The sequence below is a fragment of the Alphaproteobacteria bacterium genome (assembly GCA_016722515.1).
Taxonomy (GTDB): Bacteria; Pseudomonadota; Alphaproteobacteria; order Rickettsiales; family JADKJE01; genus JADKJE01.
The window spans coordinates 1-57,671 of the sequence record JADKJE010000009.1 but is presented as its reverse complement, the minus strand read 5'-3'; the positions used below and the strand labels follow the sequence as shown (position 1 = coordinate 57,671).

The 57,671-nt window shown below is 43.2% G+C and carries 57 protein-coding genes and 3 tRNA genes (1 of these 60 running past the window's edge); 29 read left to right on the top strand and 31 right to left on the bottom strand.

Features of this window, described 5'->3' with window-relative positions; translation table 11 throughout:
• The 5 genes from IPP74_13965 to IPP74_13945 form a co-directional block, all read right to left on the bottom strand.
• Nucleotides 1-440, bottom strand: the 5' portion of a protein-coding gene (locus tag IPP74_13965) for a hypothetical protein (GenBank protein ID MBL0320376.1). The gene continues 343 nt to the left of window position 1, outside the view; 440 of the gene's 783 nt are visible here — the first part of the coding sequence; it begins with the start codon at nucleotides 438-440; its stop codon lies off the left edge, out of view.
• A gap of 384 nt (nucleotides 441-824) precedes the next feature.
• Nucleotides 825-1,625 carry a hypothetical protein gene (locus tag IPP74_13960; GenBank protein MBL0320375.1) on the bottom strand — a complete coding sequence of 267 codons (801 nt, stop codon included), beginning with the start codon at nucleotides 1,623-1,625 and terminating at the stop codon, nucleotides 825-827.
• 8 nt (nucleotides 1,626-1,633) lie between these two features.
• Nucleotides 1,634-2,476: a hypothetical protein gene (locus tag IPP74_13955; protein ID MBL0320374.1), complete on the bottom strand. Its 843-nt coding sequence runs from the start codon at nucleotides 2,474-2,476 to the stop codon at nucleotides 1,634-1,636.
• Nucleotides 2,477-2,557: 81 nt separating this feature from the next.
• Nucleotides 2,558-3,112, bottom strand: coding sequence for a hypothetical protein (locus tag IPP74_13950; GenBank protein ID MBL0320373.1), 555 nt, complete (start codon nucleotides 3,110-3,112; stop codon nucleotides 2,558-2,560).
• An 8-nt stretch (nucleotides 3,113-3,120) separates the two neighbouring features.
• Nucleotides 3,121-3,720: a hypothetical protein gene (locus tag IPP74_13945; GenBank protein MBL0320372.1), complete on the bottom strand. Its 600-nt coding sequence runs from the start codon at nucleotides 3,718-3,720 to the stop codon at nucleotides 3,121-3,123.
• 795 nt (nucleotides 3,721-4,515) lie between these two features.
• Between IPP74_13945 and IPP74_13940 the strand changes: the two genes are divergently transcribed.
• The 4 genes from IPP74_13940 to IPP74_13925 all read left to right on the top strand — a co-directional run bounded on the left by IPP74_13940 (nucleotide 4,516) and on the right by IPP74_13925 (nucleotide 6,788).
• Nucleotides 4,516-4,920, top strand: a complete 405-nt coding sequence (locus IPP74_13940; GenBank protein MBL0320371.1) for a class I SAM-dependent methyltransferase — start codon at nucleotides 4,516-4,518, stop codon at nucleotides 4,918-4,920.
• Between the two features lie 44 nt (nucleotides 4,921-4,964).
• Nucleotides 4,965-5,111, top strand: coding sequence for a hypothetical protein (locus IPP74_13935; GenBank protein MBL0320370.1), 147 nt, complete (start codon nucleotides 4,965-4,967; stop codon nucleotides 5,109-5,111).
• 293 nt (nucleotides 5,112-5,404) lie between these two features.
• Complete coding sequence (locus tag IPP74_13930) at nucleotides 5,405-6,424, top strand: hypothetical protein (GenBank protein MBL0320369.1); 1,020 nt, start codon at nucleotides 5,405-5,407, stop codon at nucleotides 6,422-6,424.
• Nucleotides 6,425-6,509: 85 nt separating this feature from the next.
• Entirely contained in the window at nucleotides 6,510-6,788 is a 279-nt protein-coding gene (locus IPP74_13925) for a cation transporter (GenBank protein ID MBL0320368.1), read from the top strand.
• Here the strand turns inward: IPP74_13925 and IPP74_13920 are convergent.
• From IPP74_13920 to purL, 3 genes are all read right to left on the bottom strand, one after another.
• Complete coding sequence (locus tag IPP74_13920; GenBank protein ID MBL0320367.1) at nucleotides 6,698-6,958, bottom strand: hypothetical protein; 261 nt, start codon at nucleotides 6,956-6,958, stop codon at nucleotides 6,698-6,700. The genes IPP74_13925 and IPP74_13920 overlap by 91 nt on opposite strands.
• A gap of 205 nt (nucleotides 6,959-7,163) precedes the next feature.
• Nucleotides 7,164-7,979: a hypothetical protein gene (locus IPP74_13915; protein ID MBL0320366.1), complete on the bottom strand. Its 816-nt coding sequence runs from the start codon at nucleotides 7,977-7,979 to the stop codon at nucleotides 7,164-7,166.
• A gap of 314 nt (nucleotides 7,980-8,293) precedes the next feature.
• Nucleotides 8,294-10,525: a phosphoribosylformylglycinamidine synthase subunit PurL gene (gene purL, locus IPP74_13910; GenBank protein MBL0320365.1), complete on the bottom strand. Its 2,232-nt coding sequence runs from the start codon at nucleotides 10,523-10,525 to the stop codon at nucleotides 8,294-8,296.
• Between the two features lie 172 nt (nucleotides 10,526-10,697).
• Between purL and IPP74_13905 the strand changes: the two genes are divergently transcribed.
• The gene (locus tag IPP74_13905; GenBank protein ID MBL0320364.1) at nucleotides 10,698-10,985 is read left to right on the top strand and encodes a hypothetical protein; all 288 of its coding nucleotides are present in this window, start codon (nucleotides 10,698-10,700) and stop codon (nucleotides 10,983-10,985) included.
• Nucleotides 10,986-11,144: 159 nt separating this feature from the next.
• Here the strand turns inward: IPP74_13905 and IPP74_13900 are convergent, their stop codons facing one another.
• The 3 genes from IPP74_13900 to IPP74_13890 all read right to left on the bottom strand — a co-directional run bounded on the left by IPP74_13900 (nucleotide 11,145) and on the right by IPP74_13890 (nucleotide 13,676).
• Complete coding sequence (locus tag IPP74_13900) at nucleotides 11,145-11,480, bottom strand: hypothetical protein (GenBank protein MBL0320363.1); 336 nt, start codon at nucleotides 11,478-11,480, stop codon at nucleotides 11,145-11,147.
• 105 nt (nucleotides 11,481-11,585) lie between these two features.
• A complete protein-coding gene (locus tag IPP74_13895; protein ID MBL0320362.1) occupies nucleotides 11,586-13,466 on the bottom strand; it encodes a heavy metal translocating P-type ATPase in 1,881 nt (626 codons plus the stop codon).
• A gap of 133 nt (nucleotides 13,467-13,599) precedes the next feature.
• Nucleotides 13,600-13,676 (bottom strand) — tRNA-Pro (locus tag IPP74_13890).
• Between the two features lie 156 nt (nucleotides 13,677-13,832).
• Here IPP74_13890 and argF point away from each other — a divergent pair.
• From argF to ispH, 4 genes are read left to right on the top strand one after another with little or no spacing between them, the layout of a single operon-like run.
• Nucleotides 13,833-14,783: an ornithine carbamoyltransferase gene (gene argF / locus IPP74_13885; GenBank protein MBL0320361.1), complete on the top strand. Its 951-nt coding sequence runs from the start codon at nucleotides 13,833-13,835 to the stop codon at nucleotides 14,781-14,783.
• On the top strand, nucleotides 14,776-15,729 hold the full coding sequence (locus tag IPP74_13880) for an aspartate carbamoyltransferase catalytic subunit (protein ID MBL0320360.1): 954 nt from the start codon (nucleotides 14,776-14,778) through the stop codon (nucleotides 15,727-15,729). Before argF ends, IPP74_13880 begins: the two co-directional genes overlap by 8 nt.
• 8 nt (nucleotides 15,730-15,737) lie before the next feature.
• Nucleotides 15,738-17,072 (top strand): dihydroorotase, encoded by a 1,335-nt coding sequence (locus IPP74_13875; protein MBL0320359.1) that lies wholly within the window; start codon nucleotides 15,738-15,740, stop codon nucleotides 17,070-17,072.
• A 5-nt stretch (nucleotides 17,073-17,077) separates the two neighbouring features.
• Nucleotides 17,078-18,007 (top strand): 4-hydroxy-3-methylbut-2-enyl diphosphate reductase, encoded by a 930-nt coding sequence (ispH, locus tag IPP74_13870; GenBank protein MBL0320358.1) that lies wholly within the window; start codon nucleotides 17,078-17,080, stop codon nucleotides 18,005-18,007.
• Between the two features lie 296 nt (nucleotides 18,008-18,303).
• On the opposite strand, the gene pgeF is transcribed toward ispH, so the two are convergent.
• From pgeF to IPP74_13855, 3 genes are read right to left on the bottom strand one after another with little or no spacing between them, the layout of a single operon-like run.
• Nucleotides 18,304-19,119 carry a peptidoglycan editing factor PgeF gene (gene pgeF, locus IPP74_13865; protein MBL0320357.1) on the bottom strand — a complete coding sequence of 272 codons (816 nt, stop codon included), beginning with the start codon at nucleotides 19,117-19,119 and terminating at the stop codon, nucleotides 18,304-18,306.
• A 1-nt stretch (nucleotide 19,120) separates the two neighbouring features.
• Entirely contained in the window at nucleotides 19,121-20,209 is a 1,089-nt protein-coding gene (locus IPP74_13860; protein ID MBL0320356.1) for an SAM-dependent methyltransferase, read from the bottom strand.
• Complete coding sequence (locus IPP74_13855; GenBank protein MBL0320355.1) at nucleotides 20,184-20,978, bottom strand: prolipoprotein diacylglyceryl transferase; 795 nt, start codon at nucleotides 20,976-20,978, stop codon at nucleotides 20,184-20,186. The genes IPP74_13860 and IPP74_13855 overlap by 26 nt, the downstream gene beginning before the upstream one ends.
• 93 nt (nucleotides 20,979-21,071) lie before the next feature.
• On the opposite strand from IPP74_13855, the gene IPP74_13850 reads away from it, so the two are divergent.
• Both IPP74_13850 and IPP74_13845 read left to right on the top strand, forming a co-directional pair.
• Entirely contained in the window at nucleotides 21,072-21,332 is a 261-nt protein-coding gene (locus IPP74_13850; protein ID MBL0320354.1) for an accessory factor UbiK family protein, read from the top strand.
• Nucleotides 21,329-22,165, top strand: coding sequence for a pyrroline-5-carboxylate reductase (locus IPP74_13845; protein MBL0320353.1), 837 nt, complete (start codon nucleotides 21,329-21,331; stop codon nucleotides 22,163-22,165). The genes IPP74_13850 and IPP74_13845 overlap by 4 nt, the downstream gene beginning before the upstream one ends.
• A 12-nt stretch (nucleotides 22,166-22,177) precedes the next feature.
• On the opposite strand, the gene IPP74_13840 is transcribed toward IPP74_13845, so the two are convergent.
• The 9 genes from IPP74_13840 to IPP74_13800 form a co-directional block, all read right to left on the bottom strand.
• Complete coding sequence (locus tag IPP74_13840) at nucleotides 22,178-22,759, bottom strand: hypothetical protein (GenBank protein MBL0320352.1); 582 nt, start codon at nucleotides 22,757-22,759, stop codon at nucleotides 22,178-22,180.
• A 257-nt stretch (nucleotides 22,760-23,016) separates the two neighbouring features.
• Nucleotides 23,017-24,450 carry a ribosome biogenesis GTPase Der gene (gene der / locus IPP74_13835; GenBank protein ID MBL0320351.1) on the bottom strand — a complete coding sequence of 478 codons (1,434 nt, stop codon included), beginning with the start codon at nucleotides 24,448-24,450 and terminating at the stop codon, nucleotides 23,017-23,019.
• Between the two features lie 27 nt (nucleotides 24,451-24,477).
• Nucleotides 24,478-25,821 carry a PQQ-binding-like beta-propeller repeat protein gene (locus IPP74_13830; GenBank protein MBL0320350.1) on the bottom strand — a complete coding sequence of 448 codons (1,344 nt, stop codon included), beginning with the start codon at nucleotides 25,819-25,821 and terminating at the stop codon, nucleotides 24,478-24,480.
• Nucleotides 25,814-26,548 carry a tetratricopeptide repeat protein gene (locus IPP74_13825; protein MBL0320349.1) on the bottom strand — a complete coding sequence of 245 codons (735 nt, stop codon included), beginning with the start codon at nucleotides 26,546-26,548 and terminating at the stop codon, nucleotides 25,814-25,816. The genes IPP74_13830 and IPP74_13825 overlap by 8 nt, the downstream gene beginning before the upstream one ends.
• A 30-nt stretch (nucleotides 26,549-26,578) precedes the next feature.
• Entirely contained in the window at nucleotides 26,579-26,971 is a 393-nt protein-coding gene (gene apaG, locus IPP74_13820; protein ID MBL0320348.1) for a Co2+/Mg2+ efflux protein ApaG, read from the bottom strand.
• 344 nt (nucleotides 26,972-27,315) lie between these two features.
• On the bottom strand, nucleotides 27,316-27,786 hold the full coding sequence (gene queF, locus IPP74_13815) for an NADPH-dependent 7-cyano-7-deazaguanine reductase QueF (protein ID MBL0320347.1): 471 nt from the start codon (nucleotides 27,784-27,786) through the stop codon (nucleotides 27,316-27,318).
• A 10-nt stretch (nucleotides 27,787-27,796) separates the two neighbouring features.
• Nucleotides 27,797-28,357, bottom strand: coding sequence for a GNAT family N-acetyltransferase (locus tag IPP74_13810; GenBank protein MBL0320346.1), 561 nt, complete (start codon nucleotides 28,355-28,357; stop codon nucleotides 27,797-27,799).
• Between the two features lie 7 nt (nucleotides 28,358-28,364).
• Nucleotides 28,365-29,111 (bottom strand): 7-cyano-7-deazaguanine synthase QueC, encoded by a 747-nt coding sequence (gene queC, locus IPP74_13805; protein MBL0320345.1) that lies wholly within the window; start codon nucleotides 29,109-29,111, stop codon nucleotides 28,365-28,367.
• Nucleotides 29,111-29,788 carry a 7-carboxy-7-deazaguanine synthase QueE gene (locus IPP74_13800; protein MBL0320344.1) on the bottom strand — a complete coding sequence of 226 codons (678 nt, stop codon included), beginning with the start codon at nucleotides 29,786-29,788 and terminating at the stop codon, nucleotides 29,111-29,113. The genes queC and IPP74_13800 overlap by 1 nt, the downstream gene beginning before the upstream one ends.
• Nucleotides 29,789-30,102: 314 nt before the next feature.
• Here IPP74_13800 and IPP74_13795 point away from each other — a divergent pair, with 314 nt between their 5' ends.
• From IPP74_13795 to IPP74_13780, 4 genes are all read left to right on the top strand, one after another.
• Nucleotides 30,103-31,719, top strand: a complete 1,617-nt coding sequence (locus tag IPP74_13795; GenBank protein ID MBL0320343.1) for a M10 family metallopeptidase C-terminal domain-containing protein — start codon at nucleotides 30,103-30,105, stop codon at nucleotides 31,717-31,719.
• 59 nt (nucleotides 31,720-31,778) lie between these two features.
• Nucleotides 31,779-32,663 carry an EamA family transporter gene (locus IPP74_13790; protein MBL0320342.1) on the top strand — a complete coding sequence of 295 codons (885 nt, stop codon included), beginning with the start codon at nucleotides 31,779-31,781 and terminating at the stop codon, nucleotides 32,661-32,663.
• Nucleotide 32,664: 1 nt separating this feature from the next.
• Nucleotides 32,665-33,444 (top strand): N-acetylmuramoyl-L-alanine amidase, encoded by a 780-nt coding sequence (locus IPP74_13785; GenBank protein MBL0320341.1) that lies wholly within the window; start codon nucleotides 32,665-32,667, stop codon nucleotides 33,442-33,444.
• 234 nt (nucleotides 33,445-33,678) lie between these two features.
• Nucleotides 33,679-37,137, top strand: a complete 3,459-nt coding sequence (locus IPP74_13780; GenBank protein ID MBL0320340.1) for a tetratricopeptide repeat protein — start codon at nucleotides 33,679-33,681, stop codon at nucleotides 37,135-37,137.
• 17 nt (nucleotides 37,138-37,154) lie between these two features.
• Here the strand turns inward: IPP74_13780 and IPP74_13775 are convergent, their stop codons facing one another.
• The 4 genes from IPP74_13775 to IPP74_13760 form a co-directional block, all read right to left on the bottom strand.
• Nucleotides 37,155-37,745 (bottom strand): TlpA family protein disulfide reductase, encoded by a 591-nt coding sequence (locus IPP74_13775; GenBank protein ID MBL0320339.1) that lies wholly within the window; start codon nucleotides 37,743-37,745, stop codon nucleotides 37,155-37,157.
• Between the two features lie 110 nt (nucleotides 37,746-37,855).
• Nucleotides 37,856-39,088 (bottom strand): FAD-dependent 5-carboxymethylaminomethyl-2-thiouridine(34) oxidoreductase MnmC, encoded by a 1,233-nt coding sequence (gene mnmC / locus IPP74_13770; GenBank protein MBL0320338.1) that lies wholly within the window; start codon nucleotides 39,086-39,088, stop codon nucleotides 37,856-37,858.
• A 61-nt stretch (nucleotides 39,089-39,149) separates the two neighbouring features.
• A complete protein-coding gene (locus IPP74_13765) occupies nucleotides 39,150-40,823 on the bottom strand; it encodes a tetratricopeptide repeat protein (protein MBL0320337.1) in 1,674 nt (557 codons plus the stop codon).
• 166 nt (nucleotides 40,824-40,989) lie between these two features.
• The gene (locus IPP74_13760; GenBank protein MBL0320336.1) at nucleotides 40,990-41,739 is read right to left on the bottom strand and encodes a YqgE/AlgH family protein; all 750 of its coding nucleotides are present in this window, start codon (nucleotides 41,737-41,739) and stop codon (nucleotides 40,990-40,992) included.
• Between the two features lie 117 nt (nucleotides 41,740-41,856).
• Here IPP74_13760 and IPP74_13755 point away from each other — a divergent pair, with 117 nt between their 5' ends.
• From IPP74_13755 to IPP74_13695, 13 genes are all read left to right on the top strand, one after another.
• Nucleotides 41,857-44,028 carry a thioredoxin family protein gene (locus IPP74_13755; GenBank protein MBL0320335.1) on the top strand — a complete coding sequence of 724 codons (2,172 nt, stop codon included), beginning with the start codon at nucleotides 41,857-41,859 and terminating at the stop codon, nucleotides 44,026-44,028.
• A 68-nt stretch (nucleotides 44,029-44,096) separates the two neighbouring features.
• Nucleotides 44,097-44,171 (top strand) — tRNA-Gly (locus IPP74_13750).
• Nucleotides 44,172-44,670: 499 nt separating this feature from the next.
• Nucleotides 44,671-45,276, top strand: a complete 606-nt coding sequence (locus IPP74_13745) for a ribosome maturation factor RimP (protein ID MBL0320334.1) — start codon at nucleotides 44,671-44,673, stop codon at nucleotides 45,274-45,276.
• Nucleotides 45,277-45,301: 25 nt separating this feature from the next.
• Nucleotides 45,302-46,888, top strand: coding sequence for a transcription termination/antitermination protein NusA (nusA, locus tag IPP74_13740; protein ID MBL0320333.1), 1,587 nt, complete (start codon nucleotides 45,302-45,304; stop codon nucleotides 46,886-46,888).
• Nucleotides 46,889-46,912: 24 nt separating this feature from the next.
• Nucleotides 46,913-47,512: a hypothetical protein gene (locus IPP74_13735; protein ID MBL0320332.1), complete on the top strand. Its 600-nt coding sequence runs from the start codon at nucleotides 46,913-46,915 to the stop codon at nucleotides 47,510-47,512.
• An 18-nt stretch (nucleotides 47,513-47,530) separates the two neighbouring features.
• The gene (gene infB / locus IPP74_13730) at nucleotides 47,531-50,110 is read left to right on the top strand and encodes a translation initiation factor IF-2 (protein ID MBL0320331.1); all 2,580 of its coding nucleotides are present in this window, start codon (nucleotides 47,531-47,533) and stop codon (nucleotides 50,108-50,110) included.
• Between the two features lie 5 nt (nucleotides 50,111-50,115).
• Entirely contained in the window at nucleotides 50,116-50,520 is a 405-nt protein-coding gene (locus IPP74_13725) for a ribosome-binding factor A (protein ID MBL0320330.1), read from the top strand.
• Nucleotides 50,513-51,415: a tRNA pseudouridine(55) synthase TruB gene (gene truB / locus IPP74_13720; protein ID MBL0320329.1), complete on the top strand. Its 903-nt coding sequence runs from the start codon at nucleotides 50,513-50,515 to the stop codon at nucleotides 51,413-51,415. The genes IPP74_13725 and truB overlap by 8 nt, the downstream gene beginning before the upstream one ends.
• 17 nt (nucleotides 51,416-51,432) lie before the next feature.
• On the top strand, nucleotides 51,433-51,702 hold the full coding sequence (gene rpsO, locus IPP74_13715) for a 30S ribosomal protein S15 (GenBank protein ID MBL0320328.1): 270 nt from the start codon (nucleotides 51,433-51,435) through the stop codon (nucleotides 51,700-51,702).
• Nucleotides 51,703-51,753: 51 nt separating this feature from the next.
• Nucleotides 51,754-54,204, top strand: coding sequence for a polyribonucleotide nucleotidyltransferase (gene pnp / locus IPP74_13710; protein MBL0320327.1), 2,451 nt, complete (start codon nucleotides 51,754-51,756; stop codon nucleotides 54,202-54,204).
• 232 nt (nucleotides 54,205-54,436) lie between these two features.
• Entirely contained in the window at nucleotides 54,437-54,946 is a 510-nt protein-coding gene (locus IPP74_13705) for a DUF4142 domain-containing protein (GenBank protein MBL0320326.1), read from the top strand.
• Between the two features lie 197 nt (nucleotides 54,947-55,143).
• Nucleotides 55,144-55,228: transfer RNA gene (locus IPP74_13700), tRNA-Leu, on the top strand.
• Nucleotides 55,229-55,486: 258 nt separating this feature from the next.
• Nucleotides 55,487-55,681 (top strand): GNAT family N-acetyltransferase, encoded by a 195-nt coding sequence (locus IPP74_13695; GenBank protein ID MBL0320325.1) that lies wholly within the window; start codon nucleotides 55,487-55,489, stop codon nucleotides 55,679-55,681.
• 260 nt (nucleotides 55,682-55,941) lie between these two features.
• Here the strand turns inward: IPP74_13695 and IPP74_13690 are convergent, their stop codons facing one another.
• The 4 genes from IPP74_13690 to IPP74_13675 are packed head-to-tail and all read right to left on the bottom strand — an operon-like array spanning nucleotide 55,942 to nucleotide 56,874.
• On the bottom strand, nucleotides 55,942-56,139 hold the full coding sequence (locus tag IPP74_13690; GenBank protein ID MBL0320324.1) for a hypothetical protein: 198 nt from the start codon (nucleotides 56,137-56,139) through the stop codon (nucleotides 55,942-55,944).
• A complete protein-coding gene (locus IPP74_13685) occupies nucleotides 56,108-56,257 on the bottom strand; it encodes a sodium-dependent bicarbonate transport family permease (protein ID MBL0320323.1) in 150 nt (49 codons plus the stop codon). The genes IPP74_13690 and IPP74_13685 overlap by 32 nt, the downstream gene beginning before the upstream one ends.
• A 52-nt stretch (nucleotides 56,258-56,309) precedes the next feature.
• Nucleotides 56,310-56,603: a sodium-dependent bicarbonate transport family permease gene (locus IPP74_13680; protein ID MBL0320322.1), complete on the bottom strand. Its 294-nt coding sequence runs from the start codon at nucleotides 56,601-56,603 to the stop codon at nucleotides 56,310-56,312.
• A complete protein-coding gene (locus IPP74_13675) occupies nucleotides 56,581-56,874 on the bottom strand; it encodes a sodium-dependent bicarbonate transport family permease (GenBank protein MBL0320321.1) in 294 nt (97 codons plus the stop codon). The genes IPP74_13680 and IPP74_13675 overlap by 23 nt, the downstream gene beginning before the upstream one ends.
• Before the next feature lie 242 nt (nucleotides 56,875-57,116).
• Here IPP74_13675 and IPP74_13670 point away from each other — a divergent pair.
• The coding region (locus IPP74_13670; GenBank protein ID MBL0320320.1) for a LysR family transcriptional regulator at nucleotides 57,117-57,671 on the top strand (555 nt) is incomplete at its 3' end.

The following is a 57,671-nucleotide window of genomic DNA, read 5'->3' as shown; positions in this document are numbered from 1 at the left end:
TTTTCCTGTTCCGTGACTTCCCGAATGCGAATATCCTCTATCTCATTAGTAAGAAGCGTTATGTCTTTTCCCTGCTCATCTCTAGATGGCATAAGCCGCCTACTGATTTCGACCCAATATTCTTTAGGATTCAGCAAACCCTTTTTATAGTGTAGGCGAATAATCTTTTGTAATGCCATGTCAATGGGCTCTGGCCGCACAGTGACATCTAGCCTTAAATCATTTTTGATAAAGATATAAGCTGCACAATCCGCCATATCTCCTATAGGATAATATGATAATATCCCACTCCGTATCCCTGCCGGAGTTTTATAATCACTTATATTGAACTGACGATCGCGACTGACTTTACAGGTTCTAGATGTAATCATCGCTTCACAAGGAAATACAGCTCCCATCACGAGAGAAAAAACTCCCAATAACATAGCACACAGCTTCATTTTTATCCCTCTACAAAAACTCTTTTCATATCCCATTTCATTTGCGAAAATAGCATTTTATGTTTTCACATGTCAAGCTCTGGTTGCAAATTAATTTAGTTTTTATAACCTAGAGTAACTTTAATTTGGAGTTTTATGCAGGATTTAGAGCGGGATTACGCTCGTCGCGCAATAATTTTATGCCTCGTTTTCAAGCAAGGCTCGCCTACAAGTTCACACTATTTAAATGAAACAAATTTATTCAATGGAAACTTATTATTTTTCTCAGAAATAACACCGCTCCATTTAACATTCAAACCCGATCTCATGTCCCGATATATCAAACATTGGCTTCGCACCAATGATAATTGCTCCTTGTGCTGGCGCTTCTGACATACTTATCTCCTATAAGCCCTGGTAGGTTTTATACAATTTCACTTCTTCTATTTGGTTTAATATTATTCCATGCTCAACTTTTCGCATGATGTCGACATAATATCCTCCCCATCCAAGAAATCCCCGTTTAAAACGATAGCTGACTATCTTCTTTGTTCCGTAGTCATTTAAGTAATTATGATTGATAGTCATCCCACTTATACCGCCCGCTTTTAAAAGAGTGTAATGCGCTAAATGAGCTGGACTACCTATCGGATGCAGCATTAAGAAAGCAGCTTGAGCTTCTGTCTCATTCTTATAGGAATCAATATTAAAACGTGGTGCTAGTGCTAAAAAACGATCCCGAGTTTTTCTCTCTTCATCTGTTATTTCTCTGATACGAATATCTTCAATCTCGCTAGTTAATAAATAATCTTCTGACTTTAAACCCTGCCTAACTGGCTTTAAGCGTCTTACAACTTCAATCCAATATTCCTTTGGTTGAAAAACTCCCGTGCGATAACGGTAACGGATCACACTAAACTGATGAATATTAATTGGCTCCTCCTGAAAAAGTACATCTGTCATTAAATCCCGCTTTACTGAACCTGCCATGACACAATCAGCTCTACTACCAACGGGGAAATACGTTAATAATGCTTTCCTGATATCATCCGCAGTATTATAGTTGGCCAAATCAAATTCCTTCGCACGCTTACATGGCGTCGTATCAAAAGCCCATGCATCACTAATACCTGCGATAACTATTATTAAATTAAATAAAATAAGATAAAAATTATTAATAGATTTATTTTCAATTATTATCGACATATGTCCTCCTATAACCCCTGATAACTTCTATACACGTTAACTTTCTCAATAATATTTGTTATATTATTGTTTTCTACTTTTCTAAATACTTGAACTTGAATTTGGTTCCATCCTAGTGGATCACGTTTGAAGATATAGAATATGATATCAACCTTATCTTGCTGGTTAGTAATCCTGTTTTCTATTGAGTATCCTGGAAAATAACCAGACTTTAACAATGTGTAATGAGCCAAATGTGCAGGACTGCCGGTCGGATAAAGTTTACGAAAAGCTTCCTGCGCATCGGCTTCATTTTTATATGTACTAAAGTCAAATACAGACACATTAGCTATATTAGCCGAATATTCTTTTTTTTCTGTTTCAGTGATTTCGTGAACCCGAACATCTTCAATCTCATTAACCATCTGAAGAATCTTATTTCCAAATTCGTCTTGAAAAGATTTTACTCGCAGGAGAATTTCAATCCTATATTCTTTAGGATTAAAAAATCCAGAGGTATAGTGATAACTCATAACTCTCTGCGAATAGATATCAAGGGGCTCATTTTGAAAAACAATTTCCGTTTTAATATCATCCTCATCATAGCCTTTTCTCCAACAACTCGCTCTACTACCTGTAGGACTATGTTGAAGAATACTCTCTCTAATCTCTTTAGCATTCTTTGCTCGCTTGAAGTCATATTTTTCAACTACTGGACATGGCACGTTAATAACTCCCCAAGCATTTGATGGGTGTGAGAAATATAAACTAATTATCAAACTCAACGCAACACTTCGCATTATATTTCCATATAAATATTGAGTACGCTTTATACCAATAATTATCGCTCTATAAGCGGGCACGTCCGACATGATTCCTCCCATAACCCTTGATAGGTTTTATAAATGTTAATCTTCCCGATTATATTAGTTGTGTTCTCATGATCTGTCTTTCTATATCTGCACTCGATATCCTCCCCAACCAAGAACTCCACGTTTAAAACGGTATCCGATTATTTCTTTAGTCCCATATTCATTTAAATGATCTCCATGAATTGTTACATCAGGTAAAACAGGCACTAATCCAGCAGGTTTTATTAATTCAAACACTGCTGAGTTACAATTATTGCCAAATACTTCATAATCATAACCATGATCATTTATCTCTGAACCTTTTGCACGCATAAGGTTGAAGAGTGCCATAATCTCCGCACCTGTGCCGGTGATTTGGGTTTGGTAGTAATTGGTGGAGGGAGAGTCATTTACGTCATACCAATCATGATGAATAGTATCAGTATTAAAATTGTACGGAACAAGCGAGTCGGCCCCAACAACAAAAACATCACCAGAAAGTACATTTCTTCCTTCAGGACCAGCACGTAAGATATATCTACTACCATCGCTAAATTGGGCAATAATATAAGTATGATAACCAGCCTCATACTCTGAGATATCGATTTCTGGCTTTGCTCCAATAATTATCGCTCCATAAGCAGGGGCTTCAGACATAATTCCTCCTATAATCCCTGATAGGTTTTATACAGTTTAACTTCTTCGATTTGGTTTAAGATTATCCCTTGATTAACTTTTCTTATAATATCTACGTAGTATCCTCCCCACCCAAGAACCCCACGTTTAAAACGATAACGAATTATTTCCTTCGTACCAAATTCATTCAAATGATCACCATGAATAGTCATAAAATGCCGACCGCCCGCTTTCATAAGCGTATAATGCGCTAAATGGGCCGGGCTACCAATTGGGTGTAATTCTAAAAAGGCTGCTTGTGCCTCAGCATCGCTTTTGTACTTATCAATAATAAATACCGGCGCTTGATCCAGAAATTGTTTACGTTCCTGTTTTTCCTGTTCCGTGACTTCCCGAATGCGAATATTCTCTATCTCATTAGTAAGAACCGTTATGTCTTTTCCCTGCTCATCTCTAGATGGCATAAGCCGCCTACTGATTTCGACCCAATATTCTTTAGGATTCAGCAAACCCTTTTTATAGTGTAGGCGAATAATCTTTTGTAATGCCATGTCAATGGGCTCTGGCCGCACAGTGACATCTAGCCTTAAATCATTTTTGATAAAGATATAAGCTGCACAATCCGCCATATCTCCTAGGATAATATGATAATATCCCACTCCGTATCCCTGCCGGAGTTTTATAATCACTTATATTGAACTGACGATCGCGACTGACTTTACAGGTTCTAGATGTAATCATCGCTTCACAAGGAAATACAGCTCCCATCACGAGAGAAAAAACTCCCAATAACATAGCACACAGCTTCATTTTTATCCCTCTACAAAAACTCTTTTCATATGCCACTTCATTTGCGAAAATAGCATTTTATGTTTTCACATGTCAAGCTCTGGTTGCAAATTAATTTAGTTTTTATAACCTAGAGTAACTTTAATTTGGAGTTTTATGCAGGATTTAGAGCGGGATTACGCTGGTCGCGCAATAATTTTATACCTCGTTTTCAAACAAGGCTCGCCTACGGCTCACACTATTTATATGAAACAAATCGATTAAATTGAAACTTCTTATTTTTCTCTGAAATAATACCGCTCCATTTAACAATGGAACCCAATCTTATGTCCCGATAAATCAAACATTGGCTTCGCACCAATCATAATTGCTCCTTGCGCTGGCGCTTCTGACATATGTCCTACTATAACCCCTGATAACTTCTATAAACGTTAACTTTCTCAATAATACTTGTTATATTATTTTTTTCTACTTTTCTAAATACTTGAACTTGAACTTGAATGTGGCAGGGATCCAACAAACCGAGTTAGAAAGTGCAAAGTATAACGTGATACTTTATACTTTAGGGTTTGAAAATGTTAGACTAGAAAGTTTGGACGCATACGAAACAAGGGTTGGTGGAATTTTCAGGAGTAATGGATAACAATGAATTTGGCCTACTCCTTGATTATAACCAACTGCATCATTATTTCGATAAGATGGGCTCCGACAATGATGATGCTAAAAATAAAGTGATTGAAACATTGCTGAGACAACACAAAGTGGAGACCGTATTAGATCTTACCTGCGGAACCGGCTCGCAGGTATTGTGGCTTGCTAAACACGGATTTAACGTAACGGGTGCAGATTTCAGTCCTGCGCTTTTAGAGACCGCTAGTGAAAAAACCAGTAGGGAAAACATTGATAGTAAGTTTATTGATGGCGATATGCGTACCATCCAGGTTGGACAGTTTGATGCGGTGATAACCATCCATAATGCCGTAGGCCATCTCACGAAAGAAGGCTTTGATACGGCGATGAAGAATATTCACGCCACTTAAAAGCAGGTGGGCTGTATGTATTTGATATATTCAATTTGAATGCCATGACCGACGAGGTTGTGAATGACCTGGCTATGGATGTTAGAAGACAAATGAAAAATACGACGATCCATCAAATTCAAACGTCTACACTGGATCAAAAAAGGGGACTGCTTACTTCTTCGGATCGTTATCAAATTGAAGAAGGGTAGGCTGAGCCGAAAATCTTTAAAGGCACCTTTACCCTGCAGATTTATACAGCAGATGAGCTAACGTGTATGTTAAGTCAAAATGGCTTTGAAACCATGAATCAGTATGGGATGGATGGTGAAGAGTTTCGTGACGATAAAACGCTTAGTATTTTAACGGTGGCTAAAAAGGGCCTAGTCATTAGAATTTAAATATTAATGATTATAAATTTGTTAATTTTGGCACTATTAATAAGATACATATCTAGATTTTTTCTGATATAAGTTCCTCCCTAAAATATATTATGGAGAAATGAATGCGCGAGAAATTGGGTCATTTGAAATCTATTTGGACAAGGCATGGTTTTAAGCAATTAATAGAAGAAATTGATTTGCGCGTTTTAGCGGATAATGAATTTGATAATATTCATTTGGGAAAGGTTCTAAGAGAATGCCCTGAACATCTGACATTTGCTAAAGCACTTCAAAGGCAGAGATCACTTCGTCTGAAAAAATCCGACCCCAAGTGTTATATTTTAAATATAACTAGCCAAGATAGTATTATGGATAACTATATTCTCAATGTCAGTTACTATTTTTTAGGAATGCATACAGCCCAATACTGGGTGCGAGCAGCAACGAAATGGCCCTATTGTGCCTCCGCAAGTACAGCTCAGGAGTGCTGGGCCCCTGAATTGGTCATGCTGGCCCGTTTAGAAAAGGATAGAGACAAAAAGTTTCAGTATCTTGTTTTTGCTTTATGTGCAGGTAGTATTGAAGCCTATGTTCATTTAGCCGATTACATTACTGAAAACCTGCCGGTTTACGAGCGGCTTAAAATGCTTGTTGATAATTTGGAAGTTACCAAACAATATTTTGCCAATCTAGAAAGAAATCCCTTACCGAACGATTATAAAATGGCGCTACTGAGTTATGCTGCTGAGAACGGAAATTCACGGGGCTTAAAGCAATTACTTGAATTACGGAACATTGAGAATGGCTCTGGATTTTCTTTAAGAAATGAAACGTCTATCAATAATAATAATGCCCCCCCTTTGAATGCGATGCCGATGTCTGCCTATCACCTACCCCTGCCTGTTCATCAGCCTCAACAAGACCTTCTTGAATCAATTTCTGAGCCAACAGCCCCTAATAATGCTTATTTTAGTGCCAGGGTAAAAGTTAATCCTCGAGCCACTGAACAAAGTACATATATGATGGATACTGTATGTGGAACTGTAACTAGCAAGCCCGAATTTTTCATTCAAAGGAATGATTATGGTTATGCGCCTTCCTATCCACGAATATCAGAAGGAGGAATTGGACGAGGTTTCTAAAGGTTTTGGGTTTTCCCTTGCTCCTGTAACTGCATAGGGCATATTATCGAATTATTAAAATTGCCATGTAAGAATAAATCTACGGATAGGAAATTTTCTGCACGGCCATTCACATCAACACTCGCATTCCAAGCATGAACATAGTCATAGTCACGTGCCGGGTAATTACGGCAGGAGTTTTGCGATCGGCATTTTGCTCAATATTTTATTTATCTTCGCGGAAGTGATCTTTGGCTTGAAAGCCAATTCGCTCGCACTGATTGCAGATGCTGGTCATAATTTGGGTGACGTACTGGGACTTGCGATGGCCTGGGCCGCAACCTGGCTAGCCAAGCACCAACCACACATCAGACGTATTGAATAACCAGGGCGGCCATTATCTGCACAATAATACTGGCGGTAAAACGATTCAAGGCCAGACCAATCAACCAAACCACACAAACGTACTAAGCGGTGACCACGATCTATCATATTTTCTAAGCGGCTACGAAATAAATCTTCTTGCCCACTCACTACCGGATTCGACTGTAACATTATAACCACCTTTCAATGCCAAAAAACAACTTTCTGGCGATTTTATACCACAGTTTTTCAACTATTTAAATTATAATTCAAGGGGTTAGGTGGTTTTTTAGGGGCGACTAGGTATGATAGCCCGCTTCATACCCCCCCAAATCAATCATCGGCTTTGCACCAATTTCAATTGTCGCTTGTGGCACTTCAGACATTTTTATCCCTCCTATAATCCTTGATAGGTCTTATATAATTTTACCTGCTCAACTTCATTCAGAAGAATTCCGCCCTTAACTTTGCGATAAATATCAACGTAATAGCCACCCCAACCAAGTACACCTTTTTTAAATCGGTAACGGATTATTTCTTTGCTCCCAGCAGAACTAAGGTCATTGCCCACAATATTGATAAAATGCTTTCCACCCGCTTTCATCAACGTATAATGCGCTAAATGAGCCGGGCTGCCTATTGGGTGGAGTTTTAAGAAAGCCTCTTGAGCTTCAACATCACTTCCATAACTATCTATTTTAAAATCAGAGGCTTCTTTCAGGTATTTCTTTCTTTCATCCTCCTCTTCTTGCGTCACCTTGCGTACATCAATTCCTTCAATTTCATTGGTTAACAATAACGCAGAATGCCCCTGCTTATCTTTTGAGGGTTTGATACGCCTTATAATTTCAATCCAATATTCTTGGGAATGAAAAGTGCCTTTTTTATAATGAAGTCGTATGATGCGCTGTAATGACATATCAATGGGTTCAGGACGGACGAATACATCCTGTACAACATCGTTGCGAAATAACATGTATGCAACACAATCGGCCTCCCCACCAACGGGGTAATAATCTAACAGGGCTTTTTGAATGGCCTCAGCGGTTTCATATGCTTCAAGATCAAACTGCTTATCCCTTTTAAATTGACACGTCCTGGAAGACGATGCTTCCCCAGAAAACGGACTGATACAATAGGACACCAGCACCATAAACATTAATAATAACTTTGCGTATAATGTCATTCTTCCCTCTGCAAAAACTCTTTTCATACCCCATTTCATTTGCGAAAATAGCATTTTATGTTTTTACATGTCAAGCTCTGGTTGCAGATTAATTTAGTTTTTATAACTTAGAGTAACTTTAATTTGGAGTTTTATGCAGGATTTAGAGCGGGATTACGCTGGTCGCGCAATAATTTTATACCTCGTTTTCAAGGAAGGCTCGCCTACGGCTCACACTATTTATATGAAACAAATCGATTAAATTGAAACTTCTTATTTTTCTCTGAAATAATACCGCTCCATTTAACAATGGAACCCACTTTAAGTACAGGTAGTTGCAAAGATAGTAAAATATAATTGAATTAAGCCGCCATCAATTGCGGAATAACATTCTCGTTCGTGTGTTTAAGTGTACTGACCGCAACCTTTAAAACACCAGCAATCGTGAGTGTATCACCACCGGTTTTACCTAAGTGAGAAATGACTAGGTTTTTGTTGTTGGCTTGCTGTTCAAAATCACCGGCATGTTCACTTTGAACGGCAACCAGGTAACGGCCTTGGTCTTCGCCAAACAAGAAGGCATGTTGAGGAACGGATGTTTGTGGCAAGGTGATGTTGACACCGATGCTGTAAGGCAGGGTCATCTCGGTGAGGGCGATCAGGAAGCCGCCGTCTGAGAGATCGTGACAGGCTTTGATGGCTGTCTGCTTAGAGTAGCCTAACAGGAAATCGGCCAATGATTTTTCAGTGGCCAGGTCTACAGCAGGGGAGGTGCCATCTTCACGTTTCTCAATTTCGCGCAGATAAAGCGATGAACCCAAATGCCCATGGGTGGTACCTAACAGGAACAATTCTAAACCAGCTTCTTTAAAGTAAGATGGGCGGATAGTATTGACATCCTGTACCACACCTACGCCGCCAACCACTGGCGTTGGATAAATGCTTTTACCATTGGTTTCATTATACAAGGAAACATTTCCAGAAATCACCGGATATTCCAGTGCGTTACAGGCTTCAGCCATTCCTTCGATACAACCAACGATTTGTCCCATCACGGTTGGATGCTGGGGATTGCCAAAGTTAAGGCAATTGGTGATAGCGCGAGGTTTAGCGCCAACGGAAACCAGGTTACGATAGGTTTCAACCACGATTTGCTTACCACCTTCATAGGGATCAGCAACACAGTAACGCGGAGTACAGTCGGTAACAACGGCCAAGCCCTTATTGTTGGTTTCGTGCACACGCACAACGGCAGCATCACTGCCAGGAATAAGGACGGTATCACACATCACCTGGTAATCATATTGTTCCCAGATCCAGCGTTTTTGCGCAAGGTCTGGTGTGGCTAATAATTGAAGAAGCGTGGCTTCAAGATCTTTCGTTGCAGGGATAGAGCTAGCTTCTACCTGATCGCGTTTAGGTGTAGGAGTATGTGGGCGGTCATACACTGGGGCCTGCTCTGAAAGAGGGGCAACAGGAAGGTTGGCTATTTCCTCGCCATTGAGTTTAAGGATCAAACAGCCCGTGTCAGTAATGGTGCCGATCATGGCAAAATCCAGTTCCCATTTTTCGAAGATGCGTTTAGCTTCGTCTTGTTTTTCAGGCTTAATAATAATCAGCATCCGCTCCTGGCTTTCAGATAGCATCAGTTCGTAGGGTGTCATTTTATCTTCGCGGGTTGGAATATGTTCAAGGTTAAGTTCAATACCGGTTCCACCTTTACCGGCCATTTCAAGCGAGGAACAAGTAAGGCCAGCAGCGCCCATATCCTGGATAGCCAGGATGGCATCAGTCGCCATCAATTCAAGGCAGGCTTCCAGCAATAGTTTTTCTGTAAACGGATCACCCACCTGTACCGTCGGGCGTTTTTCTTCGCTTTTATCATCAAAGCCGGCGGAGGCCATGGTTGCACCATGAATTCCATCACGTCCGGTTTTGGCGCCTACATACACAACCGAGCTGCCGATGGCAGAGGCTGCCGAATAAAAGATTTTATCTTGGTCGGCAATGCCAACCGCCATTGCATTGACCAAAATATTACCATTATAGGATTCGTGAAATTCGCACTCACCACCTACTGTAGGTATACCCATGCAATTACCGTAACTACTGATACCACTGACCACACCCGAAAGAAGGAAGCGGGTACGATTATTATCAATGGCGCCAAAACGTAGAGCATTCAGTAAGGCAACCGGGCGTGCACCCATCGTAAACACATCGCGTAAAATACCGCCTACACCGGTAGCGGCACCTTGGAAGGGTTCAATAAAGGAAGGATGGTTATGGCTTTCAATTTTAAAAATAGCAGCCTGGTTGTCGCCTATATCGATAATACCCGCATTTTCACCCGGTCCACAAATCACCCACTCAGCTTTGGTCGGGAATTTACCCAAATGGAGGCGGGTCGATTTATATGAACAATGCTCATTCCACATAGCTGAAAAAATACCCAATTCAGTGATGTTTGGATCGCGTCCCATGATGGTCAAGATTTTCTGGTATTCATCGGTGGTTAAACCGTGCTGGGCTACAACTTCAGGGGTGATCGAAACGGAAGGGTCTTTGCGAAGTGAAAAAACGTTGCTCATCATATAGGTACAGCCAAAGGTTAAAATATGGGGGGATTCTAACATGTTGAAACCAAGTGCGCAACCATCCTGCTTGGTTGAAAGAACGTTATAGTATAGGTTTTTTACCCCATGTTAACAAATACACAACATATTTGTGGTATATTAAATGTTAGATAAGCATAAGGAGCTTCTCATGGCCATCAAACCGATTGAACATGTAGCAACGATATTAAATGCTTGTGCTACGGATCAAATACCAGCTGAACAGGCTAAAGAAACACTTGAACAGTATTTTCGCAATGTGACGACAGCTCTCATTAAAGCCTATAGTACGGAAGATCAGCAAAAATCAAAAATACTTAGAAATTGCCTGGAGGTCTCAGATGAGGCTGGATTGCTAGATAAAGAAGTTTACCAATCCTTCCGTGCTGATTTTGATGGAATTGAGTATCTACTGAGGGAAAATGGAAAGTGGAATTAATCCCCTTTCGTTAGAGTGCGGGACTTTTGGGTCATGTGCACAAAGAATGCAGACGCAGAAAGAATTCGAACGTACCTGGATATATGTATAGGTTATCTATTTACAAGTTATCTATTTACTTACCGGGTATCTACACGTGAGATAGCGTAAGCAATAAACCTACCACTCAGCAAGAGCCGCGGCGCCGTCATTGCTCTCAAGTACTCCGTCCATGTCGGTGCATTCTTTGCGAATGACCACTTTATTACCTGGGCGTCGTTGTTGTTCATTAGAGCAGATAATAGTTGAAGCAGGCGCACGCTCAGGAGCGTTAATGCTTATCTGCTGTTTTGATGGTTGAGGCTCTGTCATGGTTTGCGAGCCTGGTTGAATATCCGACTGAGTTCCGCTTTGACTGCTATCTTTCGCCGCGGGGTCTTTAACAAAAATATCATATGACTTGCAGCCGGTAAACGCTACCAAGAGTAAAGCAGAAGCAAAAAGACGGAAAATCATAGCGCGACTCATTTGTTTTTTCTAGACTCTATTCTATCTGAAAATCCCTTGAAAATCAAGAGTACATTCATTGAAAACGTGTCATAAATGAAGAATATAATGTGTCTACTTATTCAGATCCGTTTCTATTTTACTGCTCCAGGTGAGGCGCAGTGCATTGGCGATGGCTAATATATCGATGCCTTCTTGTAGCAGGGCCCCCATGACGGGAGTAATGAATCCACCGGCTGCAAACCCCATAGCAATAAGGCTCAATGTCATGCCTCCTACCGCGCTTTGCAGGACTATACGACGCATGGCGGCGCTGATATGAATCAGTTCATCGACCTTCTTCAGGGAATTTTCCATGATAACGGCACCGGCAGCTTCGGCTGTCACGCTACTATTTTGTCCAAAAGCAATACCAACGGTTGCACAAGCCAGTGCCGGAGCATCATTAATGCCATCTCCCATAAATAGAGTTGGGGATTTGGCTGTTTCGGCGCGCACAATTTCCACTTTCTGCTCGGGACGCTGCGAGGCGAAGGTTTCATTAATGCCGAGCAAATCGGCAAGGTAGCTTACTTCAGAAGCCCGATCACCTGAAACCAGCATGACCTTGGTAAATTGATGTGAGGGTGCTAGGTGACTGATAAATGATTTGCCATCAGAGCGTGGTGCATCACGAAAAGAGAATGTGGCTGCATAATGGCCATCGATCATGATAATACATTCCAGCCCGGCAGCCGTAGGTGGAAGTAATGAGGCTATTTCAGGCGTAAGGTGCAGGAGTTTTTTTCGATGCGTTATGGTTATTTCATGCCCAGCAACCATCCCGGTTAAGCCTTGTCCTGGTTTTTCGGAAACACTGCTGGCATCAATCATGGTCAGTGCAGCTTTTTGAGCGGCCTGCAAAATAGCGCTGGCAAGTGGGTGTTTGGAGTAACGCTCAAGGCTTGCCGTACGCTGCAGAATGTCATTTTTATCTACGGACTCAGCTGTGATGATATCTATCAGCTCTGGCTTGCCATACGTTAGAGTTCCCGTCTTATCAAAAATAGCCGTGCGGCAGGTAGGTAGGCGCTCAAGTACCGTAGGGTCTTTGATAATAATTCCCCGCTTAGCTGCCATTGAGATGGCGCTGATTAACGTAATGGGAATGGCAATCAGGAGTGGGCAAGGGGTTGCTACCACCAAGACGGCAAGAAAACGCATGGAATCACCTGTGATATACCATGCTCCGAAAGCCAATAGTAGCGCTAAAGGTGCAAATATAGCTCCAATTTGGTCACCCAAACGGCGAATGGTGGGTCGTTTTTGTTCTGCTTCCTGCATCACTTCCATAATTTGAGCATAGCGTGAATCAGAAGGAAGGTTAACAGCGCGGATGACCAGGACGGCTTCACCATTAATGGCGCCGGATAATACTGAAGCACCAGGCGCTTTAGATACACGATAGGGTTCACCTGTTAGATAGGATTCATCCATAGAACCGTGACCTTCGCTGACGACGCCATCAACAGGAGCTGTTTCATGCGGAAGAACGACAATCTCATCACCTATGGCAATATCAGCGAGAGAGATATCGTCGATGCGCCCATCTTTTTTTCGTTGTGCTTTGGTTGGCATACGTTCTGCCAATGCCGACAAGACAGAAGAGGCTTTGCGCATGGCGTATATTTCAAGAGCCTGGCCACCGGAAAGCATCAGCATAATCAAGACGGCGGCTAGATATTGTCCCAGCCAAGCACCTGTGACCAAAGCTAATACAGCCAGCAGATCTGCTCCGAAGTCACCGCGAAACAGCTTAAGAATAATCTGAATAATCAGCGGAATGCCGCCCAGTAAGAGAATGGTAATGAATGGAATATCAGCGAATGAAATAGCCCCCATAGAAGGAAAATGGGTTAATGTTAGCCCAAAATGCACGACAATGGCTAACACGCTGGCACCAATCAATACCCAGTTCCAAAAAGAAGAAGAGGGGAACGCAACATGATCTTTCATTAAACCCCCATATGTCAAATACAGGGACACAATAGCACAACCAGTCTATTTTAGTAGGTTAAATATGTGAAGAAGAAATGGAGTCCGTGCATTTGTCAAAAAACGACCAGCCTAAGCTCACAAGAGCGTAGGGTGGTCGGGGCGGAGAGACTCGAACTCCCGACCCCCTGGTCCCAAACCAGGTGCGCTACCAGACTGCGCTACGCCCCGACAAATGCGTCATCAGAACTTATGTCCGTAATGAACAGGCGCACAATATACCGCTTTTTACGGAAAAGGCTAGCATTTTTTTAAAAGACTTAGTGAATTAATTTAAAATATGATATAAACTGTGCTGGTAAAGCACTCTCACAATGATCTCACTCTATGCAGCACCAGACCTTACCACCTCAGCGTGGTCGCCATTTTCTTGATATCAACTTATTTGAAAAAGCTACACTGAATGCAGTGTTATCACTTGCCCTTCGTGTCAAGGATCGAATGAGATCAGGAAACAGATCCATCCCGCTAGCTTCAAAACATTTAGCGATGATTTTTGAAAAGCCCTCCACCCGTACCCGTGTATCATTTGAAGTGGGAATCAATCAGCTGGGGGGGAAAGCAATTATTCTTGATTCAGCAGGTAGTCAGTTGGGTAGAGGGGAAACAATTGCCGATACGGCCAGAGTGCTATCGCGTTATGTTGATATCATTATGATTCGCTGTTATTCGCACCAATCCTTGTTGGATTTAGCTGCCTATGCAACCGTGCCGGTGATTAATGGTTTAACCGACCGCTCGCATCCCTGCCAGATAATGGCAGACATCATGACTTTTATGGAACATCGCGGATCTATCGAAGGTAAAATTGTCACCTGGGCTGGTGATGGTAATAATGTAGCCAGATCCTGGGTTCATGCGGCAGCCATTTTGGGATTTACGTTACATCTTGCTTGTCCTAAAGAATATCAATTAGATCCCCAAACCTTAATGTGGGCGAAAGAACAGGGAGGCTGCATTAAAATGTTTGATACCGTTGATGAGGCTGCAAAAGGCGCACATCTGGTAACGACCGATGCCTGGGTCTCGATGGGTGATGTCGATGAAGAAGAGCGTTATCACCGGCTTGCACCGTTTCAGGTGAATCAAGCGATCATGGATAAAGCTGAGGCTAATGCGCTTTTTATGCATTGTCTTCCTGCGCATCGCAACGATGAAGTCACGGATGACGTGATGGATGGTCCACAATCTGTTGTTTTTGATGAAGCTGAAAACCGCCTCCATATTCAAAAAGCCATTATGCTTTGGTGTTTAAACAATGAGAATGCTTATGAATAGTGTTAAACCGTACCGTTTTCCTTATAAAGATCTGCTTAGTATTGATCAGTTTAGCCAGCAGGACATATTAACCATCCTTGATTTGGCCGATCACTACGTTGAACAGAATCGTAAACCGGATAAAAAACACTCAACTATCCTTGCTAATAAAACACAGATAAACCTGTTCTTTGAAAATTCAACCAGAACCCGTACGTCGTTTGAGCTGGCTGCAAAATGGTTGGGATGTGATGTGGTGAATATGGAAGTGGAAACATCATCTGTCAAAAAAGGTGAAACACTGATTGATACGGCGGCGACACTCAACGCCATGCATCCTGAATTTATTGTTGTCCGCCATCCAGATAGCGGCGCGGTGCACTTGTTGGCGGAGAAAGTGAATTGTTCGGTTATCAATGCCGGAGATGGTCGTCATTCGCATCCAACCCAAGCGTTGTTAGATGCCGCAACTATTCGCCGCAGCAAAGGAAAAATAGCTGGCCTTACGGTGGCTATTTGTGGTGATATATTGCACAGCCGTGTAGCGCGTTCCAATATTACCTTGCTTAAATTAATGGGTGCCAATGTCCGTTTGATTGCGCCGACCACATTGATGCCTTATGGAGTTGAAGTGTTTGGTGTCGAAACTTACACGGATATGCGCGAAGGTTTAAAAGACGTTGATGTTGTGATGATGCTGCGCATTCAAAAAGAACGGATGGATGGAAGTTTTATTCCATCCGAGCGTGAATATTTTAGATTCTTTGGCTTGGATCGTCGCAAGTTGGCATATGCCAAACCCGATGCCAGTGTGATGCACCCGGGACCCATTAATCGCGGGGTAGAAATTTCCAGTGATATCGCCGATGATCTAACACGCAGCTTAATTTTAGAACAGGTTGAAATTGGAGTGGCTGTAAGACAGGCAATCCTGGAGTTATTAGCATCAAATATTACTAGAACATAGGAAACTCAATGACTGGCGCACCTCAATTTACTGCTCCTTACCAGCAACAGAAACCAGGTAAAATAGCCTATATTAATGCCCGGGTAGTTGATCCTGAATCGGGTTTAGATACCAAAGGTGCAGTGCTTACTGAACGAGAACTTATTATAGATGTAGGTGCTAATCTTTTTGCCGATGGTGTTCCTGAAGGAATCGACGTCGTTGATTGCGGCGGGCATGTGTTGTCGCCAGGATTATTGGATATCCAGGTGCATTTTCGTGAACCTGGTGAAGAAGGAAAAGAAGATTTAGCGTCTGGCAGTAAAGCCGCAGCAGCCGGTGGTGTAACGACGGCCGTGTGTATGGCAAATACCAAACCGCCAATTGATTCGGTGCATGTGGTTGAATTCCTTAAGAAGCGTGCACGTGAAACCAGTTTTGTGAATATCGAAACCTATGCCACGATTACCAAAGGTATGCGCGGTGAAGAATTATCGGAAATGGGATTATTGAAAGAGGCAGGCGCTGTTGGATTTAGCGATGACGGGTTGCCGGTCATGAATAGCCGGGTTATGCGTCGTGCCATGGAATATGCCAAAATGTTCAATATGCCTATTGCCCAGCATGCGGAAGATTTAACACTTTCCCATGGCAGTTGCATGAATGAGGGTCCCACCTCTACCAAGTTAGGTTTAGAAGGGGTTCCTAATGCTGCAGAAGCCATTATTGTTAGCCGAGATTTGCATTTATTGGAAATTACCGGTGGGCATTATCATGTGCTGCATATCTCAACCCGTCAGGCAATCGAAGCAGTGAGGCAAGCCAAAGCAAGAGGATTGAATGTAACATGTGAAGCGGCACCTCACCATTTTGCACTGACCGACCAGATGGTAGGCAGTTTTAGGACCTTTGCCAAAATGAACCCGCCCTTGCGTTCGCAGGAAGATTGTGAAGCTGTGATTGAAGGGCTAAAAGATGGCACAATTGATGCCATTGCTACGGATCATGCCCCACATGGACCAGCCCATAAACGGTTACCCTTTGCATCGGCAGCATACGGTATTGTCGGTTTAGAAACCATGCTTCCTCTCGCATTACAGTTATACCATGATGGTCACTTAAGCCTGTTAGATGTACTTGGAAAAATGACGTATCAGGCAGCGGATATTTTAAAGCTTAATGCTGGCAGGATTGCTAAAGGTAAACCAGCCGATCTGACCTTGATCGATTTAGGACGTGAATGGTCGGTTGATACGCTGCAATTTTCTAGCAAATCCAAAAATGCACCTTTTGATGCGTTTGTGGTAAAAGGTCGTGCTGTGCGCACCGTGGTAAGAGGTAAAACTGTATTCGAATTAGTGTAACGTAGATGAAGCAGGTCATATTAGCTCAACCGCGAGGTTTTTGTGCAGGTGTTGAACGGGCGATCCATATCGTGGAGCTCGCTATTGAAAAATATGGCCCGCCTGTTTATGTACGCCATGAGATTGTGCATAATGCGTATGTGGTAGAAGATTTAAAACGCAAAGGTGCTGTGTTTGTTGATGAACTTGATGAAATCCCCGAAGGTGCGATTACTGTATTTAGCGCCCATGGTGTAGCCGAAAGTATCGTTGAACACGCTAAAGAACGCAATCTGCCTGTGATTGATGCGACGTGCCCCCTGGTAACTAAAGTCCATAAAGAGGCGCAGCGCCACGAACAAGAGGGTGCGCAAATTATTCTTATTGGTCATAAAGGCCACCCCGAAGTAGAGGGGACTAGCGGCCAGGTTAAAAGTGAGGTTATTATTGTTTCTTCCAAAGAAGAGGTGGAGACATTAGACGTCAGCAATGTTGGAAAACTAGCCTATGTTACCCAGACCACTTTAAGCGTGGATGATACACGTGCCATTATTGAGGCTTTAGAAAAACGTTTTCCTCATATTGTCGGCCCTGATTTGCGTGATATTTGCTATGCCACGCAAAATCGCCAAAATGCCGTACGGATGCTTGCCAAACAAGTGGATTTATTATTGGTTATAGGTGCTGTTAATAGTTCTAATTCCAATCGTTTACGCGATTTAGGCGAAGAAATGGGGGTTCCCTCTTACTTGATTGCTGGAGCTGATGAAATCGATGCTTCCTGGTTAGATGGTATCAGCAAAATAGGTATCACGGCTGGTGCTTCAGCGCCTGAAATTTTAGTAGAACAAGTGATCCATCGACTTTCAACATTAGCTGATATCACCGTATCAAGCATGGATGGTATTGTGGAGAATGTAAAATTTAAACTTCCTGAGATGGTTGATGAGGTTTAGCTCCCGATAAACGGTAAACACTGGACGGCAGATTGCTTCAGCTGAGATATTCTTACTCTTTCATCATAACTTGAATGGGTATATCTTTTCATACGCAACATCTTTTTGAAGTGTTTGTCAGTCAACAAACATCATAAGGTGTTGCACTTCATTTTAGAACAGGCCCTCTTTCATTATTCATCCTAATTTTTTGCTATAAATGTTGCTATATTTCTTCATAAAAGACAATAGTTTTTTGGTTTTATGCCGGGGAAAACGCATCTAAATTTGCGTATTGGTTAATACTATCGTAGAAACTAACCCCGTTTTAAAGCAATTGCCGAAATTAGCCGCCCATATCCTTTTTCCTGGCGGTGTGTGTTGCGGCGGTAGCTGAAGTACTCTTCATTGGCATAGGTATCAATATTAATATTGAAGATCGATGTTGTACCGCAGTCATCGAGGCGGTAGCGGACGAAGGCCGGGAGGTCGAACATAAAATGATTTTTCTTAGAGGAGTGCTTAAAAAACACATGGTAATCACTGGAAATATCCAGGAATTGATCGAGGACTTCTGGGCCCATTTCGTAGGATGCTTGATGGATACAAGGGCCGATGATAGCGCGTATATGTTCGCGTTTGGCGCCGCAGCGTATCATGGCATCAACGGTGTTTTCAAGGACGCCACTAAGGGCTCCACGCCAGCCTGCATGAGCTGCGCCGATAATCTGGCACTGCAAGTCGGCAAATAAAACGGGGGCGCAATCGGCGGTGAGGATGCCAAGGGCTTCACCTGGCACATCGGTAACCAATGCATCAGCTTCGGGAGGTTTTTCCTGTGGCCATTCATTGTCAACAATACTCACTTTACTGGAGTGGATTTGTGAAACTGAGTGAAGATGGGATTCGATTTCTGGTTCGGTCATCGAAAGTTCTTCAGGAAATACTCCCAGAGCCTGCATCACCCTAGCGCGATTGGTGATAATAGCGGAGGGATCATCACCGGACATCAGTCCACAATTAAGTTCAGCATAGATTCCCTTACTAACGCCACCCAGTCGCGAAAAGAAACCATGGACGATTGAATCGTCATGAGCAAAGTCTGGATGGCTGATAAAAGGAATACGTGGCATGTTAAAACCCTGCTAATGGTTTTTGTGACACATCGCTAAAAGCAAAGACCTTAAATAATTCGCCCATTTCGCTAGGAGAGGTCAGACGTTGATATTCTGATTGCAGACTTTCCTTTTGTTTGTCATTGGTTTGTTTTTGAAGAATTTCTAGCCGGTATTGAATACCAAGATTATGTAAGAAAGTTCCTTGGTCAATGGTTGGATAGGTTCTCATACCTAATGACTTTGCCGTTTGGGTTAATTGCGAAAAATCGACATGCGCGGTGATATCAGCATCGCCTGGGAAAAGTAGGACGTGTTGTTTTTCGTGATGGTTTACAGCTTGAAGTGTTCCTTTATAGGTCGGCGTTGTATAGCCGTAATCAATCGTTAGGGCTGCGCCTCCATGTTCAAGCAAGTGTTTAGAAATGTGTTGGATGATACTCACAGCTGCTGGACAGAATTCATAAACAGACCCTTCGGGAGCCTGTTGATGGTCGCTTGGAATAAAGGTGCAGGAAGGCGTAGAAGAAGGGGAGAGGGCAAATGCCAACGACCGTTCATGGTTAGGATGCACCGCAACCAAATGTTCGCGCCAGCCTTTGTCACTTTTAATAAATTGATGAATAGGTAAGGCATCAAAGAATTCATTGGAAATAAAAATAGCCGGTTTGGCAGGAAGGCTCTGCAGCGACGCATGCCATTGAATACGCGGATGAAAATCTTTTAGGTTGGCCTGTTGTGCTTTGGTAAGCGATGCGCTTTTTTCCACCATGTGAATGGAGATAGAATCATGAAATCCTGGAATATGTTTGGTGGCGCGGAGAATGTCCGACATCATCGTGCCTTTGCCTGGTCCAAATTCTACCAAAAGGAGATCATGATTATCTTTCATTTGTGACCAGGTATGGGCACACCATACGCCAATCATTTCACCAAACATCTGACTGATTTCCGGTGCGGTGATAAAGCTGCCGCGACGACCAATGGGATCCTTTTTGTTATAATATTCTTCAGCAACGAGTGCCATATATTGTGCAATATTCATTGCACCAAGTGTATGCACTAACGAAAATAAGGTTTCCTCAAACCGATAGCTTTTTTCGATCATATATTCCCTTTATTATAAGATATAAGCCAACCACTATCATTGGCAAGGATAGTATTTGTCCCATCGTAATAGAACCAATAATAGTGCCTAATTGTGGATCGGGCTGACGGAATGGCTCAACGGCGATACGGCATGCCGCGTAACCAAGCAGAAACACACCGCTGATAGTCCCGGGATATTCTCTTGCCCTGGTTTTATAAAACAATAATCCTAGCAAGAAGAGTAGAACGATACCTTCCAGGAATGATTCGTAGAGCTGTGAAGGATGGCGCGGTTGCAAATCGCTTCCCGGAAATATCATTGCCCAGGGTGCATTGGTAATCCGGCCATAGAGTTCAGCATTGACAAAATTAGCCAATCTTCCCAAACATAAACCAATGGGTACGACGCAGACAACTTTATCCATTAATTTAAGATAGGGAACTTTATATCGCCGGCTAAATAAATAGAGTGAGAAAATCACACCGATAGCCCCCCCATGAAAGGACATGCCACCACGCCATACTTTCAAAATTTCTAAAGGACTATGTAGATAAAAAGGCAGATTATAAAATAAGATATAGCCGATCCGTCCACCGATAATGATACCTAACAATGTATAGACCAGGATATTTTCAAACGCATCTTTGTTTAACAGCGGTTCTTTTTTATCGAGTTTAGAAAAATAATACCAACCACCAAATAATCCTATAATATAAGCCATCGCATACCAGCGAATAGCAAAAGGACCTACTTGAAGCATGATGGGATCGATGGCTGGATAGGGTATCATAAAAACCTGCTTATGGGCACACTTGCCCTCTTACGTTGAAGAGTATAAGATGATGTTAGCGGTGTTTGTATAAAAAATAAAGGGTTGAGCATGCAAGAACCAAGAAAATTAATTGATGATGTATCGCAAGTGATGGGAAGCTCGCTGGAAATATTAGCCGGCATAAAACACGATACCGAACGGATGGTCAAACACCAGTTCCAATCACTCTTATCCCAACAAGGATTGGTCACCCGTGAAGAATTTGAAGTGGTACGCGAAATGGCAGCAAAGGCACGCGAAGAAAACGAAAGGTTGCTCACACGTATTTATATGTTAGAAGAAAAAATTCGGGAAGGAAAAGGCGAGTGACTAGCGTAACATCTTTTCATCATAAAACATTGTGGCTGATTGGTTCAGGGCACATGGGTTCTGCAATTTTAGGCGGTTTGCCAGAGAGTATCTTTGAACATAACCAGTGGTTAATCGTTGATCATCATGCCCCGCAGGTAGAAAGGTGGAAGCATAAGGGAAAAACATGTGTGGCCAGTGATCTTAACGATTATCACGAACGGGGGAAGCCCGATTATGTGATTCTGGCAGTCAAACCGCAAGATTTAGGCGATGTCATTCGGTCTCTTCAGGAATGGCTGACACCTGATACCGTGCTGATCTCAATTGCAGCAGGTAAAACAATTTCCTTTATCGAGGGATGTGTTCCTTTTACGCTTCCCATTATTCGAACAATGCCAAATCTTCCTGCCCTTATTGGTAAAGGCGTAACCGTTGCTTGTGCCAATGAACAGGTTTTACCTGAACAAAAGGACATTGTTCAGCATCTGCTCCAGGCTATTGGCCATGTTTATTGGGTAGAACAGGAGACATTATTGAATGCAGTCACCGCGCTATCGGGAAGTGGCCCTGCTTATGTGTTCCATTTTACGGAGTGTTTGATTAAGGCTGGGCTAGAATTAGGATTGCCACAGGAATTAGCAACCAATCTGGCGCTTCATACCGTTGCTGGAAGCGCGGCACTCCCTGTTGAAACCAATCAGGATGTTTCAACACTTCGCGTTCAAGTGACAAGCCCTAAAGGAACAACGGAAGCCGCGTTGAATGTGCTGATGGCAGAAGATGGTCTATCCAGGCTTGTGAGCCATGCCTTGAAAGCAGCCTGTCAACGAGCAGCCGAACTTGCGCAATAAGTGACTGAATCACTAGTTACCCGCTTTCCATAAATCCATACGCATAAATTCTTTAAATGTGTCTGGATTGTGTGTGAGTTTGGTGACTTCTTTTTCATTAAGTCGAATAATATAGAAGTCGGTTAACTCATCGAGGCGGATAATTTTAGGGCTTTGCAGATCCATGCGGGCGTGAATGCCTTTTTGATAGAGTTCTTTATCGGCATTTTCGGCGATCATTTTTTCATCGAACACTAAATTAATATCCGTACCTGTGCGTGCAGGCACAATGGTACGGGGACGGTTTTTGTCCCTAAGCTCAAATTGAATTTCTTCAGCGACCATGGGATCGCCAATGAGAAGCAATAAATCATCTTCATCAAGTGTGATGGTGTATTGGCCATCATGTTCTTGATATTCTTTTTTATTGCCGTCTTTATCGGTGACAAGGAAATCGGTATAGAGCATTTCCATCGCATCTTTGGCGTATAACAAGTCATTGAAAACTAATGTAATTTGACTGTCATGTGGGCCCGTATTGACGCGCGCTTTTTGAAAAACGGCTTGAACAATTTTCTTAACTTCGTCGAACGCTTTTTTCCTGAATTTAATCATAGCATTTCCATTCCATAATAAACAAGAACCAATTGGTGTCTTTATAACTATTTATAATCTAAATTTATTTAAATATGGTTAACTTGTAATATTAATACATTAAATTTTTTACTAATATTTGGATTAAGCCAGCACAAATAGGATGTAGAACCAAAAATAGTTATTGCCTACTATAAGCAGAGTCTTGATGGATTGGCAACAAGGAATCTCACAATTTGCGTAATTCCTTATATGAAGCGTTTAACCGGGGAAATAATTTATTTCTTCTTATCGTAAGGATTCTTTGATTTACGAAAGAATACCCTAAGCGGCACACCAGGTAGGTTAAAATAATCCCGCAAATTCTGGATTAAATAACGGCTATAGCTTTTAGGGAGCTCTTCTGGCTTATTCCCGTTAATAATAAAGGTGGGTGGCCTTGTTTTGGTTTGGGTCATGAACTTCAGGCGGATGGGGCGTTTGTTGTTACCAAGAGGTGGTGGATTTTGTTCTTGTGCCTTTATCAGCCATTGATTAAGTTGATTGGTGGTAATAACACTGTTCCATAATTTATAAGTACGCAGTACCGATTTCATCAGTTTATTGGTATTATTCCCTTCAAGGGCACTGATCGGGATGATAGGCACACCTCGGACAGAAGATAAGGATAATTCAATTTTATCCTTAATGGCAGGCAACCACAAAGCGGGGTGGTCTACTAAGTCCCATTTATTGGCAGCAATGACCAAAGCACGTCCTTCCTGGATAATTCTGTCGGCAATAGTTAAATCCTGATGCTCCATGGGAGTCATGGCATCGATGAGCAAAATGACAACATGAGCAAAACGAATCGCTTCTAAAGAATCACCAACCGCAAAAAACTCAAGATCATTGGTGATTTTGGCTTTTTTACGCATACCGGCTGTATCAAAAAGTTTGATACGCGCCCCTTCAAATTCCCATTCGGTTGAAATAGCATCGCGGGTAATACCAGCTTCGGGGCCAGTCAACATCCGTTCTTCACCAAGTAATTGATTAACAAGCGTTGATTTTCCTGCGTTTGGACGGCCAACGATGGCAACTTGAATAAATGGGTTGGTATCAGGAACGATGTTCTTCGATAGATCCGCTTCTTCATCCAATGGGTCAGCATCGGATAGCTCTGTTTGGTTTACATCGTGGTCCTCAAATTCGTCCTCTTCTTCCGGCTCTTCTTGATGAATATAAGGCAATAATTCTTCCCAAAGATCCATGACGCCAGCACCATGTGCGGCAGAAAGGAAGACCACTTTTTCAAAGCCTAATGAATAAGCTTCAGTGGCTTCCCGCGCTACTTTTTCGCTCTCGCATTTATTCACAAGTAGGATGGTTGGGGTGTCTTTACGGCGCAGCCAGGAGGCAAAATATCGATCTTCGGCTGTAACACCGGCTTTTCCATCAACAACTAACAGTGCAAGGTCGGCCTGATCAATTGCACGTTCGGTTTGATTGAGCATGCGGCCTTCAAGTGTTTGTGGTGGTGCTTCTTCAAGGCCCGCGGTATCAATAACCGTAAATTCGTAAGGGCCATAAACGGCAAGCCCTTCGCGTCGGTCTCGCGTTACTCCTGGAGTGTCGGCAACAATGGCTGATTGCTTACCCGTCAGCCGGTTAAACAGGGTTGATTTGCCCACATTGGGGCGGCCTATAATAGCTACTTTAAAGCGCGTCATAAATAATAAATGGAATGAATTGAACGGTTATTTGCTGCCAAGAACGATTAATTGAGCAGAGTTAGTAATGTAGTATATTTGTTTGTTAACAACAATAGCTGATCCTTGTATACCAGAAGGAACATTATCGACATCAACGATGGTGCCATCTTTAGGTGTCAGGTACATTATTTTCCCTTGTGAGCTGATAAGCACCAGCTGATGGTTAATTAGTAATGGATTGGACCAGTAAATAAGGTCTTTTTGTTTTTTAGGGTTTGCGTATTTAGGGAGGGGTTTAACCCATTTGATAAAACCTGTGCCGGTATGAATGGCCATCAGGTTATTATTCATATCGATAACATAGATAAAATCATTAGCAACCCAAGCCATTTGATTGCTGGATAATTCTTTTTCCCAGATGCGTGCTCCAGAAGACGTATCATGCGCTGTTATTAATCCACCATGGCTGATGGTGAACAAGAAATTATCTTTGACAATCGGCGATACTGGAATATCAACAACTTGCTGCACCTTGGTTAATTGCGAACTGGTACCTGTAACGGTATCTGACCAGACTTCAACTCCATTGGATAAACGTAAAGCAAATATTTCACCCGAAGAATAAGGAACAAAAGCCAGTTCACGATCTTCATCTAGCACAATCGAAGCAGAACCAGAAACACCGAGTAATTCTTCTAAGCCACTGTGCGACCACACAATACTGCCTGTGCTGCGTTGAAGGGCAAACGATTTATTATCGGAGGATACAACAAAAACATATTTATCATTAACCGTTGGAGCTGCGCGGAAAGGCGACAATACCGATTTCTGCCAGAGTATTTTTCCATCAAGGGCATCAAGTGCAAAAATTTCACCGGTTCCAGTGGTTAAAAATAACTGGCCTTTATTGAAAGTAACGCCGCCGCCGCTATAAATGCCATGTTCTTTATTCGGTAAAAAATACTTAGACCATAACTCCTTTTCCGGATGGTCAAGGGCATGGGCGCTGACAAAGCCGCCGCTACTCAGCGAAAAAATCTTTCCATCGGCAATAATCGGTGTTGTTTGTAAAGGATATCCCCGAGAAGGAGAATGGCCTATTGACGTTTTGGTTCTCAGTTTATAACGGTCAAACCCTTCTACATCACCTTGTTTTTCTCCATCAAGCGAAATGATCGGCCACTCAGCAAGGGATGTCGGCGCAGGTAGTGTAATCTCCAGATCATTGGCACCAGCATCCTGTTGGATCGCACGTTCTTCGCTAAGAACAGAGTGGCGCTCACCTGGCAATTTTTTCTTATCATTACCGCCAAACCAGTCGGGTAATGCAGAACATGCAGGAACCAAAAGGATGATGATAAGAGAAGCAAGAATAGTGCGTTTATTCATGTAAAGAACGGGGTTTAGTTGATCCAGATATTTTTTTCTGCGGTTGAGGCGCTGCATTTAAAGAAGCAATTTGTCCTGGAAATAGCGCATTGGCAAGTTCTTCCATCCGTTGACGGATCGTTGAGGGCGTGAATGGATCATTCAGCAAGGTGCTGATAAGGGCGCGCTGGTGTTTCTCGTCGTGATGGAGAATTGCAATATTAAGCAAAGCCTCGTTTGCAGAGAAGCGAAATGGCCCATCCTGACGGGCAAGCTTTGTAAGTGTTTTTTGTGCATCGTCTTCCGAAAGCAGATGCTGGTCTAATCCTACATAAACGGCTGATAAATCGGCTAAATCGCGCAAAGCAACTGAATTGGACGAATGATCGGACACAGACTTATAAACCGCAATAGCTTCCTTTCCTTTCCCATGAGAGGCAAGTAGCTCAGCCTCTTTAAACTGCGCAAGCACTTTGGTATTCGTTGGTTGTGCGGCAAGGGTATGGAATATCTTTGCAATGTTGGGGGGATTGTTTGCTGGATCGTTTGCTTGTTGAAGTGCTTTATAAAGTCGGTCACCTTCTTGCTGGTGCTTGTTATCGAGGTAATAATTATACCCGGAATAAACCGATGTAACGACAATCGCTAGAAGTGCTAACAACAGATAAAAACGCGAACCATGTCTCCAGATTTTTAAGAATCGTTCAAATCGAAGGTCATCCTGAATTTCATCAAGTATATCTGCCATAAAATTGCATCCCGGTAATGTATAATACGTTTAGTGAGCCAAATTGTTAAAAGGCGAATCGAGTGAAAAAGGAGGTATTTGCACATCGATGGTTTGATTATCGTTGCTGTCGATCATCTCATAATCCCCAACCATGATACCAAAACCGGTGGTTAGCTGAGTGCAACTGGTATATTCGAAAGCGGCATTAGGCTCAATCACAGGTTGCTGGCCTATAACACCCGTACCAAATACTTCCTGGATGGAACCATTTGCATCATATACACGCCAATGGCGATTAAGGAGTTGAATGGGTTGTTCGCGGTTATTTTCGATTTTGACTGTATAAGCCCACGCAAAATAATCATCAGGCGGGCTGGACTCACTCTCCAGATAACGTGGAATCACGGTTACTTTGATATCATTGGAGACTTGGCTGAAAATAAACTCTCGGTTCATAGCTTCCTGAGGGGAAAAATTGAATCTTCTAAAGAGCACGCAGTATAGTCGATATCGTCTTATTTGTCGAGGGGCAATAGCTATTCTGCGAATAGGATTGTTGTGGTGCCAGTAGGGGGGGCTAAATGAAGTATAACGCCCGGGCCTGTTCTAAAGTGAAGTGCAACACCTTATGATGTTTGTTGTCAAAACAGATAATCAAAAGGATGTTGCATAGAATATCGTAAAACCAAATAAAATATGAAAATATCAAACAGCTCTATATCAACGGGATGGTCAAATCGTGAAAATGGCTACTGATCTTTATCTTCATTCAATATGTTAGGTGGTTATCTGCCTCGGCCGCCATATGCAGCAACACCTTGATCGGGGATCCAAACGCTGGCTGGCGGGGTATCGGTTTGATAGAAAATATCAATAGGGATACCTCCGCGTGGATACCAATAACCACCAATGCGGAGCCATGAGGGAGAAAGTTCGTTAATAAGTCGTTTGGCAATCATCACTGTGCAGGCCTCATGGAAGGCGCCATGATTACGGAAGGAACCCATTAATAATTTGAGTGACTTGCTTTCAACAAGCCATTGGTTAGGAATATAATCAATGACAATATGGGCAAAATCAGGTTGGCCGGTAATAGGGCACATCGAAGTGAATTCCGGGCAGGTAAAACGGACGACGTAGGGGGTGTCCGGGTGAGGATTCGGTACTTTTTCAAGAATGGCTTCTTCTGGTGATTGCGGCAGTGTTGATTGTTGACCGAGCTGAGATAAATGGGAATAAAGCGTAGTTTCCATGATCATATTCCTTCTAGGATTCTTTGACGTAGGCATACATGTAGAAATCTTTCCCCTTGCCGTGGAGATAGGCATAATGTTTAAGTAGGCCTTCACGCTTAAATCCTAATTTTTCAAGAACACGCGTTGATGCTTTGTTTTGCAGGGTAACCGTAGCTTGGACACGTTCGATCCCCATTTGGGCAATACTGAATTTGATCATTTCCTTCAGGACTTTGGTCATAATACCTTTATTCCAGTAATTGCGGGCTAGATCGTAGCTAATTTCACCGCGCTTGTGCAGCTGGCTCCAGTTATTGAAACCGCAAGTGCCGATAATGGTATTGGTTTGCTTGTCAACGATAGCCCAGTAGATACTGCGCTGATGGGTAAACAAACTAGACCAGTAACGTAGCTCATGGACAGCTCCATCGATGGATGTTGGAATATCTTCATCGGAGATAAAGCGGTTTACTTCGGGATCTGTGATATAAAAATAAAAACCAGCGGCATCTGCTTCATTGATTTCGCGCAGAATAATCTCATCGTTAACGTGAATAATGGGGAATGAATTAAACACTGGATGCGTCGTCATAATGGCCTCATGTTAAATGATGATGATGGTGATGGTGATGGTAAAGTGCTGGATCGGATATGCCTGCGTCATTAAATCCCTGTAAGCGTAATGTGCAGCTATCGCAGGTGCCGCATGCGATGCCATCAGGAAGTGGATCATAGCAGCTTAATGTGTTGGCATAATTGACCCCCAGCTGTAATCCAAGCTGGATGATTTCGGATTTTGTCTTCTGAATGAGTGGAGCATGAATATGGAAATTAGATTGCTCGACACCAGCTTTGGTTGCCAGATTAGCAAGGGTTTGAAATGCTTCGATAAAGGCGGGACGACAATCGGGATAACCGCTATAATCAACGGCATTGACGCCGATAAAAATATCATGGGCACCAATGACTTCGGCATATGCCAATGCGTAGGAAAGAAATACGGTATTACGGGCAGGGACATACGTTATAGGAATATGGCCAATGGTTCCAATTTCCTGATTTTTGGGAACATGAATATCCAGATCGGTTAATGCGGAACCACCAAATAAACCTAAGTCAATGGTGGCAATGCGGTGCTCAATGACACCGGCCTGCGCTTTAATCACTTTACCGGCAAATTCAAGTTCTACCGCATGGCGTTGCCCATATTGAAAACTGAGGGCATAGAGGTCATAGCCTTGATGGTTGGCAATGGCCAACGTGGTAGCTGAATCCAGCCCGCCGCTTACAAGGACGATAGCTTTAGTACGGGTAGAGGGAGTAACAGTAACCGCTGTATGTGACATTAGGCGATCCCAATAATTTTATGAATTTGCAGCGATAGGCGGTAGCCTTGAGTAAGCGCCAGATGTTTGGCGTGGTCAAGATTTGCTTTGTTTTTTTGGGGGTTACCTTCATCCATCGGCTGTACGTAGGTGGGAATCGCCCATTCATATTGGCCGATATCGGCGACATCTTGATAGAGCGGATGATGGGCAGAAATAATAAATTTAACGCCAGAAAGTCTGCGTAGCAAGTCAGGACGGATAGGCTGATAGCCGCTTCCTGTATTCTTTGGAGAGCAGATAATATGAACGTGGCGGTGAATGGCGCGAAAGAGGGTGCCGTTGGTTTCCACCTGAACTTCAAAGCCACCATCAATAAGGGCTTGGCATAATGCTTCAATCGGCTGCCTAAAGGGTTCTCCTCCGGTAATAACCACCAGAGTCCTTATGCGTTCCTTTGCGTCGTTACAGGATAGTTGTTGTACCGAAGCTAAGATGTCATCCAGTGGCTGGGGATGGAATGATTCAAATTCGGTATCACAAAAATCGCAGGAAAGGTTGCAGCCGCCTAAGCGGATAAAAACAGCCGGATGTCCGGCAAAGGGACCTTCACCCTGAAGCGTAGGAAATATCTCCTGGATATCTAATGTGAGGCCATCACCTAAAAGGGGAGGGCGTTTTGGGTTCTGACCATGCATAGGCTGTATTGTGTCTATAAGAAAATTAATGATGGGCTGCTTCAAATATCCCTGCGATTATAGACGATATTAGCCTTAAGTGCTACTAAAATGAGGCTATAACAATGATATATGTAATATATATTAAAAATATTATAAGTAATTAATATTTTTGATAAATAAATTAGTTTATATAAATAAATTTAATGGCTTGTGTATAATAAAAGTGTATTTTTTTGTGTTTGTTTTCAAAATATAGCGATGTTTATTTAATAATTTTTTATCCATCTACCTTAGATTTATATGTATAGCTTCATATAATATTAGGGGTAATTATGGTGGGTGGTACTATATATATTTCTAGTTGCGGCTGCCCTGCTTGTCAGGCGCTTCATCAGCAGCTTTATCAAGGGCAGGCAAATACCAAGACAGCAATCGGTAATACGGAGGCTCACCAGCCAAGTCACTCGTTAGGAATTGAGTCGATATTTACGATTGACCAACCTAATTATGTTAAATCCCTTATGTTAGGCTATTCATGGACCAGTACTGTTAATCAAAGTACGGTTATAACGTATAGTTTTGCGGGTCCAAGTTATTATGCGGCTACAACCTATGGAGCAACGACTATGTCTGGTTCGTTGCAGGCATTGGCGGCGCAGACCTTATCCATTTGGTCACATTATGCCAATGTGACCTTTCAACTTGATAATTCTAATGGGGGAGCTAATGCCGATATCCATTTCAGTCAGGCCGATTTACCGGGGTGGGCAGGCCTTACTCTTCCGTTTACCAGTGGTCAGACCTATAATAGTGCGGATGTGATTATTGATACCGGCCAATCGGGCAGTTATTTAAATTTTACGTCTCTGCACGAGCTTGGCCATGCCCTTGGTTTATCGCATCCATTTTCCGGTACGTTTACCTTGCCTACGAACATGGATAATTATAATAATACCATTATGTCGTATACCCAGGGAAACCAGGCTAATTATTCGCATTTACCTGTGACACCGATGATTTATGATATTGCCGCTATTCAGCATCTTTATGGAGTCAATACCAGTTATCATAGTGGCAGCGATAGCTATGGTTCTGAAGGCGCCAATCTCAGTGGCGGTTCCATGACCATATGGGATGGTGGAGGGAATGACACCATTGATTCCAGCTGGTATAGCGGAAATGTGTCAATTGATTTAAGGGAAGGGGAATCTAACTACAGCACCATTAATCAATTTTTCATTTGGAATGCTTTTGGCGCCAATATTGAAAATGCTAATACCGGTATGGGTAGTGATACGATTAATGGTAATAGTCTAAATAATGTGGTTACGTCTGGAAGCGGGGATGACAGCATTTACGGTTATGATGGGAATGATAGCCTGCAAGGGAATGCGGGCAATGATTTGCTTCAGGGTGGAACGGGGAATGACCAGTTAGAAGGTGGTAAAGGCAATGACACCCTGAATGGCAATGAAGGAGCTGACAATATTTTTGGCAATAATGATAATGATAGCATAACAGGTGATGATGGAAACGATATTATCTATGGTGGAACTGGCAATGATACAATTAATGGAAACGCCGCAACAGACTCTATTTATGGTGAAGACGGTGATGATTTTCTCCGTGGTGGAAAGGATAATGACACGATCATTGGCGGTACCGGAAACGATACAATTTACGGAGATGCAGGCAATGACTTGTTAACGGGTGGTACTGGAGCGGATCGTTTTTATTTTGATGCTCAATCCGGTGCCGATACGATTGCTGATTTTCAATCCGGTCAAGACGCCATTTATATGGTTGCATCTGTTTATTCTTCAGTTAACGATGTGTTAGCGCATACCTCTTATAGTGGTGGGAATGCTTTTGTTGATTTAGGGGCTGGTAATAGTATCAGTCTCATTGGTATTAGTTCGTTACTAAGTAGCGATATTCATATCATCTAACGAGCATTGTGGTATAAGACTTAGCGTGAAGATAAATGTTTGATTGAAACAGGAATAGAATGCAACCGAAGGACGTGCTTATTGCACTATTGGTTATTATATTGTGGAGCCTTAATTTCGTGGCTTCCAAGATCGCGCTTGAGCATTTTCCTGTATTTTTCCTGGTTTTTCTTAGGATGTTATCTACATCCGTTGTTCTTGTGCCCTTTCTGAGAAGTTTTAAGAAATTAAGAATTTCATGGGTGTTGCTGATGGGGATTTCGTTTACCTGGGCAACGCTGCATATTAGTGCGCTGTTTTTGGCGTTGCATATGGGGCTTGATGTTTCTGCTGCCATTATGATTGACCAGTTGCGTGTCCCGTTTGTCGTGATACTGGGATTGTTTATTTTTAAAGACACAATTGGCTTTAAAACATTTTCTGGGATATTATTATCGTTGATCGGAACTGCTTTCATTGCGGGTACACCAAGCCTGCATGGTAATTATATCCCTTTTATATTGATGGTTGCTAGCTCATTTGCCTGGGCGCTATATAATATCCAGCTCAAGTTTACCCATAATTTAAAAGTCCTCTATTTCTTAGCGTGGGTAACGCTTTTTGGTCTTATCCAGGCAACGCCTTTAACATTTCTTGTTGAAGAACACCATTGGGATATCCTGCTATCGGCTAAACCGATCCACTACACCGCCGTTTTTTATTCAGGTGTAATCAATACTGTTATTGGCAATGGTTTATGGTATAAGCTGTTAAAGAAATATTCGGTTAATCAGGTCGTACCTTATTCGTTGTTAGTACCCTTTTTTGGGACCTTGGCTGCGGTGATTGTGTTAGGAGAAGTATTGACATGGCAAATTGTGGCGGGTGGGGTCTTGACGGTTGCGGGAGTTACGATCATTATGATGCGTAGGCCAAGGCTTTTGGTAAGTGGAAAGGAAGAATAGGATGGACTCAAAACTGGATATCAAATACAGACCTTCCCCCAATTTTAGCAGTCGCCCCGATGGTGGAGATATTGATATGGTTGTTCTCCATTATACCGGTATGCGTACGGGGGAAGATGCGTTAGAACGGCTTTGTGATAAAGAATCTGAAGTCAGTTCCCATTACCTTATTGCAGAAGATGGAACGATCTATCAACTGGTGCAGGATGATAAACGTGCTTGGCATGCTGGTCAGAGTGCGTGGCGCGGTAAAGATCAATGTAATAACCGGTCAATCGGTATTGAGATCGTAAATCCAGGGCATGAATGGGGATATCGCCCTTTTCCTGCTGCACAAATGCAGTCAGTGCTTCGGCTATGTAAAGAATTGATTCGAAAATATGCTATATCGGCCCGCAATATTGTTGGGCATTCTGATATCGCTCCAACGCGTAAGCAAGATCCTGGAGAGCTTTTCCCGTGGGAATGGTTGGCGGAAAATGGCGTAGGTTTATGGGTTGCTCCTGATTATACCAAAGATATGGTCTTATTAACGCGCGGTGATGAAGGTGAAAATGTAGAATTAATTCAAAAAGCCCTCGCTTATTATGGTTATAGCATAGAGTGCAGTGGGAAGTATGATTTAGACACTGCCTTGATCGTCACCACCTTTAAGCGCCATTTTTGTCCGGAACGGGTGAATGATAAATGGGATGGTACAGCGGCTAAAAGCCTGCTGCGACTGATTAAAATGACCCAGGAAATCGTGGGCCTTGAAACTCCAGTTGAGTTTAGGTCGTAGCCCTCAATACCCGTATGTTTAGAAGCGAATTAGAAATAGCGTATATTCAGCTCTTATGCCCCTTGCGCTTCAAGCGCAAGGGTATATAGAGAATGCATACTTGATAATGATTTTCCGACCACGGCTGTGGTTCTAGACGAATGTACTCAGCAGATTTACGTTTTTTATATGGGCGTCATAATATTGCAACGATATTAACATACTATTAATTTATTTATAATTTTCGACCATATTATGAAGATAGATAATTTGTTAATAGGAACGGATGTTTCCTCCGAAGCTATATTTAAACTAGTCAACTGGCTTATACCTCCCCATTTTACACAGCGTAATACGGATCATCCTTTCACCCGCTTGGCTATCCCTAAAGAGGATCTTTTTATGGGGTATGAACGATATATAAATGAATTGGAAAGGCTTGAAGCAATCATTTCTAGCCGTGCAGCATCGCCTAAACTTAAAACAGAAAAAATGAATGAAATGAGGCTGCTCTTAGATCAATTTTCTACGACCGTAGCGGTTAAGAGTAGTAAGGAACATGGTGGAATAAATAGTTATAACTATGGGGACATTAGAATCGTTACATGCAAGGTAATTGAAATCTATTTTCAAACACAGCTGGTGTTTTTTCTTGAAAAAGAGAATGCTATTGAATTCATGGAAGCTCAGATACAGTCTATGTTTGTGATTATGGGTCAAACGGATCATTCTGATGCGCTCCAAAAAACAACCCAATTATTAGTGGGTAACCTGTTTTTTAACCTTGGGCAGCTGTATCGGAAAAAGGGCAATGTCCGTAGAGCTCTTGCTGCGCTGGAAAATTGTTTTGAACATGCCCGGGATATTCCTAATTATCGTCAGGCTAGAGATAGTGCTTTAGAATTAGCCAATCTCTATCTGTCAATGGCAGATACGAGCCATAAAACAATGATGAAGGCAGCTCAATATCTAGAAGAGCATTTAAAATACAGTGCTGGCTTACCAGATACACGTGCCTATATGATCGGCCAAGCAGAAGCGGCTTTCTTAGATGGAAATCAACGTGTTGGAACCTGCAGCGTAGGACAATGTACGGTGGTGACTGTCCGATGTATGGATGTGCGTTATCAGAATCGTTCATTGATTTTTCATAAAGATGATACCATGGAGCCGAATGCGATTAAGAGCCTTTTGCATCAGCTACCCAAAGACACACCGTGGCAAGTGGGAATTTATGGCTCATCAAGTGTGTATCCAGAGGTTTCTTATAGAAATTTATGTGAAGTATTGGGGGTATTGCGTGAATATCCTAATGTTATCATTGATCGGGCGTCTATCTGGGATAAATCGTCACCACATGCTTTCATTTATGATGCTCAGACTGGAGAGGTGACACAGGGGTGGGCAGCCAGACCACGTAGTGATTTAGACTGTGCAATGAGTTCTGTGCTTAACCCCGTCACAATGCTGGATGATCAGCCGTCATTGACCCATTTTCATGTTGCCTATAATTTAATAGGAATTGATACCGAAAAGGAAGCTCCCGCTAATCAACGTTACCTATCCATTTGCACATTGCTGACCTATGCAGCTGATTTGGACAAATATAAATCAAATGAAGATTTTAATCATCAATACCGCGAAAAGGTTCATCAAAATAATGATTTAAGATATGCAAGAAAATACAAGGAGGAATGTGGTGTTGCCAAATTATGTCGGCAGACACAGAAAGTGCTTTTTAAAAAAATAGGTGAATGTGTAACAGCATATATACCTGACAAAACGGATTACATGAATCATTGTCAGGAATTGCTAAATAATATACTTCATTTCAATGTGTGTATTGGACGTGATGCAGAAAAAATAAATCAGTTATTTTTTGATTTCTTGATGAATGGTGGTGTCTATCTTGAAAATAATCAATTAAAGATAAATGAAACATTAAGGCCTAAATATCCTGGGCCTACTTATTTTCATGCTATGGCAAATAATGATGTTTCTAATGATGCTGAAATGACAGAAATAGATGAGCAGCAAAATAGTCAATCTGAGCCGTTTTGGATTCTTCCAATCGATTATCGTACTCAATTGAATGCATTTTTGCAGGAAATGGATGATAAGGGCAGCGAAATATCAGCCCTTGGTTACGCTAAAGATACGATTGAATTAAACCTGTTATTTGAAAAGACAAAAGAAATTCTTAATGATCCTACCGCCAGTAATCTATTGAATGCTATGAAGGATATGATGGTCAATGGATCAATGACGCTCCTAGAAAAGGAGTATGCCTCATTAGCGTATGGTTATTGTCGGGCTTTGTTCGAACACATGATGGGGGATGATGAGTCGGGCACGCTACTTACGATAGTGATCGATACATTAAACACAGCAAAGAGAACGAATCAATTAACACCCCCAGAACAGATGCTCATCAATCATCTGCTTATGTTAAGCTATCGTTTTTTGGGAGAAATATATTATTCTCAATCGAGTGATTCAAGGGATGGATCCATATTCGATAAGTTGGAAAATGACCCCCGAGCGTTGTTTCATAAAGCAGCTTTTTGTGCGTCTGAAAACAAAAATTATCTGGAACTTAAACGTATTTATAAACAAATTTCAGAAACCTATAGGAATGATGAGGACCCAGATCTTAATGATTCCTATAAAGTAGCGTATTATAAATATCAATCCAAGCATCCTAGTTGGGCTATACTGGACCAAGGAGCTTATGAGATATTTGAAGGTGAAGCTTCCTTATTAAACGGTTCGCAACGGATTGGAACGCGAGATATTGGCAGATCTTGTTTTGTGACCATTCGCTGTACAAATCCAATATATGACAATCTTTCGCTCGTATTTAATAAAACAAAAGAATTTTCCTTTCCTGCTATTCAAACACTGCTAGAGTATTTACCCCAAGATTCGGGATGGGATGTTGGGATATACAGCGCTCCTTTGCCAAATCACTCAACATATGGGTTGGAGATGGATATAAATACAAGAGAGGTCATCACCATTTTAAAGCAGATGAACAGGAATCCTATGCGCTTGCATCTTAACCTCACCATGCCCTGTAATGAAGGGATAACTTATGATGCAGCCAGTGGAAACTGCACGAGGGTAATACCTGGAATTGCCAGGCCAGATGGTTGTATGGGGAGATTAAATACACTCAATGAGCAGCGCTTATCGCTGAAGCAAGGAAGATATAAACAATTTCACATAGCGTATGATTTACGTAATCATGCCCCTTCATTGCTGGTAAAACCGTATTTGCGCCAAACGGTACTGGAAGAAATACATTCCTTGTTTGAGTGTGCAGAAAATTTTGCGGCCATTATGCAGGGTAATATGGATCACTTCTTATCGCTTGCTGTCCAGACCAAATTGTGTAAAGAAACCTTCAGCGCTGTTAAAGAGGCGTTAGCTACGCAATTAAAAACAGTCTTTAACGAAGGTTCTGAAAGGAATAAATTATTATATCGTGAAAGCGAGGACATATTAATAAAAAATATGTTGGAATCCGGCGTGATCTTTCGTATCGGGAAAGCTCCAGTAGAGCATAATCAAGCCTTCTTTGCGATGGTTAAGGAGATGAAATTTTGTGTACATTCAACTGGGCATGTTACGATGAAGCATGATTATTTCAAGAGATTCGCCCAAAAACAGAATGTGCAATTGCCAAATGCCGTGTCTTCGCCACGGTTGTGAGGTGAAGGGTTCATTGTTTAGTTTTTAGGTTTATGCTCGCTAAATGGAAATAAATAATCCGTTACTTCTTTGCTGTTCCATTCATATGCACCTTCGACACGGCCAATTTCTTTGCCTCTTGGGCCGATGATAATCGTAGTCGGTAGGTTTTTAACGCCCAATGCAGCGAAGGCTGCATTGCTTTTATCAAACAAAATGGGGAGTGAGCTGATTCTGCGGGAATTATAAAAATTCTTTACAGGCTCAACCCCTTTAAAATCGAGTGAAATAGGCACGACGGTTATCCCTTGTTGATCAATATCACCAATGGCAGCCATTTCTCTCATTTTATGTTCAAGCGCATCCAGGCTTGGCAATTCGTGTATACAAGGAGGGCACCAGGTGGCCCAGAAGTGAAGCAGTACAATTTTGCCGCGCAGTTCCTTGAGATTATGAGGTTTGCCTAGTGCATCGTAAATGGTGATTTCTGGAACCGGTTGGTGGCTGCCTTCCTGAACAACGTCTTTAAAGGGTTGCGGGTGCATATCCACCACTTTGATGGCATAGGCAGGAAACGACAATAACGATAAACCACATCCAACAAGCACCAATAACATTCTGAACGACACGGGAACCTCCTGCAGTTTTTAAGTATATATATCATTCCCGAATGTGGCTGTGAAAGCAACAGCTTTTACGTTTTTGCCGATGCTTGATTTTAGGGGAATGACAGGCTGTATTAAGACGGTGTTTGTTTTCTATTCTTAATAGAGAGCGATTTTTGGAGGTCTCGGATAATAAAACGGGCTGGATGCAGAAGAGACAGTATGTCGGTAGAAACAGGTAAAGGTGAATTGGTTATTTCGGCGGCAATGAGTGATCCCAATAAGGGTGCATGTGTTAAGCCGCGTGACCCAAGGCCGACATTGATATAAAGTCCCGGTTCTGTTTGGGCTGGCTGGTACAACGAAAAATTTTTACCGTGGCGCAGGTCGTGATAAGCGTGTTGATAAAAGGCAAAGTCAGGAATGGGGCCTGCGCACGGCCTCCGATCTGGAAGGGTGGTACGGAAATTAACGCGTCCCTTGGCAGGAGCACTTCTGTCTCTATCAAAACGAAGTTGCGTTGCGCCAAAAATTGATTCAATCATAAAATGATGCTCTTCTATATCTAGATTTAAATCGTATTGATGGTCTGCATTAAAGCTAGCACCTGCCACATGAACGCCATGGATGGCGGGAATCAGATAGTCATCGAAAATAAGTGGTACGCGTAAAGCACGGCTGGAAGGGGTTTCTTCAAGATAGGCGAGTTGTCCACGAATAATACGAAATGGCAACCATGAGGTAAGCGGAAATTGTCTCGCTTCTGTGCCATTAGCAATGACTAAGGCCGGAGCTTTAGCCAGGCAAGAGCCCGAACGGTCGTACACATGCCAAAGACCATCCATCCGCTTTATGCTTAATGCTTTGCTGTGCGTAAGCAGGGTTAGATAGGGAGCAGAAAGACAGAGGTACAGCTTACAGAGATTTTGTGGTTGAAGATACATGCTCCCAGGAAAAAAGAGCCCCGCATGATCGATGGTTATCCCCGCAATTTCTGAAGCTTCAAATGGATTAACATGGTAAGCCAGTGAGTTAGAAACCCAGGAGGGAAGGGTAGATTTTCGTCTCGAAAAACTGGTTGATAATTGAAGGGCACCACAATGGGGGTCGCCTATTGAGAAAGAAAAATTCTCAGACACTGTATGATAGTGAGAAATGGCATATTCATAGCTTTGACGATAATAAGCCGAAAGCGGGTCACTTTCTGGCAGTATAAGTGGCATGACGATGCCAGCCATATTGCCGGAAGCTTCCTGTGCAACATCAGAATGTTGTTCAAGTACCGTGCTCCGACAGCCATAGTGTGCAAGGTGATAGGCCGTACTTAAGCCAGCGATTCCACCGCCAATGATAATCACATCATTCATCGCATCGTGTTTAGGATAAATGAACCAGGGTTTACAGATGGGGGGCATGGAACAGAAATGACTAGCTGTGGTCTTCTAACGCTTTGATATCTGGCTGGTTTAGGTGTTTTTTGATGGTGTCTTCATCTTCTTTCTCAGGTTTTAACTCTAAAGCCTGGCGCCATTTGTACAGTGCTTCATGCTTGCGTCCTAGCGCATCATAAATGCTGGCGAGATGATCAAGTAACACAGGGTCATCAGGGGTGATTTCTATCGCGCGTTCTAGGTAAGGAAGTGCATCATCATACCGCTTAAGCGTATAAAGGGCCCAACCCATACTATCGATAATATGGGCATCATTGGGTTTTGCCTGGAGCGCTTTGCTAATCATGGCTAATGCTTCATCCAGATTTTGGTTACGCAAGACCTGGCTATAACCTAAAAAATTAAGTATTTCAGGTTCGTCTGGCAATTGTTTTTTGAGGTCGGTAAGGATAGTAAAGGCCTTATCCCACTCGTTGGATTTTTGATAGGAAAAAGCCAGTGCATAGCTGACAGGCCATGATTGTTCAATAGGTGTGTCACTGCCCATAGTCTTAAGGGCCGATTGATAATTTTCAATTGCTTTGTTGTAATCTTTTTTCTCAAAATAAAAATCACCTAAAACCAGATGAGGGGTTGAAAATTGTGGATACTTAACCGTGAGTGAGAGCAGCAATTTCGTCGCATCAAAATCCTGGTTTAACTTGATGAGGCACCGAGCTTGGTTAATGGCTGAAGGATAATAATAACCGCTGGCTTCGGGAATGTCTCTGAATTGCTCAAGGGCTTCCTGGCATAAATCCTGATCCTGATGAATCAGGCCAATCATCAATTTGGGTTCGTCGTGGGTGGGATCCAGTGTTTTAGCAAGATAGGAGTACGCCATAGATTCATGCAGCATGCCCTTGCTGTAAAGTGCGGACACAATTTCCAGCAGTGAAGATGAAAGCCCCTGGCTTGGTGTTGTAAGTACAGGAGAAGGAGCTTTTAAAGAGCCTTTTTGCAGGCGCTGTATTTCCCTCTCAACCGAAAAATTTTCAGACGCTCCTTTTTTAGCAAAAAGCTGGTACATCTGAATGGCAAGATCTTTATTCGCATGGCGCTCAAAAGCATTGGCTGCGATGCGGGTGATGCGGTAGGAGACGATATCAGCTTGGAGTAATGATTGATAATGCTGTACTGCTTCAGGTAAGTGCCCTTCGACATCGTCAATCAACCCGATGTAATAATCGGCAGGAAGCGTAAAGACTCCTGAACTGGCAAGTTGTTTTAAGATAGTCTTCGCTTTCTCATCTTCATGAAGGCCAACATGGGCCCACACGGCAGTGAGATAGGCGGCCAACTGATGGATGTTGGTAATTTTTTCATTGGTTTTTAACATCGGTTCAATATATCCGAGCGCATCTTGATAATGCTGATTCTTAACATTCATAATGGCAACCAGCAGTCGTGGCGCAAGGTTGTCGGAATTTTTTTCAATGAGGGTTGTGCCTAATTGGTTTGCATCGTCTAACTGCCCAGATAGCCATTTAAGTTGGAAAGCCTCCATCAGAAGGCCATCTAATTCAGGTGCATATCGATAACTTTCTAACATGTGTGCAGCAGAAAGTGTCAGTAATTTTTCCTTAAACGCATGTTTACTGGCAAGAAAATCTCCGGCAAAACTTTTAGGAGTGTCGTTTTGAGTCAGATGGATAGCCTGACGATGTGGCATGCCACCTAGCTGCTTTTTGATAAGCAGAATTCCACCACCAAAAAGACAAATAAATAAAAGGAGAGCAAGCAGTGTTCTGATGCGAGGAGTTTTCATGTGTTACGTATGTATGAATGAACAAATAATTGATTTTTCAGTCTACAGGAGAAAAACATTCGGTGCAATACTAAGCATGCCCAACTTCAGTAGAATACTGATACCAATTAAACCCAAGTGATTTAACGGCCTTATTCCATTTATAACTGTTATCGGTCACAAAGATAAGATCATAGTCGGCTGTTATGGGAACCCACATGTTTTTCTCAATTTCAGCCTCAAGTTGACCGGGTAACCAGCCAGCATGACCTAATACAAAGATACTGTCTTTAGGCCCTTTTTTTTGAACGATCTCATGGAGAAGATCTACATTAGGGGTGATGGCAATATTATTGTGAATCGAGAACATTTCGTTATGTTTAAATTCGGCAGAATGGAGAATATAACCTTTATCGGCATCAATCGGTCCACCAAAATGGATGGGGATAGTACCTTCGGGAATAGAGTCATAACTGATACTTAATTGTTCAAGTACTTTGGACCATTGAATATTGCTGATGACCCGATTCACTACGACACCAATAGCCCCTTGCTCATCGTGGGCGCATATATAAATAACAGCTTTGGTAAAAATTCCGGTTTCGATGAGTGGGGTGGAAACCAGCATTAATCCAGCGAGATAGCCTTGTTTGGAGGATGATTTTCGCTGTCTAGCTGCGGGCTTTTTTGTATTGGCCGCTTTGGGCATGGTGGCTTTTTTAGGTTTAACCGTTTTTATAGATTCAACTGCCTTAGAGGCTTTTAGAGCTTTTGCGGTTTTGGGGGCTGGCTTCCGAGCTGTTTTTTTCGGTGCCTTTGGAGAAGCCTTTTTCTGAGTCATATATCCATGCCTTTACTTGGTAACATCAACGATGTAGAATCAGCCTAGATACGCCTGGGGGTGTAATCGTTGCCTTTCCTTCGCCTTTATTGGTATTATATTATATATTGTGAACACATGAAAAAATTCAAGATGCCGTGGATTAGCACTATAAAGGAACTCTTTAAAAAATCTATTGATTTCCGGATGTGGACATTTCTTTTTCAGGGGCTCCTGGTTATGGGGATCTCTTCGGTTGGATTGCAAGCATACGCTTATCACAGCGAATGGAATGGCGATGAACATGCCCAAGCCAGAGTGGTTGTGGCAGGTGTGGATACTACACATCCAGAGCAGTTATTAGTCGGAATTGAAATAACACTTAAAAAGGGCTGGCATACCTATTGGCGTTTTCCAGGAGAGGGTGGAATAGCGCCACAATTTACACTACAGGATTCCAAACAGCAGCAGACGATTAAAGTCTTGTGGCCGGCACCACAGCGTTTTGTGACATTTTATGATCAACAGCGTTCCGTGACCTATGGTTATGAGGATCATGTTTTCTTCCCTTTGGTGATAACAGCACCACATGCCCATCAGCCAAGCCAATTGTTGTTGAAGGCAGACTATGCAGTGTGCAGCGAACTCTGTATTCCAGCAAGTGCTGTTTTCACGATAGATTTACCAGCAGATTATCATGATTTGGGAGCATTAAAAGAATACCAGCTTGCTTTAAAACAAGTTCCGCAAGCACCGTCTGATGATTCTATAAATGTAGGGCAGCCTGCGATTGAAACGTTACCGGATCACTCATACATGCTGGCAGTCAATGCTACCAGCCAGGGATTTGTTCATCCAGATGTAATTTTAGAAATAGCTGACCCGATGGTGATGATGGAGGTGCCTGCCTTAAGCTTATATCACGGTGGGCGTGAACTGAAAGCACTTATCAAGTTAACCCCCATTGATAAAGATAAAAAGCCTGTACTGAATCCACTGACCATCACCGTGATAGATAGGGATCACCGCGTTGAAAAGCTCACACGGGCTGACTTTGTCACTACCTCTACAGATGTGGCTTCTTATGGATTTATACTTTTATGTGCATTGCTTGGTGGCCTTATTCTGAATATAATGCCGTGTGTATTGCCGGTATTATCGCTAAAATTGCTCGGGGTTATCCGTAGCCGGGATATGGAAGTTAGTAAAATTCGACTTGGATTTTTGGCTTCCGGTTGCGGGATTGTTTTTTCGTTCCTTATTCTGGCAATGGCCACTATTACTTTCAGGCACTTGGGAATGGCGGTGGGATGGGGGTTTCATTTTCAAGAGCCGCGTTTTCTGATAGCATTAGTGATCGTCATCATGTTGTTTTCACTCAGCTTGCTCGGTGGCTTCACCATTCACATTCCTATGTGGTTGGAACGCTTTGTCACAGGTCCTGCACGGATGGAAAAACATTTAGTGGAGCATTTTTTTACCGGGATGATAGCAACCGTTTTAGCCACTCCATGCACCGCGCCTTTTTTAGGGACTGCCGTTAGTTTTGCTCTTTCACGAAACTCGATCGACATCCTGGTTATCTTCCTGGTCATGGGATTGGGGCTGGCACTTCCTTTCTTTGCAGTCAGCCTGTTTCCTAAAGTAGTGCACGGGTTACCAAAGCCAGGGCCGTGGATGGAGTGGGTCAAAAAACTATTTGGTGCGTTATTGTTTGGTACGGCATTATGGTTGATGTGGATACTTTCTGGGCAGATTGGAACACCGGCCGTTTCTGTTTTATTATTGCTTAGTATTATACTTAAGTTTGTGGTGCAGCCCAAATTAAACTTCTTAAAGCATCGATGGGTTAAAATGGGTTCACTTCTGGTGATTATATGCCTGATGTTTATTTTACCCTTTCACATGTTCAAGCGACAACAGGAGCAGCAGCACAAAATCGACCGTCTTTGGAGCCCATTTGAGGAATCGATGATTGCTCCTGCTGTGGCGAAAGGTAAAGTGGTCGTGGTTGATATCACTGCCGATTGGTGTGTGAATTGCAAGGTGAATGAATTATTTGTCCTCAATCGAAGCGATGTGATGGCTAAACTGAACACCCCCAACATTGTGTTAATGAAAGGCGATTTGACGAATAAATCGGAGATCATAGACGCGTTTCTGCACAAACATAATGCGTATGGTATTCCGTTTATGGTGGTTTATGGACCAAACGCAACGCATGGAATTGAGATGGCTGGCATCCTGAATAGGGATCGTCTTTTTAAGGCAATTCAAAGGGCATCTGGGCCTGTCTTAAAAAATAATTAAAAATTTTCGATAGGATGCTTGCAAACTTGTTTTTTTTGCGTATAGTACTCCCTACCTGATTGGATTGAGCGGGTGTAGCTCAGGGGTAGAGCATAACCTTGCCAAGGTTAGGGTCGAGAGTTCGAATCTCTTCACCCGCTCCAATTTGATCGGTCTATATCGCCTTTAGAAGGTTTGATTTCATTTCCCCATATTGCTACAAACCATACTCTTATTATATCCCCTGTTCCAGGGGAGTGGTGTCCAGTGAAGATTTTGATTTAGTGCTTGAGGTCAAATGCGACTTGGTTTACAAGCAAAATGAGTTTCATAAGACATAAAATAGACCTCTTGTTTTTGAGTGCGTTGCGCTTGCTCACGTTCCATCATCTTCAGGCATTTTAGGCTTGATACTTCCTTCCTATTTCTAATTGCTAGGATCTCCTTTTGGCCAGCTGCGTATAATGGAATTGTGCTGGTCGTATAAGCGTTGTTATGCTGGCTCCCTCGTTGAAACCCGTAGAGTTAGCGGGTGGTGTTGAGATAAGTCTGGCGATGAAAATTTAAAACTTGCATCGTACGGAAACTTAGGATAGTATACCCCGCAAGGCAAGGTGGGTTTTACCCGCCTTTTTGTTTGCTTGAAATTTGGGTACATTCATAATGCTAATTGGACGGTTTAATACGCTCGAAACTACCGTATGGAACTTACTGGAGCCCGCTATTGGGCGTGAGGGGTTTCGTCTGGTTCAGGTGCGATTCCTAGAATCCGCTGGGCGTACACTGCAAATAATGATCGACCATTTGGAATCTGATAAGGTGATCTCGGTTGATGATTGTGCCTTGGTGAGCAACCATGTGTCGGTATTGCTTGACGTTGATGATCCTATCCCAGGCCATTATAATCTCGAAGTGAGCTCACCTGGAATGGACAGGCCATTGACGAGTATTGAAGATTTAAAAGCCCATATCGGCTATGAAATAAGGCTTACAGCAGATCCTATAGGAGGCCGAAAGCATTTCAGAGGAAAACTGCAAGCTGTTTTGGAACATGCACTTAACGTTAACGTAGACAAAGTGGATGTGGTCATTCCGTTTGCAGCTGTTCACCATGTAAAGTTAGTCATTAACGATTCGCTGGTTAAGGCTGCGATGAGGGGCCTTGAGCCAGAGATTGAGCCTCAAGCCGAATTTAAGCCTAAAACAGATACCAAGCCTAAAACAAATGCTAAAGCTAAACCAAAAACCAAAGCCAAAAATTCACATTAAAGACTAATATTCGCTAGGAGTATTTATGCAAAAGAAAAGTTTCGGAAACACAGAGATCTTGCAAATCGCCGATGCCGTGGCACGTGAAAAAGGCGTAGACCGCGATGCCGTGATCCAAGCCATGGAGTTTGGTATTCGGGTTGCAGGGCGTAGAAAATACGGATATGAACATAATATCCGTGCCGAAATTGACCGTAAAACCGGCGAAATACGTTTGTTCCGTGAATTATCCGTTGTTTCTGACGATGCCAGTATTTCTGATAAAGTGTCAGAAAAGCCAACGCAGCAGGATGATGATGGCGATGGGGCAGTAGAAGAAAATACCTTTAATACCATTCGTTTGACCGATGCGCTGGTTAGTTATCCTGATGTTAAAGTAGGCGATGTTATCTCCGAACCGCTTCCTCCGATTGATTTGGGACGTGTTGCGGCGCAGTCGGCTAAACAGGTGATTATCAGCAAAGTACGTCATGCTGAGCGTGATGTGCAGTTCCAAGACTTTAAAGACCGAGTTGGTGAAATTGCCAATGGTGTTGTCCGTCGAATTGACTTTGGCAATATCGTGGTGGCTATCGGCAGTGCCGAAGCCGTATTGAGACGTGATAAAATGGTGAAAGGTGAATCCTATCGTATTAACGACCGTCTACGTGCTTACATTGAAGATGTGCGTAGGGAAGTTAAAGGTCCTCAGATTTTCTTGTCACGTACTGCCAATAAATTTATGGCAAAATTGTTTGAACAGGAAGTTCCGGAAGTTTACGACAAAGTGATCGAAATTAAATCGGTTGCCCGTGAGCCTGGTTCTCGTGCTAAGATTGCGGTTTACTCGAATGACCCAAGCATTGATCCGATCGGTTCGTGCGTAGGTGTTCGTGGAGCCCGTGTTCAGGCTGTTATTAATGAATTACAAGGTGAGAAAATTGATATCGTTTTATGGGCAGCTGACCCGGCAACATTTGTTGTTAATGCGTTGGCCCCAGCTCAGGTAAGTAAAGTGATTATCGATGAATCGCGCCATCGTTTAGAGGTGGTGGTTCCTAATGATCAGCTTAGTTTAGCCATTGGACGCCGTGGTCAGAATGTAAGGCTTGCTGCTGAGTTGGTTGGTTGGCGTATCGATGTGATGACCGAAGAAGACGAATCTAAACGTCGCGCTGAAGAATTCCAAACAACGTCTTCACGCTTTATTGAAGGTCTCCATGTAGAAGATGTGATTGCTCAATTACTTGCAGTAGAAGGCTTTAGCAATATCGAGGAAATTGCGTATGTTGATCCTCAGGAATTAGAAGCAATTGAAGGCTTTGATGCAGATATTGCTGCTGAATTGCAACATAGAGCACGTACCTATTTGAATGAAAAAGAAGCCAATACCCAGGGTCAATTGAGTGAGCTTGGAATTCAAGCTGAATTGCTTGATTTACCGCACGTGACGACTGAGTTAATCATTGAATTAGCGAAGAAAGGCGTAAAAACACTGGATGATCTAGCGAATCTTTCTCACGATGAGTTTGAAGAGCTGGCTCCACAATCTGGTTTAAATCATAAACAGGTTGATGAAGTGATTATGAAAGCCCGTTCTCATTGGTTCGAAGAAGAAGGTAACAAGGAATAGGTTCTGGTCCTAGGGGCTATTACCATGTCTAGTAAAGATTCATCAGGAAAACCAGGCGCACAGATTGTGTGCCTGGTTACCGGAGATGAGCTCCTTTTAACAGACGCATTACGTTTGGTGGTGTCTCCAACTCATCAATTAGTCGTTGATATTGGACAAAACCTGCCGGGACAGTGTGGTTATGTAGCCTGCCGTCGTTGGGTCATAGAGAGTTTTGTTCAAACATTAGCCGCACGGGATGGCTGGAATGAGGTGGTATGTGGGGAAGATTTTGCGGATAAAGTGGCAGCCATTTTAAAGCATAAAGCATTGTCCATGTTAGGAATGGCTAACCGGTCTGGGGTCGTGTTGACGGGGTTTGAAAAGATCGTTATACGCCTGGAAAAGGGGCATCAAGGTATATTAGTGCAGGCTTGTGACGCAAGTGTTGAAGGAAAGCGTAAATTGCAGTACACTGCACGTGGCTGCAGTTTAATACTGGATCAGATATTTTCCCGCGAGGAACTTTCGAGTGTCTTGGGAAAGGAAAACGCTGTTCATCTATGGCTGAAGGAAAGTTCGGTAACACGGGCTTTTGTTGAAGCATGTCAGCGTTTGATAATGTATAATGGGCCTAAAAGTTAATTGACTGAGTAAAAAAGAATGACAGAAGATCATAAACAAGACGGAAAGAAAATACTGACTTTGGGACTGCGTAAACCAACTGCAGCACCTACAGTCCATACACGTGGCCAGCATTCGCAGCCACAGGTGACGGTTGAGGTTAAGCGTAAACGGGAATTTATCCGTGACGAAAAGGGCAACATCATTGGTGCTCAAACCAGTGCTCCTGCTAAAAAATTCGATACGGAAACCCATGTTGTCCATCATGATAGCGATGGCAAGGGCCTGACCAGTGATGAGCGTCAAAAACGCTTAAAAGTCATTGAGCAAGCGCACATGGACCGTGAGAAGGAAGTTGAAGAACAGCAGCGACGTGCAGAACAGATTGAGCAGGATGCCTTGGCTAAGAGTCAGGCTGCCAGTGAATCTGAAGCCACTGTCAATGCTGAAACTGAGTCTGAACCAGAATCTTCGGTTGATGATAATCAAAAAGAGACCGCCACAGATGAGACGGCGATCGTTGCTGAAGTGGAACAGCTTTTGGCTGCGCCTGTTAAGCCAGTAGCACCAGAGTTAAAACAGTCTAAAGATTATCAGAATCGTATGAGTAATCCGTTAGATACCATTGAAGATGATGAAGAGTCGGAAGCCAATCGGGTACGTCGCGCGCGCCGTGATGAAGTAACGGTAACCAAAACTAAGCGTGAACGCGAAGATGAACGCAAAGCGGCTACGGGTAAGTTGCGTTTGGATGTCTTCCAGGAAGAAGAGGAAGATCGTGGTCGCAGCTTGTCGGCTATCAGGCGGGCTCGTCAAAAAGAAAAAGCCAAACGTAATGTTAATAACAGGCAGCATGAAGAAATCGTCCGCGATGTTATCGTTCCTGAATTTATTACGGTTCAGGAATTAGCCAATCGTATGGCAACCCGAGCTACTGATATTATTCGCTCGTTGATGAAAATGGGAATGGTGGTTACCGCCAATCAAACCATTGATGCCGATGTAGCAGAATTAATCGTTCAGGAATTTGGCCATCGTATTCACCGTGTAGCTGAATCAGACGTTGAAGCTATTATTGCTGATAGAGAAGATGATCAAGCAACGCTACTTACGCGTCCTCCGGTGGTAACCATTATGGGTCACGTTGATCACGGTAAGACTTCATTGCTTGATGCCCTTCGTGAAACGGATGTTGTCGCCAGAGAGGCTGGGGGGATTACTCAGCATATTGGTGCGTATCAGATTGTTACCGATCAGGGATATAAAATTACCTTTATTGATACACCAGGTCACGAGGCCTTCACTGAAATGCGCTCACGCGGTGCTAAAGTGACAGATATCGTGGTGCTTGTGGTTGCTGCGGATGACGGCATTATGGCACAAACGGTTGAGGCGATTAACCACGCTCGTGCGGCGAATGTTCCTATCATTGTGGCTATCAATAAAATGGATAAACCCGGTGCAGATTCTCAGCGCGTCCGTAATGAATTGCTCTCGCACAATTTAGTCCCTGAAGAATTTGGTGGTGACATCATCTGTGTTGATGTATCGGCGAAAGCAAAAACCAATCTTGATAAACTCGAAGAAGCGATCATGCTGCAAGCCGAGGTGTTGGAATTGAAAGCCAATCCTGACCGTTTAGTGCGTGGTGCCGTGATTGAGTCGCGCGTTGATAAAAATCGTGGTGTTATTGCCACCATCCTGGTTCAAAAAGGAACCCTTCGTCAAGGTGATATTATCGTTACCGGTACGGCTTATGGTAAAGTAAGAACCATTGCCGATGATAAAGGGCGTGCGATTAGCCATGCGGAACCGTCTATGCCAGTTGAGGTGCTTGGATTGAGTGAAGCGCCAATGGCAGGTGAAGTGGTGGCTGCGGTTGAGTCGGAACGTCAGGCTCGTGACATCGTTGAATATCGTTTGAAACGCAGATTAGACCAACGTGCCGCAGCGGCCGAGAAAATGAGCCTGGAGGATTTATTCGCCAGGGTCTCAGAAGGTGCTGTAAAAGAATTACCGATTGTGGTGAAAACTGACGTACAGGGATCTTTAGAGGCTATTAGTTCAAGCCTGGCTAAGCTTTCAACATCAGAAGTAACCGTGCGTGTACTCCATGGTGCGGTGGGTGCTGTGACTGAGTCGGATATTGCGCTGGCATCGGCATCTAATGCGATTGTTGTCTGCTTTAACGTCCGCCCGAATGCTCCGGCCAAAGATTTGGCCCACAAAGAAGGCGTGGATGTTCGGTATTACTCGATTATTTATAATCTGGTTGATGATGTACGCAACGCCCTAAGTGGTATGCTTAAACCGCATCGCCGTGAAAATTATCTGGGTTCTGCAGAAATTCGTGAAGTGTTCAACTTAACTAAATTCGGTAAAATCGCAGGTTGTTTTGTGGTGGATGGTATGTTTAAACGTGGATGCCAAGTGCGCTTGCTTCGCGATAACGTTGTGGTTCATGATGGGGCTTTAAAAACCCTCCGTCGCTTTAAGGATGATGTAAAAGAGGTCAATACCAATTTTGAGTGCGGTATGGCTTTTGAAAATTATACGGATCTTAAAGCTGGAGATGTGATTGAAGCGTACGAAATTATTGAAGAAAAGCGTAGCTTGTAACCTCTATGAGTAAAATGTTTCCGCAAGGCGGTTCACCACGTCAGAAAAAAGTAGGCCAACTGGTTCAACGGAGCCTGTATGAGTATTTTACGACGACTGGTTTTTATGAGCCTGAATTAAAAGGCGCGTTCATTGATATCCCGTTGGTTCACGTGTCTCAGGATTTGCGTCACGCCAAAATTTTTGTGACGATTATGAATACTGAGGATGCGAAGATTGCGGTTAAATTATTGAACGAATTAAGCCAGCAAATCAGGCGCTCCATTACTCCTAAACTGAATTTGCGTTATTCGCCTGAGCTTTATTTTGTGATTGATACGGTCCCTGCGGAAGTAAGATTTTTGGCCAGTTATACTCCCGATCAGGACGAAATCCCTCATATCAGCCATCAAGAGGAGCAGGATGATTAATTCTGCGAAACCAGGGACTCATGGTTGGTTGTTAATTGATAAACCTGAGGGTATTACGTCTGCTCAAGTGGTTGCGAAAATTAAGCGCCTGGTGGGTGAAAAGGTAGGACATGCGGGAACATTAGATCCCTTGGCCACGGGTATTTTGCCGTTGGCCCTAGGTGAAGCAACCAAAACCGCTGGTTATGTTACATGTGCTGATAAGGCTTACCGGTTTAGCATCCAATGGGGAGAATCACGCTCTACCGAGGATAGAGAAGGGGAGATAACCGCTGTCTCGGATGTCCTTCCCTCTGATGATGCCATTAAAGAGGCACTTAGCCATTTTGCCGGAGAGATTGACCAAATTCCTCCACAGTTTTCTGCTATCAAAGTTGATGGAAAGCGTGCCTATGATTTAGCACGGCAAGGGCAGGAATTTGAACTGAAATCGCGCAGGGTTCATCTCTATTCATTTGTATGTTTAGGCTCTGATAACGGGCAATCGACCTTTGAAGTTCATTGCTCTAAAGGCACCTATGTACGTTCGTTATCCAGGGATTTAGCCCGTCATTTAGGAGCGTGTGGACATATTAGCATGTTGCGCCGTATTAAATTGGGGCGATTTGTGGAAGCGGATACGATTTCACTAGATAAGTGTGAGGAGTTGGTGCATAATGCCGACCTAGGAAAAGCTTTATTGCCGTTGGATAGGCTGCTGGACGACATCCCGGTTCTGTCCGTTAATAGCGAGCAAGCAAAGCGACTTCGTTTTGGTCAAGTCATTCCAGTAACAGAGGCCATCGCAGCTACCCAAACACAAACAGAAGTAAGGGTGGTTTTTGAGGGTTCGTTATTAGCCTTTGGTGTTTGCCAAGGGGGAATGTTGAAACCAAAACGGATTATTAATCTTTAATATTTAGGAGAAGATCGATGTCGATTGAAGCAGCACGTAAACAAGAATTAATTAAAGAATTTGCTCAAGTTAAAGGCGATACAGGTTCCCCAGAGGTTCAAGTCGCTATTATCACTGAGCGTGTCAACAACCTGACGGCGCATTTGTCAACAAACAAAAAAGATTTTAGCTCTCGCCGTGGTTTGTTAATTTTGGTAGGGCGCCGCCGCCGTTTGTTAGACTATCTTAAACGCAAAGATACTGAGCGTTACGAGAATTTGATTAAGCGTTTGGGCTTACGTAAGTAGTTATTAATTGTCTGGGACTGGCGCATCCTGGCTAGCGGGAAAGGATTCATAATGTTTAATGAAATTAAGAAAGAAATAACGTGGTGTGGTCGCACCCTGACGTTGTCTACGGGTAAGTTTGCCCGTCAGGCAGATGGTGCGGTCATGGTAACGTATGGTCAAACTGCCGTTTTGTGTGCAGTAACCTTTTCAAAGAAAGTAAATCCAAATGTGGATTTCTTTCCTTTGACAGTGAACCACATCGAAAAAGCCTATGCCGCCGGTAAGATTCCTGGTGGCTTCTTCAAACGTGAAGGTAAACCATCAGAACGTGAAGTGTTAATTTCACGTTTGATCGATCGTCCGATTCGTCCGTTATTTCCAAATGGGTTTTATCATGAAACCCAAGTGGTCTGTACGGTTCTTTCGTATGATGGTGAAAATGACAGCGATATTCCGTCTTTGGTAGGTGCCTCTGCGGCGCTGGCTATTTCGGGTATTCCTTTTGAAGGACCTGTTGCTGGTATTAAAGTTGCGTATAAAGATGGCCAATATATCTATAATCCGCAAACCGCCGATTTAGAAGGAACGCAACTTGACCTCGTTGTTGCCGGAACCAGACAATCCGTATTAATGGTTGAGTCTGAAGCAAGCGAACTGTCTGAAGCGATTATGTTGGAAGCAGTGAGTTCGGGTCATAAACAAATGCAACCGGTGATCGATTTGATCGAATCATTTAAAGCAGCAGTGAATCCTACTCCATTTGCTTTCCAAGTACCTGATCGCAGCGCTTTATATCAAAGCGTTAAAGCTCAGGCGGAAGCTGGTTTCCGTACGGCTTATGAAGAGCGTCAAAAACAAGCTCGCCATGAGAAGATTGATGCGGTTAAAGCGACAACCAAAGAATCGGTTAAAGCGGCACAAGCCGAAGCTTATGACGATCTGGTCACCTCTGGTTTAATTAAAAAATTAGAGAGCGAAATTGTTCGTGGTAATATCTTGGATAACGGCAAACGTATTGATGGCCGTAGTCTTTCTGATATTCGTCAAATTGTCTGCGAAACAGGCATTTTGCCACGTACGCATGGTTCGGCACTTTTCACTCGTGGTGAGACGCAAGCGATCGTAGTGGCCACGTTAGGTACGTCTCAAGATGAGCAGATTATCGATGATCTAGAAGGTGATCGTAAGCAGCATTTCCTGTTGCATTATAATTTTCCTCCTTATTCTGTTGGTGAAGCCACTCAATTGCGTCCACCTGGACGTCGTGAAATTGGTCACGGTAAACTGGCTTGGCGTGCAATTCGTCCAATGCTTCCTGACCGTATGGAATTCCCATATTCAATGCGTATCGTGTCTGAGATTACCGAATCAAATGGTTCGTCGTCTATGGCTACCGTCTGTGGTGCAACGTTGGCGATGATGGATGCAGGCGTTACGCTTAAAGCTCCTGTTGCTGGTATTGCCATGGGGTTGATCCTTGAAGGCGATAAATATGCGGTATTGTCTGATATCCTCGGTGATGAAGATCATCTGGGCGATATGGATTTCAAAGTGGCTGGTACTGAAAACGGTATCACTGCGCTGCAAATGGATATTAAAATTAACGGTATCACTACCGAGATTATGTCTAAAGCACTGGATCAAGCAAAAGCTGGCCGCTTACATATTTTATCGGTTATGAAATCTTCGCTGCCTGAACATGCTCAATTGAGTGAAAACGCTCCACGTATTCATACCTTGATGGTACCAACCGACAAGATTCGTGAAATTATCGGAACAGGCGGTAAAGTGATTCGTGAAATTACCGAGCTTAGCGGTTGTAAGATTGATATTGATGACACAGGTAAGGTCAATATCTTTGCTCAGCAAGGTGCTAACTTTGATAAAGCTCTTGAAATGATCACTGGCATTATTGACGAACCTGAAGTAGGTAAAGTCTATGAAGGTCCGGTCATGAAAACGGCTGAATTTGGTGCTTTTGTTAGATTCATGGGTGCCCGCGAAGGTCTGGTTCACGTCAGTGAAATTATGGACGCACGTGTTCATGCAGTTGAGGATCATCTCAATGTAGGTGATGTGGTTAAAGTCGTATTACTTGGTATTGATCGCGGTAAATTCCGTCTGTCTATGAAACGCGTTAACCAGGAAACCGGTGAAGTTGCTGAAGGCGCATTAGATGATGCTGAAGCTCCGCGTCGTAGCGGTGGCGGTGGTCGTGGCGATTCTCGTGGTGACCGTGGTGGTGATAGAGGCGGCCGTGGTGGCGACAGAGGCGAGCGTCGTGATCGTGGTGATAGAGGCGACCGTGGCGGTGACCGCGGTGGCGATAGAGGTGGCCGTAGTGAAAACCGTGGCGGCGATCGTGATCATCGTGAACACAGAGAGCCTCGTGAGCATCATGAGCACCAGTCTCATGAGCATCGCGAGCAACCACGTGAGCCTCAAGCTCAACCTCGTGAATTTAATAATGATGGTTTCGATGGCGGTGAAGCGCCTAAGAAAAAACGTCGTTTCTTCTAATTAGACGTTTAAGAGACACATTAAAAACTCCCCTCCAAATCTGGAGGGGAGTTTTTTTTTATTCTAATGTTCGGTGATGGACAGCGATTCCAACATTTATCATTTCTTTATAATTTATCCCCAACTGTCTATGGGAAATTTATTTCGATGCTGTTACCGTAACGATAGAGGGATGGCGCGTCAAAATCATAGGCGCTCTGATAGACATAATAGAGTTGGATAAAGGATAGTTATGAAAAAACACACTGTAATGATGGTTGGTATGGTTAGCTTGATCTGTATGGCTTCAGCTGCTGTTTATGCCTCTACTTCTGATAAAGATTTTGTTCATGAAGCATCCGTTGCCAATGAATTCGAAATGGAAGCTGGCAAAATTACCCTTGAAAAATCACAAGATGCTGAAATTAAGAATTTTGCTCAACGCATGATTGATGATCATACTAAAACAGCACATAAGCTGACAGAAGCGCTGCATAATTCTAAAAAATCACATGCACAGGCCACGGATAAGCTTGATGAAAAACATCAAAAAATCATTAAAGAACTTGAGGGAACATCAGGTGAAGAGTATGAGAAGCTCTATATCAAAGAGCAAATAAAAGCACATAAAGAGGCTGTGAGCCTGTTTACGGATTATTCAAGAAACGGTGAAGATCCTGTATTAAAAGAATTTGCTACGGAAACATTGCCGACACTGAGTGAGCACTTGAAACATGCCAAAGCATTGAATGCATCCAGGTAAGGACATGAGGAATTACGGCGGCAGCGTATTCACTATTGTGCTGGATTGCCGATTATAGGTAAGCGCTCCTTTTTCTTATCGTAATGGCAATGCTTTCACGTTGATATCGTATAAAAAATGAGAAGACAGACGACACCCCACTCAAAAAACACTTGCCTTTATCTATCATTCTAAGTTATCCTCCGTGATCTGTCGTTGCCCCTGTGGTGGAATTGGTAGACGCGGTAGACTCAAAATCTACTGCCGCGAGGCGTGCTGGTTCGAGTCCGGCCAGGGGCACCACTTCAGAACTAGTATACGCAAAAGCGGTTCAATTCCGTGTGGGACAAAGAGTTGGCTCTGGTTCTAAATTTCCGATACCCAATTTGCTCGGATTTGGATAGAAATTGGGCAATTCAACGAGATGAGCGGTTCTAACAGTGATTCTGCAACTTACAGAAAATGATTTTCAGCAGTGGAAAGTATTAAGGCTTGAGGCCGTCAAACTTAATCCTGAATCATTTGGTGAGTCATTTGAAAATGTGCAGAACAAGATGAAGCATGGTTCATGATTCCCTCAGAAGAGGGACAATGTTTGCCTATGAAACAGATGGCGAAATGGTAGGTCTAGTCGGAATATTTGCAATGCAGCCCGGCAATCTTAAACACCGTGCTGTACTATTTGGACTTTATGTAAAGCCAGAATATCGCAAGGGCATTGCCAGCACTTTAGTTGAGCATGTTAGGGTATGTTAAGCCGACACATGAACAAATCCATCTAACGGTTGCCACAAATAATGAGGCCGCTACTGCACTATATAAAAAGCATGGCTTTATTTGTTTATAGTCAGAGCCGGACGCACTGAAAATTGGAAATGACTACTATGACGAATATCTCATGCTAAAGAAATTGCGATGCTCTCAATCACCTCAATAAACTCCAAGATCCGGTTTTCGGTTAGTGGTTAAGCAGTCGGGTGGCGATGGCGAAATAGAGTGGGATGCCCAGCGTCACGTTAAAGGAAGGTAATGGCAAGGCTCATCGGCACATAAATCGCAGCCTTAGCTTCTGCAGTGCAGGGCAAGGCGCATAGCAGCAGGCACTGCGATATAGAGGCGCTACCGCACAACACCGTGAGCAATGCCGGTGCCGATCTGCAAGGCCGATGGGCCAACTCGATGCTAACGCCAATGCTTGCGCCGATGATTGGCATGTAGATGCGCAAACAGCGCCAGCGGCCAAGTTAAGCTCTTGAGGTGATGCAGGTTCTTGGCCACCAGCAATCCCATATCGAGGAGGAACAGGCAGAGGATGCCTTGGAAATGGCGCATCCAAGAAGCCTGATACCTTATCAAAAACCCGGCTGGCCAGTAATCCAGCCAATTAGAAATGCTCCGAAAAGCAGCAGTTCAGCGCCGTTCGTAAAATCTCGCGGGAGAGTTTTCTCTTCCTTTTGTGAGTGCGTGTTTCGGTTGCGGTTTTAAGTGCGATAAAAAGTCCTGTAAGAATAGCCGGTGCTTCCATCAGCGCGAGGATGGCTACGATATAGCCTGCGTAAGCGATGTCGTTACTTTTTAAGAAGGTGGTGGCGGTGGCGAAGGTCACCATACTGATCGAGCCGTAATGCGCGGCAACGGCAGCAGCCGTTGGGCGATCAAGATTCGTGGTTAGTCGCAAGATGCTGTAGGGAAAGAAACGGCAGCAGAAGACTCACCGCGAATCCACCACTAATGGCTAATAATATCTGTGGTGTAAATTCTTGCGTATTAGCGATGGCTACGCCGCCTTTCAGACCGATTGCCATCATCAGATAGATGGAAAGATACCGGCTGATGCTATCTGGTACTTCCAGGTCTGATTTACGAAACCCCGCTGCGATGCCAAGGGCAAAGAATTGAATGGCGGAGAGAGTATGTTTTGGGATATGAGGTACAGAATTCCATAAAATTCTTTGCTTTTGTGGTTAGTAAGTTAAGATTACGATGGAATTAACCATATTGAAAATTAATAGTTATCATATATAGTATGAGAATAACTCATAGGTAAAGCATGCCATTCCACACCGATACCCTAACGCTAAAGAGCTTTAGCTTTCCATTGCAGAAACAGGCACGTTCAGCCATGCGGCGGAAGTGGTTAGGCGAACACACCGACTCTTAGCTACAAATAAGTTAGAAGCTCGAAGATGGTTTGGGATGCCAACTCTTTGATCGCCCGGCGCAAGGTGAAGCTCACCGATCAGGGCGAGATTTTCCTTGGCTACTTAAGCGCATTATCCAGCTGCAGTGGGAAGCCTATAGTCGCCTGAGGGAGCCGGATGTTAGAAGACAAATACGCCTCGGCACGCCGGAGGATTTTGCCACCCATTATTACCCGAGGTTCTTTCGTCCTTCCAGCACCATCCGCGTAGTGCAGCTTAATGTATCATGCGATCTCACGCTGAACCTAATCGATGGTTTCCGGCGCGGTGATTACGATGTGATACTGGTGAAGCGCGACCCCAAAGCCACCAAGGGGGGCACAAAAGTCTGGCTGAACCTCTGGTATGGGCAGCTTCCGATCACCACACCGGAGGAACCACTTTCGTTAGTATTATCACCGCAGCCTTGTATATATCGTGCGCGGGCTCTGGTTGCGCTGGATAAAGCAAAAGCCGTGGCCATAGCCTACACCAGCCCCAGCCTTGCCGGTACGATTGCAGCCGCGAAAGCTGGACTCGGCAACACAGTGCTACCAGCCAACATG

Bases quoted from the DNA above. Each gene is read 5' to 3' on its own strand.
- IPP74_13960 (MBL0320375.1), bottom strand. From the start codon at position 1,625: ATGTCGATAATAATTGAAAATAAATCTATTAATAATTTTTATCTTATT.
- IPP74_13955 (MBL0320374.1), bottom strand. From the start codon at position 2,476: ATGTCGGACGTGCCCGCTTATAGAGCGATAATTATTGGTATAAAGCGT.
- IPP74_13950 (MBL0320373.1), bottom strand. From the start codon at position 3,112: ATGTCTGAAGCCCCTGCTTATGGAGCGATAATTATTGGAGCAAAGCCA.
- IPP74_13945 (MBL0320372.1), bottom strand. From the start codon at position 3,720: ATGGCGGATTGTGCAGCTTATATCTTTATCAAAAATGATTTAAGGCTA.
- IPP74_13940 (MBL0320371.1), top strand. From the start codon at position 4,516: ATGGATAACAATGAATTTGGCCTACTCCTTGATTATAACCAACTGCAT.
- IPP74_13935 (MBL0320370.1), top strand. From the start codon at position 4,965: ATGACCGACGAGGTTGTGAATGACCTGGCTATGGATGTTAGAAGACAA.
- IPP74_13930 (MBL0320369.1), top strand. From the start codon at position 5,405: ATGCGCGAGAAATTGGGTCATTTGAAATCTATTTGGACAAGGCATGGT.
- IPP74_13920 (MBL0320367.1), bottom strand. From the start codon at position 6,958: ATGTTACAGTCGAATCCGGTAGTGAGTGGGCAAGAAGATTTATTTCGT.
- IPP74_13915 (MBL0320366.1), bottom strand. From the start codon at position 7,979: ATGAAAAGAGTTTTTGCAGAGGGAAGAATGACATTATACGCAAAGTTA.
- purL (MBL0320365.1), bottom strand. From the start codon at position 10,525: ATGATGAGCAACGTTTTTTCACTTCGCAAAGACCCTTCCGTTTCGATC.
- IPP74_13905 (MBL0320364.1), top strand. From the start codon at position 10,698: ATGGCCATCAAACCGATTGAACATGTAGCAACGATATTAAATGCTTGT.
- IPP74_13900 (MBL0320363.1), bottom strand. From the start codon at position 11,480: ATGATTTTCCGTCTTTTTGCTTCTGCTTTACTCTTGGTAGCGTTTACC.
- IPP74_13895 (MBL0320362.1), bottom strand. From the start codon at position 13,466: ATGAAAGATCATGTTGCGTTCCCCTCTTCTTCTTTTTGGAACTGGGTA.
- argF (MBL0320361.1), top strand. From the start codon at position 13,833: ATGCAGCACCAGACCTTACCACCTCAGCGTGGTCGCCATTTTCTTGAT.
- IPP74_13880 (MBL0320360.1), top strand. From the start codon at position 14,776: ATGAATAGTGTTAAACCGTACCGTTTTCCTTATAAAGATCTGCTTAGT.
- IPP74_13875 (MBL0320359.1), top strand. From the start codon at position 15,738: ATGACTGGCGCACCTCAATTTACTGCTCCTTACCAGCAACAGAAACCA.
- ispH (MBL0320358.1), top strand. From the start codon at position 17,078: ATGAAGCAGGTCATATTAGCTCAACCGCGAGGTTTTTGTGCAGGTGTT.
- pgeF (MBL0320357.1), bottom strand. From the start codon at position 19,119: ATGCCACGTATTCCTTTTATCAGCCATCCAGACTTTGCTCATGACGAT.
- IPP74_13860 (MBL0320356.1), bottom strand. From the start codon at position 20,209: ATGATCGAAAAAAGCTATCGGTTTGAGGAAACCTTATTTTCGTTAGTG.
- IPP74_13850 (MBL0320354.1), top strand. From the start codon at position 21,072: ATGCAAGAACCAAGAAAATTAATTGATGATGTATCGCAAGTGATGGGA.
- IPP74_13840 (MBL0320352.1), bottom strand. From the start codon at position 22,759: ATGATTAAATTCAGGAAAAAAGCGTTCGACGAAGTTAAGAAAATTGTT.
- der (MBL0320351.1), bottom strand. From the start codon at position 24,450: ATGACGCGCTTTAAAGTAGCTATTATAGGCCGCCCCAATGTGGGCAAA.
- IPP74_13830 (MBL0320350.1), bottom strand. From the start codon at position 25,821: ATGAATAAACGCACTATTCTTGCTTCTCTTATCATCATCCTTTTGGTT.
- IPP74_13825 (MBL0320349.1), bottom strand. From the start codon at position 26,548: ATGGCAGATATACTTGATGAAATTCAGGATGACCTTCGATTTGAACGA.
- IPP74_13810 (MBL0320346.1), bottom strand. From the start codon at position 28,357: ATGACGACGCATCCAGTGTTTAATTCATTCCCCATTATTCACGTTAAC.
- queC (MBL0320345.1), bottom strand. From the start codon at position 29,111: ATGTCACATACAGCGGTTACTGTTACTCCCTCTACCCGTACTAAAGCT.
- IPP74_13800 (MBL0320344.1), bottom strand. From the start codon at position 29,788: ATGCATGGTCAGAACCCAAAACGCCCTCCCCTTTTAGGTGATGGCCTC.
- IPP74_13795 (MBL0320343.1), top strand. From the start codon at position 30,103: ATGGTGGGTGGTACTATATATATTTCTAGTTGCGGCTGCCCTGCTTGT.
- IPP74_13790 (MBL0320342.1), top strand. From the start codon at position 31,779: ATGCAACCGAAGGACGTGCTTATTGCACTATTGGTTATTATATTGTGG.
- IPP74_13785 (MBL0320341.1), top strand. From the start codon at position 32,665: ATGGACTCAAAACTGGATATCAAATACAGACCTTCCCCCAATTTTAGC.
- IPP74_13780 (MBL0320340.1), top strand. From the start codon at position 33,679: ATGAAGATAGATAATTTGTTAATAGGAACGGATGTTTCCTCCGAAGCT.
- mnmC (MBL0320338.1), bottom strand. From the start codon at position 39,088: ATGAATGATGTGATTATCATTGGCGGTGGAATCGCTGGCTTAAGTACG.
- IPP74_13765 (MBL0320337.1), bottom strand. From the start codon at position 40,823: ATGCCACATCGTCAGGCTATCCATCTGACTCAAAACGACACTCCTAAA.
- IPP74_13760 (MBL0320336.1), bottom strand. From the start codon at position 41,739: ATGACTCAGAAAAAGGCTTCTCCAAAGGCACCGAAAAAAACAGCTCGG.
- IPP74_13755 (MBL0320335.1), top strand. From the start codon at position 41,857: ATGAAAAAATTCAAGATGCCGTGGATTAGCACTATAAAGGAACTCTTT.
- IPP74_13745 (MBL0320334.1), top strand. From the start codon at position 44,671: ATGCTAATTGGACGGTTTAATACGCTCGAAACTACCGTATGGAACTTA.
- nusA (MBL0320333.1), top strand. From the start codon at position 45,302: ATGCAAAAGAAAAGTTTCGGAAACACAGAGATCTTGCAAATCGCCGAT.
- IPP74_13735 (MBL0320332.1), top strand. From the start codon at position 46,913: ATGTCTAGTAAAGATTCATCAGGAAAACCAGGCGCACAGATTGTGTGC.
- infB (MBL0320331.1), top strand. From the start codon at position 47,531: ATGACAGAAGATCATAAACAAGACGGAAAGAAAATACTGACTTTGGGA.
- IPP74_13725 (MBL0320330.1), top strand. From the start codon at position 50,116: ATGAGTAAAATGTTTCCGCAAGGCGGTTCACCACGTCAGAAAAAAGTA.
- truB (MBL0320329.1), top strand. From the start codon at position 50,513: ATGATTAATTCTGCGAAACCAGGGACTCATGGTTGGTTGTTAATTGAT.
- rpsO (MBL0320328.1), top strand. From the start codon at position 51,433: ATGTCGATTGAAGCAGCACGTAAACAAGAATTAATTAAAGAATTTGCT.
- pnp (MBL0320327.1), top strand. From the start codon at position 51,754: ATGTTTAATGAAATTAAGAAAGAAATAACGTGGTGTGGTCGCACCCTG.
- IPP74_13705 (MBL0320326.1), top strand. From the start codon at position 54,437: ATGAAAAAACACACTGTAATGATGGTTGGTATGGTTAGCTTGATCTGT.
- IPP74_13695 (MBL0320325.1), top strand. From the start codon at position 55,487: ATGGTTCATGATTCCCTCAGAAGAGGGACAATGTTTGCCTATGAAACA.
- IPP74_13690 (MBL0320324.1), bottom strand. From the start codon at position 56,139: ATGCCAATCATCGGCGCAAGCATTGGCGTTAGCATCGAGTTGGCCCAT.
- IPP74_13685 (MBL0320323.1), bottom strand. From the start codon at position 56,257: ATGCGCCATTTCCAAGGCATCCTCTGCCTGTTCCTCCTCGATATGGGA.